Annotated in this window: 49 protein-coding genes and 10 tRNA genes (2 of these 59 running past the window's edge); 12 read left to right on the plus strand and 47 right to left on the minus strand. The window is 45.6% G+C overall.

The annotated features are described in order from the left end of the window. The 4 genes from aceF to ampD form a co-directional block, all read right to left on the minus strand. On the minus strand, positions 1-260 hold the beginning of the coding sequence (gene aceF / locus KIV41_RS10855) for a pyruvate dehydrogenase complex dihydrolipoyllysine-residue acetyltransferase (protein WP_285336370.1). The gene continues 1642 nt to the left of window position 1, outside the view; 260 of the gene's 1902 nt are visible here — the first part of the coding sequence; its start codon is at positions 258-260; its stop codon lies beyond the left edge, outside the window. A 30-nt stretch (positions 261-290) separates the two neighbouring features. Further along, positions 291-2954 (minus strand): pyruvate dehydrogenase (acetyl-transferring), homodimeric type, encoded by a 2664-nt coding sequence (aceE, locus tag KIV41_RS10860; protein WP_005446262.1) that lies wholly within the window; start codon positions 2952-2954, stop codon positions 291-293. A 55-nt stretch (positions 2955-3009) separates the two neighbouring features. After that, positions 3010-3777 carry a pyruvate dehydrogenase complex transcriptional repressor PdhR gene (gene pdhR / locus KIV41_RS10865; RefSeq protein ID WP_005446261.1) on the minus strand — a complete coding sequence of 256 codons (768 nt, stop codon included), beginning with the start codon at positions 3775-3777 and terminating at the stop codon, positions 3010-3012. A 404-nt stretch (positions 3778-4181) separates the two neighbouring features. After that, entirely contained in the window at positions 4182-4733 is a 552-nt protein-coding gene (gene ampD, locus KIV41_RS10870; protein WP_045393860.1) for a 1,6-anhydro-N-acetylmuramyl-L-alanine amidase AmpD, read from the minus strand. A 92-nt stretch (positions 4734-4825) separates the two neighbouring features. On the opposite strand from ampD, the gene nadC reads away from it, so the two are divergent. The 8 genes from nadC (at position 4826) to yacG (ending at position 11904) form a co-directional block, all read left to right on the plus strand. Further along, a complete protein-coding gene (nadC, locus tag KIV41_RS10875; protein WP_045393857.1) occupies positions 4826-5713 on the plus strand; it encodes a carboxylating nicotinate-nucleotide diphosphorylase in 888 nt (295 codons plus the stop codon). Between the two features lie 227 nt (positions 5714-5940). Then, the gene (locus KIV41_RS10880; protein ID WP_045393855.1) at positions 5941-6399 is read left to right on the plus strand and encodes a prepilin-type N-terminal cleavage/methylation domain-containing protein; all 459 of its coding nucleotides are present in this window, start codon (positions 5941-5943) and stop codon (positions 6397-6399) included. Further along, on the plus strand, positions 6399-8084 hold the full coding sequence (gene pilB, locus KIV41_RS10885; RefSeq protein WP_010450185.1) for a type IV-A pilus assembly ATPase PilB: 1686 nt from the start codon (positions 6399-6401) through the stop codon (positions 8082-8084). The genes KIV41_RS10880 and pilB overlap by 1 nt, the downstream gene beginning before the upstream one ends. A gap of 15 nt (positions 8085-8099) precedes the next feature. Then, positions 8100-9323 carry a type II secretion system F family protein gene (locus KIV41_RS10890; protein WP_045393852.1) on the plus strand — a complete coding sequence of 408 codons (1224 nt, stop codon included), beginning with the start codon at positions 8100-8102 and terminating at the stop codon, positions 9321-9323. Between the two features lie 70 nt (positions 9324-9393). Then, a complete protein-coding gene (locus tag KIV41_RS10895; RefSeq protein WP_045393848.1) occupies positions 9394-10263 on the plus strand; it encodes an A24 family peptidase in 870 nt (289 codons plus the stop codon). After that, positions 10264-10878, plus strand: coding sequence for a dephospho-CoA kinase (gene coaE, locus KIV41_RS10900; protein WP_038885728.1), 615 nt, complete (start codon positions 10264-10266; stop codon positions 10876-10878). A gap of 28 nt (positions 10879-10906) precedes the next feature. Then, a complete protein-coding gene (gene zapD / locus KIV41_RS10905; protein ID WP_045393845.1) occupies positions 10907-11647 on the plus strand; it encodes a cell division protein ZapD in 741 nt (246 codons plus the stop codon). Positions 11648-11709: 62 nt separating this feature from the next. Further along, positions 11710-11904: a DNA gyrase inhibitor YacG gene (yacG, locus tag KIV41_RS10910; RefSeq protein ID WP_088880388.1), complete on the plus strand. Its 195-nt coding sequence runs from the start codon at positions 11710-11712 to the stop codon at positions 11902-11904. A gap of 370 nt (positions 11905-12274) precedes the next feature. Here the strand turns inward: yacG and rplS are convergent, their stop codons facing one another. From rplS to ffh, 5 genes are all read right to left on the minus strand, one after another. Then, positions 12275-12628 (minus strand): 50S ribosomal protein L19, encoded by a 354-nt coding sequence (rplS, locus tag KIV41_RS10915; protein ID WP_005379971.1) that lies wholly within the window; start codon positions 12626-12628, stop codon positions 12275-12277. 41 nt (positions 12629-12669) lie between these two features. Continuing rightward, on the minus strand, positions 12670-13413 hold the full coding sequence (trmD, locus tag KIV41_RS10920; RefSeq protein WP_005425529.1) for a tRNA (guanosine(37)-N1)-methyltransferase TrmD: 744 nt from the start codon (positions 13411-13413) through the stop codon (positions 12670-12672). A 27-nt stretch (positions 13414-13440) separates the two neighbouring features. Continuing rightward, the gene (gene rimM, locus KIV41_RS10925; RefSeq protein ID WP_005534055.1) at positions 13441-13989 is read right to left on the minus strand and encodes a ribosome maturation factor RimM; all 549 of its coding nucleotides are present in this window, start codon (positions 13987-13989) and stop codon (positions 13441-13443) included. 27 nt (positions 13990-14016) lie between these two features. Further along, complete coding sequence (gene rpsP / locus KIV41_RS10930) at positions 14017-14265, minus strand: 30S ribosomal protein S16 (RefSeq protein ID WP_005438039.1); 249 nt, start codon at positions 14263-14265, stop codon at positions 14017-14019. Between the two features lie 210 nt (positions 14266-14475). After that, positions 14476-15858: a signal recognition particle protein gene (gene ffh, locus KIV41_RS10935; protein WP_005446242.1), complete on the minus strand. Its 1383-nt coding sequence runs from the start codon at positions 15856-15858 to the stop codon at positions 14476-14478. A gap of 214 nt (positions 15859-16072) precedes the next feature. Between ffh and KIV41_RS10940 the strand changes: the two genes are divergently transcribed. After that, a complete protein-coding gene (locus tag KIV41_RS10940; RefSeq protein ID WP_010450206.1) occupies positions 16073-16867 on the plus strand; it encodes an inner membrane protein YpjD in 795 nt (264 codons plus the stop codon). A gap of 155 nt (positions 16868-17022) precedes the next feature. Next, positions 17023-18297 carry an HlyC/CorC family transporter gene (locus KIV41_RS10945; protein WP_010450209.1) on the plus strand — a complete coding sequence of 425 codons (1275 nt, stop codon included), beginning with the start codon at positions 17023-17025 and terminating at the stop codon, positions 18295-18297. A gap of 82 nt (positions 18298-18379) precedes the next feature. Here KIV41_RS10945 and luxS read toward each other — a convergent pair whose 3' ends face one another. From luxS to pncC, 25 genes are all read right to left on the minus strand, one after another. Continuing rightward, entirely contained in the window at positions 18380-18898 is a 519-nt protein-coding gene (gene luxS / locus KIV41_RS10950) for an S-ribosylhomocysteine lyase (protein ID WP_010450211.1), read from the minus strand. Between the two features lie 77 nt (positions 18899-18975). Beyond that, positions 18976-19581 (minus strand): hypothetical protein, encoded by a 606-nt coding sequence (locus tag KIV41_RS10955; RefSeq protein ID WP_029561033.1) that lies wholly within the window; start codon positions 19579-19581, stop codon positions 18976-18978. 19 nt (positions 19582-19600) lie between these two features. Further along, complete coding sequence (gene gshA / locus KIV41_RS10960) at positions 19601-21169, minus strand: glutamate--cysteine ligase (protein WP_088880386.1); 1569 nt, start codon at positions 21167-21169, stop codon at positions 19601-19603. A gap of 163 nt (positions 21170-21332) precedes the next feature. Then, positions 21333-24176, minus strand: coding sequence for a pitrilysin family protein (locus tag KIV41_RS10965; protein ID WP_285336378.1), 2844 nt, complete (start codon positions 24174-24176; stop codon positions 21333-21335). A 9-nt stretch (positions 24177-24185) separates the two neighbouring features. Further along, positions 24186-24647 carry a YqaA family protein gene (locus KIV41_RS10970; RefSeq protein ID WP_010450219.1) on the minus strand — a complete coding sequence of 154 codons (462 nt, stop codon included), beginning with the start codon at positions 24645-24647 and terminating at the stop codon, positions 24186-24188. Then, entirely contained in the window at positions 24641-25591 is a 951-nt protein-coding gene (locus KIV41_RS10975; protein WP_071235299.1) for an NADP-dependent oxidoreductase, read from the minus strand. Before KIV41_RS10975 ends, KIV41_RS10970 begins: the two co-directional genes overlap by 7 nt. 148 nt (positions 25592-25739) lie before the next feature. Further along, complete coding sequence (locus KIV41_RS10980) at positions 25740-26870, minus strand: sodium ion-translocating decarboxylase subunit beta (RefSeq protein ID WP_010450222.1); 1131 nt, start codon at positions 26868-26870, stop codon at positions 25740-25742. A gap of 9 nt (positions 26871-26879) precedes the next feature. Then, the gene (gene oadA, locus KIV41_RS10985) at positions 26880-28673 is read right to left on the minus strand and encodes a sodium-extruding oxaloacetate decarboxylase subunit alpha (protein WP_285336382.1); all 1794 of its coding nucleotides are present in this window, start codon (positions 28671-28673) and stop codon (positions 26880-26882) included. A 32-nt stretch (positions 28674-28705) separates the two neighbouring features. Next, positions 28706-28963 (minus strand): oxaloacetate decarboxylase subunit gamma, encoded by a 258-nt coding sequence (locus KIV41_RS10990; RefSeq protein WP_010450226.1) that lies wholly within the window; start codon positions 28961-28963, stop codon positions 28706-28708. Positions 28964-29557: 594 nt separating this feature from the next. Further along, positions 29558-29634: transfer RNA gene (locus KIV41_RS10995), tRNA-Arg, on the minus strand. A gap of 57 nt (positions 29635-29691) precedes the next feature. Beyond that, positions 29692-29768 (minus strand) — tRNA-Arg (locus tag KIV41_RS11000). Between the two features lie 58 nt (positions 29769-29826). Further along, positions 29827-29903, minus strand: a tRNA-Arg gene (locus tag KIV41_RS11005). Between the two features lie 57 nt (positions 29904-29960). Continuing rightward, positions 29961-30037, minus strand: a tRNA-Arg gene (locus KIV41_RS11010). A 57-nt stretch (positions 30038-30094) separates the two neighbouring features. Continuing rightward, positions 30095-30171: transfer RNA gene (locus tag KIV41_RS11015), tRNA-Arg, on the minus strand. A gap of 57 nt (positions 30172-30228) precedes the next feature. Beyond that, positions 30229-30305 (minus strand) — tRNA-Arg (locus tag KIV41_RS11020). A gap of 56 nt (positions 30306-30361) precedes the next feature. Next, positions 30362-30438, minus strand: a tRNA-Arg gene (locus KIV41_RS11025). Between the two features lie 85 nt (positions 30439-30523). Continuing rightward, positions 30524-30615, minus strand: a tRNA-Ser gene (locus KIV41_RS11030). A 29-nt stretch (positions 30616-30644) separates the two neighbouring features. Next, positions 30645-30721 (minus strand) — tRNA-Arg (locus KIV41_RS11035). A gap of 31 nt (positions 30722-30752) precedes the next feature. Further along, positions 30753-30844: transfer RNA gene (locus KIV41_RS11040), tRNA-Ser, on the minus strand. A 243-nt stretch (positions 30845-31087) separates the two neighbouring features. Beyond that, positions 31088-31285: a carbon storage regulator CsrA gene (gene csrA / locus KIV41_RS11045; protein ID WP_004415691.1), complete on the minus strand. Its 198-nt coding sequence runs from the start codon at positions 31283-31285 to the stop codon at positions 31088-31090. Positions 31286-31377: 92 nt separating this feature from the next. Continuing rightward, positions 31378-32565 (minus strand): aspartate kinase, encoded by a 1188-nt coding sequence (locus tag KIV41_RS11050; RefSeq protein WP_010450234.1) that lies wholly within the window; start codon positions 32563-32565, stop codon positions 31378-31380. Positions 32566-32768: 203 nt separating this feature from the next. Then, a complete protein-coding gene (gene alaS / locus KIV41_RS11055) occupies positions 32769-35351 on the minus strand; it encodes an alanine--tRNA ligase (RefSeq protein WP_045392066.1) in 2583 nt (860 codons plus the stop codon). Between the two features lie 139 nt (positions 35352-35490). Continuing rightward, positions 35491-35961, minus strand: a complete 471-nt coding sequence (recX, locus tag KIV41_RS11060; protein WP_010450236.1) for a recombination regulator RecX — start codon at positions 35959-35961, stop codon at positions 35491-35493. A gap of 205 nt (positions 35962-36166) precedes the next feature. Further along, positions 36167-37210: a recombinase RecA gene (gene recA / locus KIV41_RS11065; RefSeq protein ID WP_010450238.1), complete on the minus strand. Its 1044-nt coding sequence runs from the start codon at positions 37208-37210 to the stop codon at positions 36167-36169. Between the two features lie 200 nt (positions 37211-37410). Further along, entirely contained in the window at positions 37411-37893 is a 483-nt protein-coding gene (pncC, locus tag KIV41_RS11070) for a nicotinamide-nucleotide amidase (RefSeq protein WP_252041155.1), read from the minus strand. An 85-nt stretch (positions 37894-37978) separates the two neighbouring features. Here pncC and mutS point away from each other — a divergent pair, with 85 nt between their 5' ends. After that, positions 37979-40540 (plus strand): DNA mismatch repair protein MutS, encoded by a 2562-nt coding sequence (gene mutS / locus KIV41_RS11075; RefSeq protein ID WP_285336385.1) that lies wholly within the window; start codon positions 37979-37981, stop codon positions 40538-40540. 88 nt (positions 40541-40628) lie between these two features. Here the strand turns inward: mutS and rpoS are convergent, their stop codons facing one another. From rpoS to rlmD, 13 genes are all read right to left on the minus strand, one after another. Further along, positions 40629-41615: an RNA polymerase sigma factor RpoS gene (gene rpoS, locus KIV41_RS11080; RefSeq protein WP_010450244.1), complete on the minus strand. Its 987-nt coding sequence runs from the start codon at positions 41613-41615 to the stop codon at positions 40629-40631. 80 nt (positions 41616-41695) lie between these two features. Next, the gene (nlpD, locus tag KIV41_RS11085) at positions 41696-42607 is read right to left on the minus strand and encodes a murein hydrolase activator NlpD (RefSeq protein ID WP_252041158.1); all 912 of its coding nucleotides are present in this window, start codon (positions 42605-42607) and stop codon (positions 41696-41698) included. A gap of 14 nt (positions 42608-42621) precedes the next feature. Continuing rightward, entirely contained in the window at positions 42622-43248 is a 627-nt protein-coding gene (locus tag KIV41_RS11090; RefSeq protein ID WP_010450248.1) for a protein-L-isoaspartate(D-aspartate) O-methyltransferase, read from the minus strand. Beyond that, a complete protein-coding gene (gene surE / locus KIV41_RS11095; protein ID WP_285336387.1) occupies positions 43248-44024 on the minus strand; it encodes a 5'/3'-nucleotidase SurE in 777 nt (258 codons plus the stop codon). Before surE ends, KIV41_RS11090 begins: the two co-directional genes overlap by 1 nt. Further along, entirely contained in the window at positions 44024-45067 is a 1044-nt protein-coding gene (gene truD / locus KIV41_RS11100) for a tRNA pseudouridine(13) synthase TruD (RefSeq protein ID WP_285336388.1), read from the minus strand. Before truD ends, surE begins: the two co-directional genes overlap by 1 nt. 45 nt (positions 45068-45112) lie before the next feature. Then, positions 45113-45589 (minus strand): 2-C-methyl-D-erythritol 2,4-cyclodiphosphate synthase, encoded by a 477-nt coding sequence (gene ispF / locus KIV41_RS11105; RefSeq protein ID WP_005425365.1) that lies wholly within the window; start codon positions 45587-45589, stop codon positions 45113-45115. A gap of 14 nt (positions 45590-45603) precedes the next feature. Then, the gene (ispD, locus tag KIV41_RS11110) at positions 45604-46314 is read right to left on the minus strand and encodes a 2-C-methyl-D-erythritol 4-phosphate cytidylyltransferase (RefSeq protein WP_071235293.1); all 711 of its coding nucleotides are present in this window, start codon (positions 46312-46314) and stop codon (positions 45604-45606) included. Between the two features lies 1 nt (position 46315). Next, on the minus strand, positions 46316-46597 hold the full coding sequence (gene ftsB / locus KIV41_RS11115) for a cell division protein FtsB (RefSeq protein WP_005452106.1): 282 nt from the start codon (positions 46595-46597) through the stop codon (positions 46316-46318). A 599-nt stretch (positions 46598-47196) separates the two neighbouring features. Then, entirely contained in the window at positions 47197-48498 is a 1302-nt protein-coding gene (gene eno / locus KIV41_RS11120; protein WP_005425372.1) for a phosphopyruvate hydratase, read from the minus strand. A gap of 78 nt (positions 48499-48576) precedes the next feature. Next, the gene (locus KIV41_RS11125; protein ID WP_005449808.1) at positions 48577-50217 is read right to left on the minus strand and encodes a CTP synthase; all 1641 of its coding nucleotides are present in this window, start codon (positions 50215-50217) and stop codon (positions 48577-48579) included. Between the two features lie 151 nt (positions 50218-50368). Beyond that, positions 50369-51166, minus strand: coding sequence for a nucleoside triphosphate pyrophosphohydrolase (mazG, locus tag KIV41_RS11130; RefSeq protein ID WP_010450263.1), 798 nt, complete (start codon positions 51164-51166; stop codon positions 50369-50371). A 210-nt stretch (positions 51167-51376) separates the two neighbouring features. Continuing rightward, complete coding sequence (gene relA, locus KIV41_RS11135) at positions 51377-53596, minus strand: GTP diphosphokinase (protein WP_143692971.1); 2220 nt, start codon at positions 53594-53596, stop codon at positions 51377-51379. A 124-nt stretch (positions 53597-53720) separates the two neighbouring features. Next, on the minus strand, positions 53721-55040 hold the full coding sequence (rlmD, locus tag KIV41_RS11140) for a 23S rRNA (uracil(1939)-C(5))-methyltransferase RlmD (protein ID WP_285336393.1): 1320 nt from the start codon (positions 55038-55040) through the stop codon (positions 53721-53723). A gap of 192 nt (positions 55041-55232) precedes the next feature. Between rlmD and barA the strand changes: the two genes are divergently transcribed. Continuing rightward, positions 55233-57671, plus strand: the 5' portion of a protein-coding gene (gene barA / locus KIV41_RS11145; protein ID WP_285336394.1) for a two-component sensor histidine kinase BarA. It continues 360 nt past the right edge of the window; 2439 of the gene's 2799 nt are visible here — the first part of the coding sequence; the start codon lies at positions 55233-55235; its stop codon lies beyond the right edge, outside the window.

Here is a 57671-nt window from a genome sequence, read left to right on the forward strand (position 1 = left end):
GCAGGAGCAGGTGCAGCAGCTGCTGCACCCTCGGCTTCGAAAATCATGATTAGAGAACCAGTCGTAACAGAATCACCTTCCGCTACTTTGATTTCTTTAACGATACCTGCTTGAGACGCTGGAACTTCCATAGAAGCTTTGTCGCCTTCAACAGTGATAAGAGACTGCTCTTCTTCAACCTTGTCGCCAACGCTTACAAGAATCTCAGTAACTTCAACCTCATCCGCACCGATGTCAGGTACATTAATTTCGATTGCCATTGCTTATTTACCTTCTAGTTAAGCGCTGTATTAAGCGTAAAGTGGGTTTGTTTTTTCAGTGTCGATGTTGAACTTAGCAATCGCTTCAACGACGACTGACTTCTCAACATCACCACGTTTCGCTAGTTCAGTAAGAGCTGCAACAACTACGTAGCCCGCGTTAACTTCGAAGTGACGACGTAGGTTCTCACGGCTGTCAGAACGACCGTAACCATCAGTACCAAGTACTTTGTAAGACTCAGAAGGCATGAACGCACGAACTTGCTCAGAGTAGTTCTTCATGTAGTCAGTCGCTGCGATTGCTGGCTCAGTACCCATTACTTGTGCAATGTAAGGTACTTTTGCTTCTGCTTCTGGGTGAAGCATGTTGTAACGCTCTGCGTCTTGACCGTCACGAGTTAGCTCGTTGAACGATGTAACAGAGAACACGTCAGATGCGATGCCGTACTCTTCGCTTAGGATAGTCGCTGCTTTACGTACTTCGTTCATGATAGTACCAGAGCCCATTAGCTGAACTTTAGACTTGTCACCTGCGTAAGACTCAAGCTTGTAGATACCCTTACGGATACCTTCTTCAGCGCCTTCTGGCATTGCTGGCATTGCGTAGTTTTCGTTCATTACCGTTAGGTAGTAGAACACGTTCTCTTGGTTCTCACCGTACATGCGACGGATACCGTCTTGCATGATTACTGCAACTTCGTAAGCGAATGTTGGGTCGTAAGAGATACAGTTAGGAACTGTATTCGCCATGATGTGCGAGTGACCATCTTCGTGCTGTAGACCTTCACCGTTTAGCGTTGTACGACCTGCAGTAGCACCTAGTAGGAAACCACGAGCTTGTTGGTCACCAGCCATCCACGCCATATCACCTACACGTTGGAAACCAAACATTGAGTAGTAGATGTAGAACGGGATCATTGGTAGATCGTTCGTGCTGTATGACGTTGCTGCTGCAACCCATGAAGCCATTGAACCTAGTTCGTTGATACCTTCTTGTAGAACCTGACCTGAAGTTGCTTCTTTGTAGTAAGAAACGATGTCGCGATCTTGAGGTGTGTAGTTCTGACCGTGCGGGTTGTAAATACCGATCTGACGGAATAAACCTTCCATACCGAACGTACGAGCTTCGTCACAGATGATAGGAACGATGTTCTTACCAATGTTCTTGTTCTTAAGCAGGATATTAAGAGTACGAACGTAAGCCATTGTTGTAGAGATATCACGCTTCTGCTCACTTAGTAGCGGAGCGAACTCTTCTAGCTCAGGTGTTTTGAATTCTTGAGTGAACTTAGGTAGACGCTGTGGCGTGTAACCTTTTAGTTCTTTACGACGAGCGTGTAGGTATTCGTACTCCGCTGTACCTTCTTCAAGTTTCAGGTATGGAAGTTCTTTCACTGCTTCGTCAGTTAGGATGTCTTGAAGACCTAGACGATCACGTAGGTGTAGTACGTGAGTCATATCCATCTTCTTAACTTGGTGCGCGATGTTCTTACCTTCAGCCGCTTCACCCATGCCGTAACCTTTAACAGTCTTCGCTAGGATTACTGTTGGACGACCTTTAGTTTCTGCTGCGTTTTTGTAAGCTGCGTACAGTTTAGAAGACTCGTGACCACCGCGCTTAAGTGCGAAGATTTCGTCATCAGTCATGTCTGCAACTAGTGCTGCAGTCTCTGGGTACTTACCAAAGAAGTGTTCACGTACGTAAGCACCGTCTTTAGATTTAAATGTTTGGTAGTCACCATCTACAGTTTCGTTCATCAACTGTAGAAGCTTGCCTGTTGTATCTTTAGCAAGTAGAGCATCCCAGTTGCTACCCCAGATAACTTTAACAACGTTCCAGCCAGCGCCTTTGAATAGACCTTCTAGCTCTTGGATGATGCTACCGTTACCCATTACAGGACCGTCTAGACGCTGTAGGTTACAGTTGATTAGGAATGTTAGGTTGTCTAGTTTCTCACGCGCAGCGAAAGAAAGTGAACCACGTGATTCTGGCTCATCCATTTCACCGTCACCTAGGAACGCGTATACACGCTGTGCAGACGTGTCTTTCAGACCACGACCGTCTAGGTACTTAAGGAAACGCGCTTGGTAGATCGCAGAAATTGGGCCAAGACCCATAGATACTGTTGGGAACTGCCAGAACTCAGGCATCAATTTAGGGTGCGGGTATGATGGGATACCTTTACCGTCTACTTCTTGACGGAAGTTGTCTAGCTGCTCTTCAGTTAGACGACCTTCAACGAATGCACGAGCGTAGATGCCCGGAGAGATGTGACCTTGGTAGTAAACTAGATCGCCACCGTCCGTCTCGTTTGGAGCGCGGAAGAAGTGGTTGAAACAAACTTCGTAGAACGCCGCTGCTGACTGGTAAGAAGCCATGTGACCACCTAGGTCTAGGTCTTTCTTAGAAGCACGCAATACGATCATGATTGCGTTCCAGCGAATAATCGAACGAATACGACGCTCAAGAGTTACGTCACCAGGGTAAGCTGGTTCTTGTGCTGCTGGAATAGTGTTGATGTAGTTTGTGTTGATGCCAGTTGGCATATCAACGCCGTCTAGACGTGCTTTTTCTAGAACGGTTTCTAATAGAAACTGTGCACGTTCTACACCTTCTTCACGAACAACTGATTCAAGGGCTTGTAGCCAATCTTGAGTTTCCAGTGCATCTACGTCATGCTTCATGTCAGACATGGCGATCTATCCTTCTGTTGGTTGGATCTACTTATTTAAGTAAGCGGTTCTTGTATTAAGAATCGTTACCTTGCTGAATTCGACGCAGAGAACGCTCTCGTCGAGACTCTTCTCGAGTCAAATCCAACAATGTTTCTTCAATATAAGCTAAATGTGAGTGAGACATTTCACGTGCCTTTTCAGGCTGACCAGAAACAATCGCATCCACGATATTAGCTCTGTGTTTACTTACTTTATCGACCACTTCATCGCGGCGATGTAAGAGCTTTAGATTCTGTAGAACATTTTGCTCAAGCAAAGGCGCAAGGCTGCGAACAATATGAAGCAGGACGACATTGTGTGCCGCTTCAGTCAAAGCAATCAGAAACTGCATCACTGCAGCGGCTTCTGCCTCAACGTTATCGCCTTTTTGCTCTTCGCTAATTTGATTCAAACAAGCTTGAATGCGTGCAAAATCTTCATCGGTACCACGCAAAGCTGCAAAGTACGCTGAAATCCCCTCCATCGCATGGCGCGATTCAAGTAGGTCTAACTGCGTTTCTGAGTGAGTCGACAACAAGTTCAACAACGGATCTGAAAAGCTTTTCCAGATGTTTTCACTAACGAATGTGCCACCGCCTTGACGACGAGTAAGCAAACGCTTTGCTTCTAAGCGTTGAATGGCTTCACGGACAGATGGACGAGACACATCGAACTGCTTAGCGAGTTCGCGCTCTGGTGGCAACTGCTGCCCCGGAGACAATGTTCCTTCCACAATCAACCTTTCTAGCTCTTGTTCAATAACATCAGAGAGCTTTGGCTGACGAATCCTTTGATAAGCCATAATTTATTGTTCTTCTACTCTTGCAGGTAATTGGTAATACCAATTTTAAGATGGTGCAGAAATTAACATAATTAAAACGCCACTGTCCAGCCAAAAATTGACCTAAATCATAGAATGGACTTACAACCAACACTCTGATAACAATCGACTATTAAAACAGCAATAAAATTGGTCTTACCAATTACATAAACAAAACAGATGGGAGCTCTGCGTGCTAGTAATTTTGATCAACAAAAACAAAAAATGACAAAATTATCCGTACATTTTTTCACCAACCGCTGTTTTGAGCGTTCAAAATGTAGTTAACTTTTAACAAGCATTCATATTTCTCGTATCAAAAAAAGGCATACTTGAGTGTATGCCTTATTTATTTCTGTTTTTTGAATTTACACTTTCGCTACAAGTTAGCGTTGTATTTGTTGCCTGAACTTGACCCAGTCAAAGCTTAGACCAGGATCGGCTTTTCTCAAGGGAGCGATATACTGATGCCCCGTGATTCGGGGTAAGGTGATTTTGGGGTAAGAATGCATGACCGCATGAGCCAAATCCGTAAGTGATTGATATTGCTCTTCTGTATAAGCCACAAACTCAGTGCCTTCTAACTCAATACCAATCGAATAGTCATTGCAACGTTCACGACCAGCAAAGCTAGATTGCCCGGCATGCCAAGCTCTATCTAAAAACGAAACAAACTGAACAATTTCGCCATTACGCTTTATTAAGCAATGTGCCGAAACACCCATTTTGTGAATTACTTCAAAAAATGGATGTGCTTTAGGATCGAGATTGCCAGTAAAAAAGTCCTCTATATATGAATCACCAAACTGCCCTGGCGGCAAACTGATGTTGTGAACCACCAGCAGAGAGATATCATCTTTATCTGAACGAGCATCAAAGAATGGCGATGGAACATGCTTTGCTTGCGTCAACCAACCATTCTCGATTTTTAGGCACATATCAACCTCTCTACTTTGCAAATTAACTGCTGAAATTATTGACACCGGAGAGTATCATTCGTTGCCATCTCCCTTTCAAGACAAGATTTGCGATGAAGAACACACACAACAGCCAAGAACGCCTAGAATACCTTAAGCAGCAGCTTCCATTAGAAATCACTCGTGCCGTAGCCGACACCCTAAAAGAAGACCTAGGTGGCACATTGGATGCAGACAAAGACATCACCGCATCGCTTATCCCAGCAGACGCTATTAACGCAGCAACCATCATTACTCGTGAACACGGTGTATTTTGTGGTCAAGCATGGGCAGATGAAGTATTTAAACAACTGGGTGGCAAAGTCGCGATCGAATGGCATGTAAAAGATGGCGACAAGGTTGAACCAAACCAAACACTTTGCACACTGACTGGTCCTGCTCGTGATTTGCTCACTGGCGAGCGCAACGCAATGAACTTTATTCAAACCCTTTCAGGTTGCGCGACTATTACCGCTGAGTACGCAGAGAAAATTGCTCACACTGAGTGCCGTCTATTAGATACTCGTAAAACCATTCCGGGCTTACGTAGTGCGCTAAAATACGCAGTAGCCTGTGGCGGTGGTTTCAACCACCGTATCGGTGTATTCGATGCCTACCTTATTAAAGAAAACCACATCATTGCATGTGGCGGGATCACTCAAGCGATTACCACAGCAAAATCGCTGAACCCAGGTAAACCAGTTGAAGTGGAAACGGAAAGCTTGGACGAGCTAAAAGAAGCGATTGAAGCAGGTGCAGATATCATCATGCTCGATAACTTCACTACAGATATGATGCGTGAAGCCGTCGCTATCAATGCAGGACGCGCTGCGTTAGAAAACTCTGGCAATGTGACTCTAGAAACCATCGCTGAATACGCAGAAACAGGCGTAGATTACATCTCGGTGGGCGCTTTAACTAAGCACCTAAAAGCGATGGATCTTTCGATGCGCTTCAAATAACGAACGTAAAATTCGTCACTAAAAAATGACTAATATGGAGAGGAGCTTAGGCTCCTCTTTTTATTTCGAAGCTCAAAATTCATCGCAAAAGCATGAAACGCATATGCAACAGCATGTTAAAGATACCTACCTGACTCGAAACCTTTTATTTGCTTAGTTTTCTTAGGCTTAATCTATTTTATGCTTCCGCCCCGTGCAAGATGCATCTGGAATTAAAGGAAACATAAATGAAAACAAACAAACGCAATAAGCAAAAAGGCTTTACGCTGATTGAATTAATGATCGTAGTAGCAATCATCGGCGTGCTTTCTGCCTTTGCCATCCCGGCATACTCAGACTACACACAGCGCACACGCGTGGCTGGCGCAGCTGCTGGTATTACTGGATTTAAAACTGCGGTAGCAATGTGTGCACAAGACTTGGGTCAGCTAGTAGGTTGTAACGCTGGCGCGAATGATATCCCAGCTACAATTGCTGCTGGTGATGACGGTGGTACGATTTCTTACGTTGATGCTGTAACGGTTGCAAATGGTGTCATTACTATGACAACAACAGGTGTTGATGGCGGTGGTACTAACCTAGCTTTAACCTTCACGCCTAATATTGGTAATGGCGTAGTTCAATGGGGCATTACTGGAACAGGCTGTACAACAGCAGGCCGTAGCATCGACTGTTCAGGTAACTAATGCTCACCAACCTCTGCTCTGTTCTTCGTCAGGCTGGTTTAATTGATACTCAGCAAGAAGATGCCGTCATTGAGCTAGTAAAAGCCTCTGGTATTTCGGTACCGGAGGCTTTGATCCATAACATGTATTTTACCTCAGATGAACTAGCGGTTCATTTGAGCTCTTTGTTTGGCTTAAACTATTGCTCATTATGCGAGTTTGACTTTGAACCACTTTGTAAAGAGTTGGGGTTAAGAGAGCTCATTACAAAATATAATGCTCTCCCTCTAAAAAAAGACTCCAATGCTCTTACGCTAGCAATTCCCGACCCCACAATGTGGCATGCGGAAGATGATTTTAGGTTCGCTACAGGATTGCAAGTGGAGCTAGTCCTTGCAGACTTCAAAGAGCTTCAAGCTTCTATACGTCGCTTATATGGCAGGTCAATTGAAAACTCTCACTCAAACTTAAAAGATATCAATCAAGACGAACTGGCTAACCTTGTAGATATTGGTGAAGACGAAATAGAAAACATCGAAGATTTAAGTGAGGATCAATCCCCAGTCAGCCGTTACATCAACCAAATTTTGCTCGACGCAGTCCGGAAAGGAGCTTCCGACATTCATTTTGAGCCATATGAAAACATCTTTCGTGTTCGGCTACGTTGTGATGGCATCTTAGTTGAAACTCAACAGCCCCCTAGCCATCTTAGCCGTAGACTCTCTGCACGCGTAAAAATTCTCTCTAAACTTGATATTGCAGAACGACGGTTACCACAAGATGGCCGAATTAAGCTCAAGTTAAATAGTGATGTCGCCATTGATATGCGCGTATCCACGCTCCCTACGTTATTTGGCGAAAAAATAGTATTACGCCTATTGGATAGCAGCTCCGCATCTTTAGATATTGATAAGCTCGGATACAGTACAGAGCAGAAAGCTTTATATTTGAATGCCTTAAAACGCCCTCAAGGTATGATTCTTATGACCGGCCCTACCGGTAGTGGAAAAACGGTGTCACTGTATACCGGGTTAAACATTCTAAACCAACCAGAAGTTAATATTTCTACAGCGGAAGATCCTGTTGAAATTAACTTATCTGGCATCAATCAAGTTCAAGTTCAACCAAAAATTGGTTTTACATTTGCAGAAGCACTGCGTTCATTTTTAAGGCAAGACCCTGATATTGTCATGGTTGGTGAAATACGAGATTTAGAAACTGCCGAAATAGCAATAAAAGCCTCCCAAACTGGCCACCTCGTTCTATCGACACTGCATACAAATTCCGCTGCCGAAACGGTTGTTCGCTTAAATAATATGGGCATTGCAAGCTTTAACCTAGCTTCCTCTCTAAGCCTTATTATTGCTCAACGTCTCGCGAGACGTTTATGCCAAAACTGCAAGCAGCCAGCGTCAATGACTCCTGCGTTATCCTCACTGGGTATATCTGACAAAGACCATGTTTTTGACGCCAACCCTGTAGGGTGTAGTGATTGTACAAATGGTTACAGTGGGCGCACAGGGATTTATGAAGTAATGCCATTCGATGATGCAATGTCAGAGGCGATCATCAAAGGGTATACATCTCTGGAGCTTGAACGATTAGCTGTAGAGCGAGGAATGAAAACACTAAAGGCTTCAGGGTTAGAAAAACTAAAACAAGGGATCACCAGTTTTAGCGAGCTTCAACGCGTACTTTACTTATAGTCAGGTTCTATCAACATGAAAGTATCAACACCCCAACTTAAGAACTTCCGCTGGAAAGGCATCAATAGCTCAGGAAAACAAACATCAGGCCATATACTCGCTCTGAATGAGGTCGAGGTTCGCGAAAGACTCGATGCTCAACACATCAAAGTTAAAAAACTGAAAAGAAGCAATGCTTCTGTCTTATCAAAATTAAGTAACAGAGTTAAAGCCAGAGACATCACGATTTTCACTCGCCAGATTACAACTATGCTGACAACCGGTGTTCCTATTGTCCAAGCGCTCAAGTTGGTGTCAGAAAATCACCGCAAAGCGGAAATGAAATCCATACTGTTGAACATTAGTAAAGCAGTAGAGGCAGGAACCCCCATGTCAAAAGCAATGAGAACTTCAAGCCAGCACTTCGACCCGCTGTATACAGATCTCATTGCCACTGGAGAACAATCCGGTAATTTAGATAAAGTTTTTGAACGCCTCGCTACCTACCGGGAAAAAAGCGAGCAGCTTCGAGCTAAAGTTATCAAGGCTCTGATTTATCCCGCCATGGTGATCTTAGTAGCGCTAATTGTATCTTTTGTCATGCTTACCAAAGTAATACCTGAGTTCCAAAAAATGTTTGCTGGCTTTGGCGCCAATTTACCTTGGTTTACCCAACAGATCCTAGCCCTATCAGATTGGGTTCAAAATTGGGGAGGGATTATGGTTTTAGGAATTGTGGGCGTTATTATTTCATGCAAGCTAATCAGCAATCGTTCTCCTTCTTTCCATCTATTTTTAGCGCGAACGAGCTTGAAAATCCCAGTCCTAGGACCAGTTTTTTCGAAAGCGGCAATAGCTAAATTTAGTAGAACACTAGCCACTAGTTTTAGTTCCGGCATTCCGATACTCACGAGTTTAAAAACCACCTCAAAAACCTCTGGCAACCTACACTATCAACTCGCAATTGAAGAGGTCTATCGTGATACTGCTGCAGGGATGCCAATGTACATTGCGATGAGAAACTGCAATGTATTTCCAGAGTTAGTATTGCAAATGGTTATGATTGGCGAAGAATCCGGAAGGCTTGACGATATGCTCAATAAAATAGCCAATATTTATGAGTTCGAAGTCGACAACACCGTAGATAACTTAAGCAAAATCTTAGAGCCTTTAATCATCTTATTTTTAGGGGTGGTTGTCGGCAGTATGGTTGCTGCAATGTACTTACCAATCTTTAACTTGATGAGCGTATTGGGATAGAATGATCCTTTAGCAATTAATCCCATCAAAACAGCACTTTGCTATTTGATTCATCGCGCAAGAGAAAGATATGGAAGTATTCCAGTACTACCCATGGCTATTCGTTGTATTTGCCACGATTTTTGGTTTGATCGTAGGCAGCTTCCTCAACGTTGTTATTTATCGACTACCCAAAATCATGGATCTAGAATGGCGACGCGAGTGCGCTGAGTCATTTCCTGAATACAAGATCGAGCCACCAAAAGAGACGTTAACGCTCAGTGTGCCGCGTTCATCTTGTCAGCAATGTGGTACACACATTCGCATCAGAGACAACATCCCTGTGATTAGTTGGCTATTACTCAGAGGTAAATGCCACAACTGCCAGTCTTCTATTAGTGCTCGCTACCCTCTTGTCGAACTGCTTACTGCGTTTTGTTCGGGTTTTATCGCCTTTCATTTCGGTTTTAGCTACTTCACTACGGCCCTTATTTTCTTTACCTTTGTACTGATAGCCGCCACATTCATCGACCTAGATACTATGTTGTTGCCGGATCAACTCACGCTGCCATTAATGTGGGCAGGTATTGCCCTTGCTCTCGTGGGTATAAGCCCTGTTAGCCTGCAAGACGCCGTTATTGGAGCTATGGCGGGTTACCTCTGCCTCTGGAGTGTCTACTGGGCATTCAAACTGCTAACTGGCAAAGAAGGTATGGGCTACGGTGATTTTAAACTACTTGCAGCATTAGGAGCTTGGCTAGGTTGGCAATCTTTGCCGATGATCATTTTGCTTTCATCAGTGGTAGGCGTCATCTTTGGTCTTATTCAATTGCGTTTGCAGAAGCAAGGCATCGAAAAAGCCTTTCCTTTTGGTCCTTACCTTGCAATCGCGGGTTGGGTAAGCCTAATTTGGGGCAATCAAATCCTTAACTGGTACTTTACGTCAATTCTAGGAGTGTAGATGGCTTTTGTTATTGGCCTAACGGGCGGTATTGCAAGTGGCAAAACCACCGTGGCAAACCTATTCAAGCAACAATTCAAGATTGACATTGTCGACGCCGATATCGTAGCTCGTGAAGTTGTGGAACCAAATACTCCTGGCCTCAACGCCATTATCGAGCACTTTGGTACTGATATTGTTCACGATGATCAAACTCTTGATAGAGCAAAGCTAAGAGAAAGAATTTTCTCTCATCCCGAGGAAAAAGCTTGGCTCAATGGCTTATTACATCCAATGATCAGTGAAAAGATGATCGAAGACCTAGAGCAAGTTACATCGGACTATGCGCTTTTGGTTGTTCCTTTACTAGTAGAGAATAAGTTGGATAGCTTATGTGATCGCGTCCTTGTTGTTGATGTAGAACCTCAAACTCAAATATCCAGAACAGTGAAACGAGATAACGTTAGCGAAGAGCAAGCAAAAGCGATCTTGGCTTCGCAAGCATCTCGAGAGCAACGACTCGCTCTAGCTGATGATGTGGTTAAGAATAACCCAAATGACCCTGAACTTTTGCTTCAAATCACAGATTTGCACGAAAAGTACCTAGCCATGTGTAAGAAAAATCTGCGAAAATAGGAAATGAAATTCGATAGGGCTTAAGTTGATGACCACGCACAAATTTGAACATCCTTTAAATGAGAAAACTCGCATCTATTTAAGAGTTGAGTCTTTGCTGCGTCAGGCTCACTTAGCCTCTGGTTTTACCGACAACCATCAATATCAACTTTTCTTTCGTTCGATATTCGATATGCTCGAGATCTTTGAGCAAATTCAATTGAAAAGTGAGCTGGCAAAAGATCTTGAGAAACAACGTCTCGCTTATCGAAATTGGTTAAATGTAGATGGCGTCGATCAAGAGGCGCTTAGTGCTCTTCTAAAAGAGATAGACACTATTCATGAACATCTCATGCGTGCTGAACGTTTTGGTCAATCCTTAAAAGAAGATCGTTTTTTAAGCTCAATCCGCCAGAGGTTTAATTTACCTGGTGGCTCATGCTGCTTTGATCTTCCAGCTCTGCATTATTGGTTACACCTCCCAATAGAACGAAAAAAGCATGATGCGAATCAATGGCAATCAAGTTTAAAGCCTTTATCTGATGCTCTATCTCTATGGTTGAAGCTCACTCGTGAAACTGGCCACTTCAAAGCACAGATAGCTCGTGCAGGCTTTTTCCAAAGTGACGCTGAAGATGCGAATATTCTACGTCTGCATATTCCTATGGAATACGGTGTCTATCCGATGATTTCAGGACACAAGAACCGCTTCGCGATTAAATTTATATCATTTGAAAGTGGTCAAGCTTGTACTCAAGACGTTGAGTTTGAACTCGCCGTTTGTAGCTAAGCGCAACTCACACTACTATTGCCATAACACCTTTGAACACCGAATAAATAGGACGAATGACGATGTCTAAAATTACAGTCGTTCCATGCCCACAATGTGGTGCCGACGTAGAGTGGGGAGAGAAAAGTCCTCACCGCCCTTTCTGTAGCAAACAGTGCCAAATGATTGATTTTGGTGAATGGGCTGACGAAGAAAATACCATTCCTGGCGCACCAGATATGTCGGACAGCGATGGTTGGTCTGAAGACCAGTACTAAAAAATTGAGAGGCTAGATACGAGAGCGCTACGCTTCGAGAATAATAGAGAGGGGTTGATGTGAGAGCATCGACCCTTTTTGTTTTTTAGCATATCGAAAAAGAGATTCTCGACAACGCTCCTTCGTCGCTTTCGGGAATGACACAGTTTGGGTTCATTTGTTTTTATTCGGCATCCTCAAGAGCGAGGGACGAGCGAGTTGGGGATCCCTTTTTTACTCTCTCTCGGAGGAAAAATGCCGCTCACTAACCGAAGCGCTCCACTATATCAGAGCAAGTATTCCTGACTCTCGAAGCACTACGCCCTTTTTCGCGCATAAAAAAACGGAGCCCATTTGGGCTCCGTTTACGATGAGAACGCTAGTTATAGCATTACTTCTTAGCAAGTTTCTCTTTGATACGAGCAGACTTACCAGAACGCTCACGTAGGTAGTACAACTTGGCACGACGTACTGCACCACGGCGTTTAACTTCGATGCTATCAACGATTGGAGAGTGTGTTTGGAACGTACGCTCAACACCTTCACCGTTAGAGATCTTACGTACAGTGAAAGCAGAGTGAAGACCACGGTTACGGATTGCGATTACAACGCCTTCGAAAGCCTGTAGACGCTCACGGTCACCTTCTTTAACTTTAACCTGAACTACAACAGTGTCACCTGGTGCAAATTTAGGTAGGTCTGATTTCATTTGCTCTTCTTCAAGAGCCTTGATGATGTTACTCATTTTTTAAATTCCTAGAATAAACTGATACTAAATAAATTAGGTTACTTTGCATTGTGTTCACTAATGAACTCAGCAAGTAATTGTTCCTGTTCGTCAGTCAGAGCTAGGTTTTCCAGGAGCTCTGGTCTTCTAAGCCAAGTTCGGCCCAGCGACTGTTTTAGTCGCCATTGACGAATGTCCTTGTGATTGCCTGACATCAGTACCGCTGGTACCTCTTTGTCATCCAATACTTCTGGACGCGTATAGTGAGGGCAATCTAACAAGCCATTTGCAAAAGAATCTTCTTCTGCTGACGCGAAATCCCCTAGCACCCCCGGAACAAACCGAGAGACAGAATCGATCAACGTCATGGCTGGTATCTCACCACCCGTCATCACAAAATCACCAATCGACCATTCTTCGTCGACTTCAGATTGAATGATGCGCTCATCTACCCCTTCGTAACGACCACAAATCAGAAGTAAATTCTCATTCGTTGCCAGTTCTTCGACTCCTTTCTGGTCGAGCTTGCGACCTTGAGGAGAAAGGTAAATGACTTTCGTCTTACCCGGTGAGGCTGCTTTCGCGGTATGAATGGCATCGCGCAAAGGCTGAACCATCATTAACATACCAGGACCACCACCGTAAGGTCGGTCATCGACAGTGCGATGTTTGTCGTGAGTGAAATCGCGAGGATTCCAAGTCTCAATCGACAAAAGACCTTTTTTAACCGCTTGACCTGTTACCCCAAAATCAGTAACAGAACGGAACATTTCAGGAAAAAGGCTAATAACGCCAACCCACATGTTTATCTCGCTCTGTAATTTTGGAGATTAGAATCCAGGATCCCAGTCAACTTCGATCCGTTGAGCTTCGCGATCAACTTTGATGATCACTTGCTCTTCAAGGAACGGAATTAATCGTTCCTTCTGCCCGAAAGCATCTTTTAGATTTGCTTTAACAACCAGAACATCGTTTGAGCCAGTTTCTAGAATGTCAGATACGACACCTAGATCGTAACCTTTAGTGGTTACTACTTGCATCCCAAACAATTCACGCCAGTAGAACTCATCTTCTGACAATTCAGGCAGTACCGCAGGGTCAATAGCAATTTCAAAGTTGGTCAGTAAATGCGCGTCTTCGCGAATATCCAGACCTTCCAGCTTAGCCACCATACCTTTGTTATGGCGCTTCCAGCTTTCTACTTTGTACTCAACCCACGTACCCTTTTGATTAATAAACCAAGGGCTGTAATCGAAAATGCTTTCAGCATTGTCTGTGTAGGAAAAAACCTTAAGCCAACCACGAATGCCGTAAGTAGCACCAAACTTGCCTACAACAATCTTTTCGTTGCTCATTGTTTCTTTACCTTTCATCGACATAAACTAGTTTCTACTTCTAAAGTAAAATTAAGCCGCTTTTTGAGCGTCTTTAACTAGCTTAGCAACGCGGTCAGATAGAGACGCGCCTTGGCCAACCCAGTGGTTAACGCGGTCTAGGTCTAGACGTAGACCTTCTTCTTGACCTTTTGCAGTTGGGTTAAAGAAACCAACTTTCTCGATGAAACGGCCAGTTGCAGCGTTGCGGCTGTCCGCTACTACGATTTGATAAAATGGACGCTTCTTAGCGCCGTGACGTGCCAAACGAATGGTTACCATGTCGTCCTCTTTGCTTTCTCAAAAATAAAATTAACCCCAAAAATCATCCATAAAACTGAACAATCTGGGGTCTCGTGCCAAAATAAAGCTCCGGAATTTTACTCTTCTCCCGGAGCAATGCAAGGGATTTAGTTACTTTTTCACCAACATAAATTGAAATTCAAGTTTGTGATGTAGCTAACACCCTGAAACTAAAGTCTAGGCAATCGTTTAACGACCGAATGGATTGAAGCCACCGCCTCCACCCATACCGCCCATCATGCCTTGCATGTTACGCATCATGCCTTTCATGCCGCCCTTTTGCATCTTCTTCATCATCTTCTGCATCTGGGTGAACTGTTTCAGTAGACGGTTAACATCTTGAACCTGAACACCAGAACCCGCAGCGATACGCTTCTTGCGCGAACCTTTGATGATTTCAGGGCGTTGACGCTCTTTCATCGTCATTGAGCTGATGATCGCTTCCATTTGCTTGAACATCTTGTCATCAACTTTGTCTTTCACATCGGATGGTAGTTGAGACATACCTGGCAGCTTGTCTAGCATGCCCATCATGCCGCCCATGTTCTGCATTTGACCTAGCTGTTCACGGAAGTCTTCAAGGTCGAAGCCTTTCTTCTCTTTGAACTTCTTCGCTAGCTTCTCTGCTTTGTCTTGGTCAACATTGCGTTGTAGGTCTTCAATCAGTGACAGCACGTCACCCATGCCTAGAATACGCGATGCAACACGATCAGGGTGGAAAGGTTCTAGTGCGTCGGTCTTTTCACCCACACCTAGGAATTTGATTGGCTTACCTGTGATATGACGAACCGATAGCGCCGCACCACCACGTGCATCACCATCCACTTTAGTCAGAATTACACCAGTTAGCGGTAGCGCATCACCGAATGCTTTTGCTGTGTTCGCCGCATCTTGACCTGTCATTGCATCAACAACGAACAGCGTCTCAACTGGGTTAATCGCAGAGTGAAGATCTTTAATCTCACCCATCATTTCTTCATCGATAGCCAAACGACCTGCGGTATCGACAATCAATACGTCGTAGAATTTCTTCTTCGCGTGGTCAATTGCTGCGTTAGCAATATCAAGTGGCTTTTGATCTGGTGAAGATGGGAAGAAATCGACACCGATGTCTGATGCAAGTGTTTCTAGCTGTTTGATCGCCGCTGGACGGTAAACGTCGGCAGACACAACTAAAACTTTCTTCTTGTCACGCTCTTTTAGAAGCTTAGATAGCTTACCTACCGATGTGGTTTTACCCGCACCTTGTAGACCCGCCATCAAAAGTACCGCTGGCGGCTGCGCAGCTAAGTTAAGTGCTTCATTAGATTCACCCATCACCGCTTCAAGTTCAGCTTGAACGATCTTGATGAACTCTTGACCCGGAGTTAGGGATTTAGAAACTTCTACGCCTACCGCTTTTTCTTTAACGCGGTTTACAAATTCACGTACAACAGGAAGCGCAACGTCCGCTTCCAACAGTGCCATGCGTACTTCACGTAGGGTTTCTTTAATGTTGTCTTCGGTCAGACGACCTTTGCCACTGATATTCTTCAGCGTTTTGGATAATCGATCCGTTAAATTCTCAAACATCTTTGTCTCTTCGCTAAAAATGGCGATTAATTAGAGTGAGTATACCTTAGCCAACGTCACAGTCATACCCGTTGCGCCTCTCTATTCCTATATCGTGAGTTAACTTGTTAATTTCAATATCTCATCTCTCATGATTGATGAAAGATCTACCGTAGCCCCAAAGAGTAATGCAAGGTATAATTTTAACCATTGTGCACAATCACCTTTAGGATTCATGGATAGCTTAATTGCCATCGCAGCCGCCATTCTTTACGTTTTGGCAATTGCGACCATCATACCTGGACTCTCTCAGCAGTCCGGAATCAAAGCGAAAACAGTACTTGTCAGTGCGGCATGTGCGCTCTTTTTCCACGCTTGGATTCTGAGTGACCTCATTTTTGACGGTTCAGGTCAAAACCTCAGTATTCTTAATGTCGCCTCTCTAATCAGCTTTATTATCTCACTGGTGATGAGCGTAGCGATGCTAAAGAATCGCTTGTGGTTTCTTCTTCCTGTGGTTTATAGCTTTGCTGCCATCAATTTAAGTGCTGCTACTTTCTTACCAAGCACCTTTATTAAGCATTTAGAAAACGACCCTAAGCTACTTATCCATATTTCTTTTGCGTTGTTCTCCTATGCCACTTTAACCATTGGTGCGCTTTACGCACTGCAATTGGCGTGGCTCGACCACAAGCTAAAAGCGAAGAAGTCGTTAGCAATCAACCCGAATTTGCCACCTTTAATGATGGTTGAGCGCCAGCTATTCAAAATTATCTTAATTGGTAACTTACTGCTTACTGGAACCTTATTAACTGGTTTTGTTTTCGTACAAGACATGTTTGCTCAGGGTAAAGCCCATAAAGGCATTCTTTCATTCATCGCTTGGGTGGTGTACTCGATTCTACTTTGGGGACACTACCAGAAAGGCTGGCGCGGTAAGAAGGTCACGTGGTTTGCCGTGGCGGGTGCGACATTGTTAACCTTGGCCTACTTCGGCAGTCGCTTCGTGAAAGAGATCATTTTAAGTTGATGTTCTCCATCTATAAAATTGCAATTAATAAGGAGCCTTGGGCTCCTTATCCTTTATATTGATGGGCAAATAAAATAGAGTACCCCTTATTACATTGACTTAATGACCAAGCTCGGTCATAAATTAACCAAACACATACAAGGAACAGCAGCGTTTTGGACGACATATCTACGGGTATCTTATTTGCGCTACTCGCGTGTCTTATCGTCATATCAGGTTACTTCTCCGGTTCAGAAACAGGGATGATGTCTTTGAACCGCTACCGCTTAAAGCACTTAGCCAATAATGGGCATAAAGGGGCGAAGCGAGTCGAAAAACTACTAGACCGCCCAGATCGTCTGATTGGTCTCATCCTTATCGGCAACAACCTCGTGAATATCCTAGCCTCTGCCATCGCAACCATTCTTGGTATGCGTTTGTACGGCGATTTAGGTGTCGCGATAGCAACAGGTGCACTCACCATGGTTGTTCTGGTGTTCGCCGAAGTCACACCGAAAACCATCGCATCGCTTTATCCTGAGCGCGTTTCTTACGCGAGTAGTATCCTCCTTACAATCCTGATGAAGATACTGTCGCCACTGGTGATGTTGGTGAACTTCATTACCAATGGTTTTATCCGCTTGATTGGCGTAAAAGCCGATCACAACACCGAAGACCACTTAAGTTCGGAAGAGCTACGTACCGTGGTAAATGAAGCGGGTGGCCTTATTCCTCGTCGTCACCAAGACATGCTGGTTTCGATACTGGATCTGGAGCACGTCACCGTGAACGACATCATGGTGCCACGTAATGAGATCACAGGTATCGACATCAATGACGATTGGAAGTCTATCGTCCGTCAGCTGACTCACTCTCCACATGGTCGCATTGTGTTGTATCGCGATCAGATTGATGAAGTCGTTGGTATGCTGCGTCTACGTGAATCATACCGTTTGATGTTAGAAAAAAACGAATTCAACAAAGAGACATTGTTGCGTGCTGCCGATGAGGTGTACTACATCCCTGAAGGTACACCACTCAACGTTCAAATGTTGAAGTTCCAACGCAACAAGCAACGCATCGGTTTGATTGTCGATGAGTATGGTGATATCAACGGCTTAGTCACATTAGAAGATATCCTAGAAGAGATTATTGGTGAATTTACCACTTCTATTACACCAAGCTTGTCAGAAGAGATTACGCCACAAGGAGATGGTAGCTTCTTGATTGAAGGCAGCGCGAATGTCCGTGATATTAATAAAGGCTTAAAGTGGAAACTGCCAACCGATGGACCACGTACCTTGAACGGCCTGATTCTGGAGCATTTAGAAGATATTCCGGAGAGCCATTTAAGTGTGCAAGTTGCAGGGCATCCAATGGAAATTGTCGAGATTGAAGAAAACCGCATCAAGCTAGTGAAAGTATATCCAAAGCTGAAAAAGAGCAGTTAACAGCACCACTTCAAATATTCCAATCAAAAAAAGAGCCTGATATTGTCAGGCTCTTTTTTAATTATCTAAACTCAACGCTAAGTTAGTCGATACGTAGCTCTTTCAGCATTGACTCTGGCAATGCCAATTCATCATTCTTATTTACCGCCACGCCCGCTTCTAGAATGTTCTTTGCGATTTGCTTCGCTTCATCCAGAGAGTGCATCGCTGCTGTACCACATTGGTACTCATTCAGCTCTGGGATCTTGTTTTGACTTTCCACTTTCAATACATCCTCCATCGCGGCAATCCAAGCGTCCGCCACTTGCTGCTCTGAAGGCGTACCAATCAAGCTCATGTAGAAACCGGTACGGCAACCCATTGGTGAAATATCAATGATCTCAACGCTCTCACCATTTAGGTGATTACGCATAAAGCCTGCGTACAAGTGCTCTAGAGTGTGAATCCCCTTTTCAGAAAGGATGTCTTTGTTTGGTGCGGTGAAGCGCAGATCGAAGACCGTGATGGTATCTCCTTTTGGCGTTTGCATCGTTTTCGCCACACGAACTGCTGGTGCATGCATACGTGTGTGGTCTACGGTAAAACTGTCTAATAAAGGCATTACATCTCTCCTGATTGTAACCTCCAATACTTACAAGTATTGGTCTTAATTAATGTTCATTTTCCCCATCGTTGGGGTTAAAAGAACCAGCTGCTGTTGTCTTCTAATTCCTGACGACATTGCTTCAGCTGCCAGCCATAAGTCTTCGCAGTTTGTTCGACTCGCCTAGCGACCTTGACCAAACTTGGTTTGCTCTTGTAAGTTCCGCGTTTATAGCCACCGCGTCCTTCATGATATGCAAGGTACTGGTTGTACGGATCCCACAGCGAAACGCCTAATTGGCGACGAGTTTCGTGAGTATACCAACCGACAAACATCATTGAATCATCAAAGTTGGTGCGTGAACCACCTTGTCCCGTCGCTTTTTGAAAATCTTCCCAAGCAGGGTCTTGAGCTTGAGCATAGCCGTATGCGCTGCTAACACGCCCCCATGGAATAAAACCGAGAACATAGTCTTTAGGTGGACGAGCATCATGGCGAAAGCTACTTTCTTGCTTAATGATCGCCATCGCTACGTTGATAGGCGTGCCCCACTCTTCTTCCATATCTTTGGCATCTTCATACCAACCGGATTTTTCTCGGAATATTTCACATAGATTGTCTTGTTGCTTAGGGGGCGCAGTCGCACAACCGGCTAACATCACGCTCCCGAATACAGACACCACTAACGGCTTAATGTTCAATCCCTGCCCTTACTGCTAGTTATTGTTTTAAGTAAGCAAAGTAATCTTCTAAGAAGTCATCGAACGACAAAGTATCGCTTTGCTCTGCTTGTATTTGTTTCTCTACCGATGTTGCAACTTCCGTTTCCATTGCGTCAGCTGAATATTGCTCATAACTGTGTGCTAGGTTTTCTTCGCGGAATTTCATGCCTAGCGCACACCCCACTTTACCTAAACCGCCATGCTCTTTGGTCAGCTCAAGCAGTTGGCCAGAAATAGTCAGCTCTGGTTCATCAATCCAAGATTCTAGTTTGTCACAAACCGCTTGGTACGCATTACCACCAGCCGCAGTATCCATTTCAACCGCAATCTGACGAAGATCAGCGAACACACGGTGTGCCCAATCCTGCAAAGATAAGCGCTCACCTTGGCAACCGATTTGCAGCATCAAGCCTTTCTCACGACCAGACACAATCACCTTGTTCCAGTTATCACGCCAGCATTCAAGCTCACAGTTGTCCATTGGATCAGACTCTGAAAGTGCTGCCCAAGTTAGGAACAAATCGAGGAAGCGAACTTGCTCTTCACTTACACCAATCGCACTGAATGGGTTGACATCTAGCGAACGAACTTCGATGTATTCCACGCCACCACGTTTAAGAGCTTCCGAAGGTTTCTCACCATTTTTAGCTACACGTTTTGGACGAATTGGGGCGTACAGTTCGTTTTCAATTTGCAAGATGTTCGAGTTAAGTTGACGATATTCTCCATCGACTTTTACACCAATCTCGGCAAACTGTTCCGATGGATGACGAATCGCATCATCTAAACCATCAAGATACTGTTCGATGGTGTTAAAGCCAATCTTAAGCACACTTTGCGCACTGTTGGTGTAACCGAGATCACTTAGACGCAGAGAGGTCGCTTTTGGTAGATAAAGCGTACCGCCAATCTGCTCAAATGGCAGTTCGGTTTCACGCCCTTGGATAAATGAGCCACACAGCGCTGGAGATGCACCAAAGAAATACGGGATCATCCAACCAAAGCGGTAGTAGTTACGAATCAGCGCAAAGTACGCGTCTGATTTTGTCTCTTGGCGTGCTTCTTCATCTTGTTCGCCATACAAAGCATCCCAGAATGATTCAGGGAAAGAGAAGTTAAAATGCACACCAGAAATAATTTGCATCAAGCTACCATAACGACGCTTTAGACCTTCACGGTAGAGCGTTTTCATTTTGGCTGAGTTCGATGAGCCATACTGCGCTAGCTGAATGTCGTCCTCGGTGCCCACGTAGCACGGCATTGAAAGTGGCCACATTTTCTCTTCACCCATTTTGGTTTGAGTGAAGTGATGGATGTCTTTCAATTGTCCCATCAGTTCAGGAATGTCATGCGATACTGGAGTAATAAATTCCAGTAGAGATTCTGAAAAGTCGGTCGTGATCCATTTGTTTGTGAACGCTGAGCCCAAACCCTCTGGGTGAGGTGTTGTAGCTAAGTGGCCATCCTGACGATAGCGCAAAGTTTCTCGCTCAACACCGCGTCCAAACTGCTTAAATACTTCTGGGTTTGATGCAACTTGTTTTAGTCGCGCAGCAAAATCAGTCAAAATGAGGTTCGCTTATATTGGGAGCAGGACACTCGCCAAGCGTGGCAAGTGAAAGCTAAGTTATTGATATATAATCCATCTAGATAAATAACCCATCAAAAAGTCATTTATCTAGTTAGAAACGAATAGCGGAGAGTCTCCTCTCCGCTATTAAATGTGTACTCTATCGAATGATTTCAAGCTCTTCCACGTCTTTCCCTAACTTTTCTAGTTGAGGGCGAAGGGATTTCGCATCCCCGACAACGACTATCTGATAGTCATTCGGGTCGAACCATTTTTCAGCTAGAGCGTTGAGCGTCTGTTTATCGACAGTCTCAACAATAGCGTTGCGTTGCTGTAAGTAATCTTTATCTAGGTTGTATTTCAAAATATCACTGATGAGTTTGCCTTTCTGTGTTGGCGTCTCGTATTTCAGTGCATCTTTTTGACCGACTGCTTGGCGCATAAATTTCAATTCATCGTCAGTCATGCCCGATTGTGAGAACTCGTTCAACTCATTCTCCATCTCGATGATAGACGCAACAGTCGAATCCGCACGCACTTGACCAGTAAATACAACAGAGCCTGTTTCTACATTACCGGAGAAATAACCATAGGCGCCATAGGTGTAACCTTTGTCTTCACGAAGGTTTTGGTTGATACGGCTATTAAAGTTTCCAGACAAGTTAAAGTTTGCTAGCTGACCCAAGTAGAAATCACCTGTTGCATCATAAGGCATTCCTTGACGAACCATCATGATGACACTTTGCGGTGCGCCTGGCTTATCCACTAAATGTACTTTTTGTGAACCTAATGGCGCGATAGCTTGTGGCGCATACAAGGGAGCAGCTTCGTCTTCCCAGTTCGCCCAGAAAGCAAGTTGTTTCTCGACATCTTCTTTGCTGATATCACCAACTGCTACAATCTGTGCACTTTGTGGCGTGTAGTGTTTCGTATAGAAGTCACGTACATCATCTAGGGTCAACGCTTGAAGCCCTGCCTTAGTCCCATCTTTTGGACGAGCAAAAACAGAGTCTCCATACAACACTTGACGGCTCGCTTGCGACGCCATCCAGCTTGGCTTCTGATGCTCGTACACTAACCCTTCCAGCGCTTGAGCTTTAACACGTTCAAAGTCTACTTGCTTGAATGCCGGCGATAACAACATCTCCTCGACAATCTTCAACGTCGGTGCAAGGTTTCTTTCTAGAGCAGAAACACGGATGTTCGTGGTATAACCCGTTGCCCCAACAGAAATTACACTGCCAAGCTTGTCTAATTCCGCTTGAATTTCTTCGGCTGAATGCTGAGTCGTGCCTTCTTGTAACATTGCAGCAGTTAGCTGAGCCAAGCCTTCTTTACCTTCCTGAACAAAGCGCGTACCTGCAGGCAAGCTAAACTGCATAGTGACCGTCGGCGTTTCACTGCTTACGGTACCAAGCAACTCAGAACCGTTCTTGAAGTGAATGTCGTATAGCTTCGGCATTGTCGCTTCTACAGGGTTACCAACTGGTGGCTGAACTGAACGATCGAAGTTATCCGTTGCTCGTCGGTAAGCCAATTGGTCTTCTGTGATCTTTTCATATTCTGGCAAAGTGCGCTTTGGTGTCACGAACGTCGCTGGTTTTACCGCAAGCTCGGTCTTACCGCGTGGCACAACGCTCAGCGTTACCTTATTCTTACCTTGAATGAAGTCGCTATAAGCCTTCTCCACAGACTCAGGCGTCACCGCACGTAACTGTTTCAGCTGCTGTTCAATCAGATCCGGTTTACCAAAGAAAGTTTGGTTAGACGCCAATTGCGTTACTTTGCCTTTGACACTCTCTAGAGCAAAAATCGCGTCTGCTTCAGTTTTTCCTTTAAGTTGCTCAAGACGGTCTTTGGTTACCCCATCTTTGGCAAATTTATCCAGCGACGCCATAAGCTCATCGTAAAGCTTGGTGAGGTCGCCTTTATCACCAGAATCTCCCATCGCGTAGACATAGAAATTACACGACAGCTCTGCGCAGTCATGGAATGACCCTGCATCGACTGCTTTCTGGGTTTTAACTAAGTCTTGATAAAGCACACTGTTAGTGCCACTACCGATCACGCTTGATAGTGTATCAAGTGATGCTTGGTTGGCTTCACCGCTGTAAGTGGTCGGCCATGCAACCATGACCATTGGCTGTTGAATACGATCTTCTAAGGTAATGTACTTACTTTCTACTAGCTTAGCCGGCTGCTTCGGTGCGTTTTCAACTTCTAGACCTCTAGGGATCGAACCGAAGTATTTGTTCACCCATTCCAGTGTTTGTTCTACATCGATATCACCACCAATGGTCAATACTGCATTGTTTGGACCATACCAACGAAGGAAGAACGCTTTCAGATCATTCACATCAACACGATCGAGATCTTCAACATAGCCGATAGTTTGCCATGAATAAGGGTGACCTTCTGGGTACAGCGCTTCTGCCATGCGCTCCCAAATCAAGCCATAAGGACGATTATCGTAATTCTGGGCGCGTTCGTTTTTCACTGTAGAACGCTGAATCTCAAATTTCTGCTGTGATACCGCATCCAACAAAAAGCCCATACGATCCGACTCTAACCACAGCATTTTTTCTAGCTGGTTAGCCGGAACGGTTTCGAAATAATTAGTACGATCACGGTTCGTGGTGCCATTAAGTGTGCCCCCCGCCTCTGTGATGATCTTGAAGTGCTGTTGGTCACCCACGTTCTCAGAGCCTTGGAACATCATGTGCTCAAAGAAGTGTGCAAAACCTGATTTACCAATTTCTTCACGTGCCGAACCAACATGGTAAGTCACATCTACGTGCACCAATGGATCGGAATCTTCAGGTGCCAGAATCACCGTCAGGCCATTATCAAGTTGATACTTCTGGTATGGTATTTTAACTTTGCCTTCTTCCGCTTTCGATGACTCAACAAACGTCACCCCATCAGGCAATGATGAAACAGGGGCATTTGATGCACAGCCCGTGATCACTAGCAGTGAACACGCACTTACCCAAAACATTCTCATGCGCTTTCCTTAAAATAAACCGAGATAGATGGCGGCCAACAAGCTGTACCTTGCGGCTTTGCCTAAAAATATAAGAACTAAGCAAGGCAGAAATTTCATCCTTAACCATCCTGCCGCTAAACATAGCGGATCACCAATCACTGGCAACCAGCTGAAAAACAATCCCCAATACCCATATTTGGATAACCACTTCAATGCGGTATGACCGTGTTTCTCATCTTGGGTTTTATTTGGAATCCACAACCCCAACCAATAGTTGGTGAGACCGCCAAGGGTATTACCAATGGTAGCAACAATAATGATGGAAGAAACTGAGTACTGGTTTAACGATAAGGTCGCAATCAATCCAGCTTCAGAGCCACCCGGTAATAAGGTAGCACTGAGAAACCCCGTCATGAATAGCACCCATAATGCGGAGTCAGAAAACCATAATGCTAAGTTTTCAAAGGCAGCATTAAATGCCTCTAACATGTCATATCAAGCAAGATCTTGCCTCGAGTCCTTCCCGACTCAACTTGTTTGTGAGCTTCAACAACCTCATTCATCGGATAGACGTGTTGTACTTCGGTTTTCAACAACCCAACCCCAACCATGTAGAGCAAGGTATCAAGTTGCTCGCGATCGGGTTTCACCAACATACCACTCGCTTCGAAACCTAGTAGCTTGGCTTTTTCACAAATCAACTCTGCAGTAATAGTAGGAACGGTGATCACTCGAGCATTATCCGTCAGGCATTTGAGGGCATCCAAGGCTGCATCGCCACCGACGAGATCAATCAAAACATCGACATCTTCAACACGTTCTGACACTGGGGCAAATTGATAGTTCACTGCATGTGCGCCGAGTGTAGCGAGGTAGTCTAAATTTCGTCCACTACATGTAGTAAACACTTCCGCCTTCGTCGCCACTGCAATTTGTACCGCTAGATGCCCAACGCCACCTGCCCCCGCTAAAATCAGCACGCGATCACCTTCAGTGACATTTGCCTTACTCAGCGCTTGAGCGGCAGTTTGTCCAGCCAACGGGAGCACGGCTGCTGCTTCCAACGTAACCGTATTTGGCACATGGCTAAGTTCAGACTCAGGAACACAAACGTATTGGCTATAACCGCCACCGCGGACTGGAAAACCAATAAACCCAGCGACCTCATCCCCTTCAGTAAAGCGTGACGCCCCTTCTCCGCATGACACCACTTTGCCAGAGATATCATAGCCAGGTACCCAAGGTAAGTTATCTTTGTTCTGAGCGGCCGCCCAGCCAAGCCCTGCGCGTGTTTTGACATCAATAGGATTGACACCAGAATAGGCCACTTTAACGAGAACTTCACCCGCCTGAGGAGTTGGTGTGGATGTGGTTTGAGTCGCAAGGACTTCTGCGTCGCCGAATTCGGTAATAACTATCTGTTCGTGTTCCATAACCCATTCCCTGAGAGAAAACAAAAAGGGATGCAAAAAGCATCCCTTTGACTATAAACCATTTTGTTTGCCGAAGTTAATCGCCAATTTGTAAATTGGTTGATAATTCTCTGTCACAGATTATCAACCACGTTATTTAAAGACCTACCTAGCCCACGAGCGCGAGCAAGATACCCGCCGCCACTGCTGAACCAAGGACACCGGCTACATTTGGTCCCATTGCGTGCATCAATAGGAAGTTTTGTGGATTCGCTTCTAAACCAACCTTATTCACAACACGCGCCGCCATTGGTACAGCAGAAACACCTGCTGCGCCAATAAGTGGGTTGATGTCCTCTTTCGAGAATTTGTTTAGGAGCTTCGCCATTAGAACACCTGCACCAGTACCGATGCTGAATGCCACTGCACCGAGCCCTAAAATACCTAGCGTTTCTAGATTCAAGAACTGCTCAGCTTGTAGCTTGGAACCAACACCAAGACCTAAGAAGATGGTCACAATGTTGATCAGTTCGTTTTGAGCAGTTTTCGACAAGCGATCCACCACACCAGCTTCACGCATCAAGTTACCCAAACAGAACATACCAACCAGAGGTGTCGCCGAAGGTAGGAACAGAATCGTCATCAGTAATACCGCAAGTGGGAAGAGTACTTTCTCCCACTTACCAACATGACGAAGTTGAGCCATCTTGATTTGACGTTCTTCTTTGGTGGTTAGAGCTTTCATGATTGGTGGCTGGATAATTGGAACCAATGCCATGTAACTGTATGCGGCAACTGCAATCGCACCAAGTAAATCCGGAGAGAGCTTACTCGCCAAGAAGATAGCAGTTGGCCCATCCGCACCACCGATGATCGCGATAGACGATGCATCCGCCATGGAGAACTCCATACCCGGAACATAGTTAAGCAATATCGCACCAAATAACGTCGCGAAAATACCAAACTGCGCAGCAGCGCCTAACCACAAGGTTTTCGGGTTCGCAATCAAAGCACCAAAATCGGTCATCGCACCTACGCCCATGAAGATCAGCAGCGGGAACACGCCCGATTCGATCCCAATGTAGTAAACGTAGTACAGCAAACCGCCTGGCTCAGTAAAGCCAGCATTTGGAATGTTTGCCAAGATGGCACCAAAACCAATTGGTAATAACAGTAAGGGCTCAAAGCCTTTTTTGATCGCCAAAAACAGCAAGGTACAACCAACCAACATCATACAGATTTGGCCGAACTCAAAGTTAGCGATCCCTGTTTCTGACCATAAGGTCATCAATCCGTCCATGATGCTCCCTTACGTCAAACTCAGCAGTGGTGAACCAACGGTAACGGCATCACCTTCTTTCACGTTAAGCTCTTGCACAATACCGCCACGCGCTGCACGAACTTCGGTTTCCATCTTCATCGCTTCTAGGATCAAAAGAACATCACCTTCAGCGACTTCAGCGCCAGGTTGAACGTTAACTTTAAAGATGTTACCTGCAAGAGGTGCAGGAACCGCTTCAGCGGCACTGTTAACAGGAGCGCTTGGCGCTGCAGGTTGAACAGGTGCGGCTACCCCACTTGGCGTTACCGATGTTAATTGCCCCTGAGGACCAACTTCGACCTCATAAACTTGCCCATCAACTCGCACGCTGTAGGTTTCAACACCACCAGCTGATGCTTGTACTACAGGTGCAGCGGCAGGTTTCGCCGCTTCTAACGTTGGTGCCGGCTCAAACGCGTCTGGGTTACCGCGGTTTTTCAGGAACTTCAGACCAACTTGAGGGAATAACGCGTAAGTCAGTACGTCATCAACACGCTCACTCGCTAGCTTAATACCTTCAGACTGCGCTTTCTCCATCAAATCAACAGTTAGGGTTTCCATTTCTGACTCAAGCAAGTCTGCAGGACGACAGGTGATCGCTTCTTTGCCATCAAGCACTTTTGCTTGAAGCTCAGCATTCACTGGCGCAGGCGCAGAGCCGTATTCACCTTTTAGAACACCAGCGGTTTCTTTGGTGATGCTCTTATAGCGCTCACCTGTCAGCACGTTGATCACCGCTTGAGTACCAACAATCTGAGACGTCGGTGTCACCAACGGAATGAAGCCAAGGTCTTCACGTACACGAGGGATCTCTTCCAGTACTTCATCAATACGATCCGCAGCGCCTTGCTCTTTTAGCTGACCTTCCATATTCGTCAGCATGCCTCCAGGAACCTGAGCGATCAGGATGCGCGAATCCACGCCTTTTAGCTGACCTTCCCACTTAGCGTATTTCTTACGTACTTCACGGAAGTAAGCGGCAATAGGCTCAATTTGGTCCAGTTTAAGATTAGTATCACGCTCTGTACCTTGCAGCATCGCAACCACAGTCTCAGTTGGCGTGTGGCCGTATGTGCAGCTCATTGAAGAGATCGCAGTATCAAGGATATCGATACCCGCTTCTACAGCTTTCACAGCAGTCGCCGTAGAAAGACCCGTAGTTGCATGGCAGTGAAGCGCTAAAGGCACGTCACAAGACGCTTTGATGCGCGTGATCAGCTCTTCTGCTTCGTACGGCTTAAGTAAGCCAGACATATCCTTGATACATAGAGAGTGACAACCTAAGTCTTCAAGACGTTTAGCAAGATCGACCCAAGTATCCGCGTTATGTACCGGACTGGTGGTGTAAGACAAGGTTCCTTGCGCATGAGCACCAACATCCACCGTAGCTTTTACTGCTTTTTGGAAATTTCGAACATCGTTCATTGCATCAAAAATACGGAACACATCCATACCATTGGCGTGAGCACGTTCAACAAACTTCTCTACTACATCGTCAGCGTAATGGCGGTATCCTAAAAGGTTTTGACCACGTAGTAACATTTGCATTGGTGTATTTGGCATCGCTTTTTTTAGTTCGCGTAAGCGCTCCCATGGGTCTTCTCCCAAAAAGCGGATACACGAGTCAAACGTTGCGCCACCCCAGGTCTCTAATGACCAGTAACCAACCTTATCTAACTCAGCTGCGATAGGCAGCATATCTTCGATACGCATACGCGTAGCAAACAGGGATTGATGGGCGTCACGAAGGACCACATCAGTGATAGCTAGTGGTTTAGACATGCTCTTAAACTCCTTTTTAATCCTATTTTCGGCTACTTCGCGACAGAGGCGCGATGTTTGTGAATCGCTGCCGAAATCGCTGCCACTACGTGTGGACTAACAGCTGAAGAGGTTGATTGAACGTTAGTATTTGTTTTCGGTGCTGCGATCGGCGCTGGTACTTCTTCTGGTACCAATTTGGACATCAGCCGAACGAGATAAACTAGAATGGTGAGGAAAATAAATACGACCGCCATCCCTGTTAACATCAGGGTGGCCGCATCTACTAGCAGGCTTCCTATATTCGTCATGTTGCTTCCTTTCTTTGTCATCCTGACAATGCGCAGGACTGTAATAGCGTCAAATCCCGACCAATGGATTATCTCGATTGGTTAAATTTTGTCAATTTTGTTTAAGGAAGCTTTTAAATAATCTCTAATATTGATTATTTATTCACTACTCAGATCACAAATTGCACGAAAATTCACTTCGCTTGTGGGATCGCTCAACATATAACCACACTAAATTAAAGTGTTTGTAAAAACTGCGATTAGGATTTAAAAATGAAAAGAGTCTTAAGGAAGAAAGTAAAATAAAAACAGAAAGATAGCTCAAGTTAACACATCAAAAACACTGCATTAACAATAACGAAACATAAGTATTTTCATCAATGTTTGGTTAGGTTTATCTGCCTTTGCATGCTCGCCAAGCTGAAGATCGCTTAAGTAGAAGCTTCAAGGTGACTATTTAAGCGAAACAATATAGAGGCTCAATGAGACAAAAATCATAAACTGAAGATAGGATTTGGCGCTAGAGATGGCTGTGAATAAGCGAAGGACGCGCCATTTCATAACCAAACACCAGATACAAAAAAGCCTCGCATTAAGCGAGGCTTTTTTAAAGAGTGGCGCGTCCTGGAGGATTCGAACCTCCGACCGCCTGGTTCGTAGCCAGGTACTCTATCCAGCTGAGCTAAGGACGCACGGTTTTCGATATCGGTATTACCAATATCAGGAGTTCACAAAGAAACCCTAAAGAGTGGCGCGTCCTGGAGGATTCGAACCTCCGACCGCCTGGTTCGTAGCCAGGTACTCTATCCAGCTGAGCTAAGGACGCGCAGTTTTCGATATCGGTATTACCAATATCAGGAGTTCACTAAGGAAACCCTAAAGAGTGGCGCGTCCTGGAGGATTCGAACCTCCGACCGCCTGGTTCGTAGCCAGGTACTCTATCCAGCTGAGCTAAGGACGCGCAGTTTTCGATATCGGTATTACCAATATCAGGAGTTCACAAAGAAACCCTAAAGAGTGGCGCGTCCTGGAGGATTCGAACCTCCGACCGCCTGGTTCGTAGCCAGGTACTCTATCCAGCTGAGCTAAGGACGCGCAGTTTTCGATATCGGTGTTACCAATATCAGGAGTTCACAAAGAAACTCTAAAGAGTGGCGCGTCCTGGAGGATTCGAACCTCCGACCGCCTGGTTCGTAGCCAGGTACTCTATCCAGCTGAGCTAAGGACGCACAGTTTTCGATATCGGTATTACCAATATCAGGAGTTCACAAAGAAACCCTAAAGAGTGGCGCGTCCTGGAGGATTCGAACCTCCGACCGCCTGGTTCGTAGCCAGGTACTCTATCCAGCTGAGCTAAGGACGCGCAATAATCTTTATTTTACTTTGTATAACCCGTTTATCAAACGAATTATTAAATAGTGGCGCGTCCTGGAGGATTCGAACCTCCGACCGCCTGGTTCGTAGCCAGGTACTCTATCCAGCTGAGCTAAGGACGCGCAGTTCTTCTTGCTAAGAAGTTGTGAAGCAAATCACACTAGTTTCTTACGAAACAAAAAAAAGGCCATCGGGCCAGTCAATGAATGGCGGTGAAGGAGGGATTCGAACCCTCGATACGGGATAAACCGTATACTCCCTTAGCAGGGGAGCGCCTTCAGCCTCTCGGCCACCTCACCGTTTTCATTGTTATATCTCAAAAGAGATATGGCGCGTCCTGGAGGATTCGAACCTCCGACCGCCTGGTTCGTAGCCAGGTACTCTATCCAGCTGAGCTAAGGACGCACTTTTTGTTGATAAATCAACGTTGCAAGAATGGCGGTGAAGGAGGGATTCGAACCCTCGATACGGGATAAACCGTATACTCCCTTAGCAGGGGAGCGCCTTCAGCCTCTCGGCCACCTCACCGTCTTGCGGAGGCACATATTACGTTTTACCGAAAATATGTCAAACACTTTCTTTGAAAAAAAACGCAAAAATCGCTTAACCGATGCGGATTTAATCAAAGTGATTATTAAACAAACTTTACCACCCTATTATGATGAAAAAAAGAGAGTCTTCTCTTAAAAAATGACATTTATTAGAAACTAAAAAGGCTAGCCTATCGGCTAGCCTTTTTCATTCAAACTAAGCTCTGTAAACAGGAGCGGCTTAGTAGTTACCTGAAGCAACGTTGCCATTGCCTTTTTCAGCTTGAATGCGCATGTAGATTTCTTCACGGTGAACAGAAACCTCTTTCGGAGCGTTAACGCCGATACGTACTTGGTTACCTTTAACACCTAGTACAGTTACAGTTACTTCATCACCAATCATAAGTGTTTCGCCTACGCGGCGAGTCAAAATTAGCATTCTTTGCTCCTTGAGTAATCTCTAAATTTTCTTGCTACAAAGCTATTATCCAACAAAAGTTATATTTTCGTAAACTACCTTGTTACCGAAAATTAGCCCAAAAAGGCATGTTTTTGCTGAATGTTCAATGCTTCACTAGATGTAACGTAAGCATCATGAAGAATATTTGCTGCTGCATCCACACATTCAGGTGGTAAGACTAGCATCATAGTGAGTGCATTCGTTGAGCAGAAGTTGGTCGTAATATCTTGCTGTGCCAACAATTCACAGGCATGGTCAACCATTCCATTGGCTTCTAGCCCCACAGCGGTCAACAGGCTTACAAGTTCACTATTACGGATTTTATCGCGGAACACCAGATCCAACTTGGCACATGCATCTTGTTTTATCATGATACCTGTTCGTTCTGCTTCCTCGATCACATTCCAAATGTCTATACCTAACATCTGACATTGCTTTGTAATGCTAGACAAATGTTCGTTATCGACTTCAATCATGGCAAGGTCACGTTGAATGGCTATACCAGAGACGGCTTTTAAGCCTGACTCTCCTTTTACCAAACTGCCTTCGTTCACATCAAATGTCGAAAGCACACGCAGTGGCACATTATTCTTCCATGCAAACTGCACAGAAGGGAGATGCAACACTTTCGCTCCACGGCTGGCCATTGCTTCCATCGAAGGGAAATCAATCACCGCCATTTTTTGAGCGTTTTTTACTACACGTGGATCACAAGTATAAATACCATCAACGTCGGTAAAGATTTGACACTCATCAGCGCTTAATGCGCCAGCTAATGTCACTGCGCTCGTATCTGAGCCACCTCGACCTAATGTGGTGATATCCCCATTTTCATTCACACCTTGGAATCCTGCCACGATAACGATTTGATCTTGTTGAAGTAAATCCATAATCGTAGAAGTATCAATGTGTTTAATCGTCGCGTCATTGTGTTGATTATCCGTCACAATGTTCGCTTGTGCTCCGGTAAGTGAGCGAGCAGCATAACCCAATTTATTGAGAGTCATTGCCAATAATGCCATTGACACTTGCTCACCAGCAGAGAGCAAAACATCAAGTTCTCGAGCCGTTGGAACGCTATCTACTTGCTTAGCGAGATCCATTAGTCGGTTTGTTTCGCCTGACATCGCAGACACAACAACGACAACTTGATTACCATCATTTTTCGCCTTAATGATGTGTTCAGCTACTTGGTGGATTCTTTCAATTGAACCCACTGAGGTTCCGCCAAACTTTTGCACGATAAGGGGCTTTTTCACCAGTCTTCACCTTCCCAAGACCAAAGTCTCATTCGGACCACTCATATTCTACTAGTTGAAAATTATATAAGCGGTAGTTACAACAAAAACCAAGCAGCGTAAATGACCTGGTTAAAATACGGTCAATTAAACCACTTGGTTACCATAAAAAAATTACGCCCAATCAAAGAACATTGATTGAGCGTAAATTGTATTTTAAATAATTATAGGCGTTCTTCTAGCCAAGGCTGTACAGACTGAATCGCCGCAGGTAGTGCCGCAACATCGGTACCACCTGCTTGAGCCATATCTGGGCGACCACCGCCTTTACCGCCAACTTGCTCAGCAACCATCTTCACTAGGTCACCAGCTTTCACTTTGCCGATAAGGTCTTTGGTTACACCTGCAATCAGACCGATCTTGTCATCGTTCACGTTTGCAAGAAGGATAACGCCGCTACCTACTTGGTTTTTGATGTCATCAACCATAGTACGTAGGTTCTTGTTATCTGCGCCTTCTAGAGCTGCAATCAGTACTTTAGTACCGTTGATATCCTGTACTTTACCCATGATGTTCGCGCTTTCTGCTGCTGCCATCTTGTCTTTCAGTTTTTGGATTTCTTTCTCTAGAGATTTCGCTTTCTGTGCTGATTCTGCCAGTTTCTCTTCATACTTAGCCGCTTGAGCTTCGATTGCGTCTAGCGCACCTTCACCCGTTACCGCTTCGATACGGCGGATACCTGCTGCGATACCACCTTCAGATGTGATCTTGAATAGACCGATGTCACCAGTGCTTGAAGCGTGGATACCACCACAAAGCTCTGTCGAGAAATCGCCCATAGACAGCACGCGTACTTCGTCATCGTACTTCTCACCAAACAATGCCATTGCGCCTTTCTTCTTCGCAGACTCAATGTCCATCACGTTGGTTTCAACCTTGTGGTTACGGCGAATTTGCGCGTTCACTAGACGCTCAACTTCTTTCAGCTCTGCAGCCGTTACCGCTTCTAGGTGAGAAAAGTCGAAACGTAGGCTATCTGGTTTCACTAGTGAACCTTTCTGCGTTACGTGCTCACCAAGAAGTTGGCGTAGCGCAGCATGCAGCAAGTGCGTCGCTGAGTGGTTTAGAGAGATAGCTGCACGACGCTCGGCGTCAACGATAGTTGCTACTTCGTCACCTTTCGCTAGAACGCCTTCGGCCATTACACCGTGGTGTGCGATTGCGTTGCCTAGTTTCTGAGTGTCTTCAACACGGAATACACCAGACTCAGTGCGGATTTCACCAGCGTCACCACATTGACCGCCTGACTCAGCGTAGAATGGTGTCTCACCAAGTACGATGATTGCTTTGTCGCCTGCAGATAATGAATCTACTTCGTTACCCTCAACAAACATCGCAGCAACTGAGCTAGAGCCTTTAGTGCCTGTGTAACCACAGAATTCTGTTTGAGTATCCACTTTGATTGCTGCGTTGTAATCAGTACCGAAGTTACCTGCTTCACGTGCACGTTGACGCTGCTCTTCCATCGCTTTCTCGAAACCTTCTTCGTCGATAGCGAACTCACGCTCACGTGCAACGTCGTTAGTTAAGTCAGCTGGGAAGCCGTAAGTGTCGTAAAGTTTGAATACGGTTTCGCCGTCTAGCACTTTACCGTCTAGGTTATCTAGCGCTTCGTTTAGGATCGCCATACCACGCTCAAGTGTACGACCGAAGTTTTCTTCTTCGATACGCAATACTTTTTCAACCACAGCTTGTTGACGCTTTAGCTCTTCACCAGCCGTACCCATGATGTCTGCTAGTACACCAACCAACTTGTGGAAGAATGCACCTTGTGCGCCTAGCTTGTTACCGTGACGAACTGCACGACGGATAATACGACGTAGCACGTAACCACGACCTTCGTTTGAAGGCATTACGCCATCAACGATCAGGAATGAACATGAACGGATGTGGTCGGCGATAACGCGTAGCGATTGGTTCGATAGGTCTTCGTAACCGATCACTTCAGCGGCTGCTTTGATTAGAGCTTGGAATACATCGATTTCGTAGTTTGAGTGAACGCCTTGCATGATTGCAGAGATACGCTCGATACCCATACCTGTATCTACCGATGGTTTTGGTAGCGGTTCCATAGTGCCGTCTGCGTGACGGTTGAACTGCATGAATACGTTGTTCCAGATCTCGATGAAACGGTCACCATCTTCTTCAGGCGTGCCAGGACGGCCACCCCAGATGTGCTCACCGTGATCGTAGAAAATTTCAGTACATGGACCACAAGGGCCAGTGTCACCCATTTGCCAGAAGTTATCTGACTCGTATGGTTTACCACCTTTCTTGTCGCCGATGCGGATAATGCGGTCTGCTGGAACGCCTACTTTTTTGTTCCAGATATCGAATGCTTCGTCATCTGTCTCGTAAACCGTTACTAGTAGACGGTCTGCTGGCAGCTTAAGAGTTTCAGTTAGAAATTCCCATGCGAAAGCAATCGCGTCTTCTTTGAAGTAATCGCCAAAGCTGAAGTTGCCTAGCATTTCAAAGAAAGTGTGGTGACGAGCTGTAAAGCCAACGTTTTCCAGGTCGTTGTGTTTACCACCAGCACGTACACAACGTTGAGCCGTAGTCGCTCGAGTGTAGGCTCGTTTTTCTAAGCCTAAGAAACAATCTTTAAATTGGTTCATACCCGCGTTTGTGAACAGCAGGGTTGGGTCGTTATGTGGAACTAACGATGAACTTTCTACGATTTGGTGTCCTTTGCTCTCAAAGAACTTGAGGAACGCGTTACGAACCTCATCAGTGCTCATGTACATGCAGCTCTTCCTGAAAATAGTCGAGTTAGAATTTTGCCGTATTGTAGATCATGCAATCAGCTACGACTAGTTTTCTTGCGGAAAAGAGGGGGTAGAAGAAAAAATTTAAGGTAAAACAAAAATCAACGTGAGCCATTCACTATGAATCTTCGTCCTCGAAGCTCAGCGCGTAGCTGATTTGGTCAAAACTGTAGCCACGATATTGCAGAAATCGCACCTGTTTAGCGTACTCTTTCTGGTCTTTGGCTTTAATTCCTTTGAATTTCTTCTCAGCAGCCATTCTTGCCAGTTCAAACCAGTCTTGTGGCTCTTCTGCCATCGCCATATCAATGATGGATTCTGCGACACGCTTTTGGTTCAATTCTTGACGAATGCGGCGCTCACCGTGACCTTTGTAAACATGCTGGCGCACTTGGCTTTTGGCATAACGCAGGTCATCCAAATAGTTATGGTCGAGACAAAAATTGATTGCCGCTTCTATCTCTGCCTCTTCATAACCTTTTAGAGCCAGCTTTTGGTATAGCTCGTATTGCCCATGGTCTCGACGGCTCAATAATTGAATAGCCGCTTCTTTGCTGGATAGGGTCGGCGCTTGACGCTTTTGGTACATAGTGTTCCTAAAACTATTTTTGCTGTACAGGCTCTATAACAATCGTAGTAAATAACCACTCACTCTAGCTTACATAGGCGCTAGTTCTGAACGCTGACCTACCCTAATTGATATGAGCCTGCCCTTGTGTTTTCGGTTTTGATTTCAGCAGATACAACAAAGCCCCGCATAGCAGGGCTTTGTTCAACATGATTCAATCAGAAGATTAAAACTCTTCTTCTTGCTCTGATTTTTCACCGGCTTCTGGTGCTTCAGGTAATGCTGGTGAAAGTAGCATTTCACGCAGTTTAGTATCGATAGTCTTACCGATTTCTGGGTTTTCGCGTAGGTAGTTACAAGCGTTTGCTTTACCTTGGCCAATCTTGTCGCCTTGGTAGCTGTACCATGCACCCGCTTTTTCAACTAGCTTGTGCTTCACGCCTAGGTCAATCAGTTCACCTTCACGGTTGAAACCTTGGCCGTACATGATTTGCGTGTTTGCTTCTTTAAACGGTGCAGCAATCTTGTTCTTAACAACTTTGATGCGCGTTTCGTTACCTACTACTTCGTCACCTTCTTTGATTGCGCCAGTACGACGAATATCTAGGCGAACAGAAGCGTAGAACTTAAGTGCGTTACCACCCGTTGTTGTTTCTGGGTTACCAAACATTACACCAATCTTCATACGGATTTGGTTGATGAAGATACACATACAGTTAGATTGCTTTAGGTTACCCGTTAGCTTACGCATCGCTTGAGAAAGCATACGTGCTTGAAGACCCATATGGCTGTCGCCCATCTCGCCTTCGATTTCTGCTTTTGGTGTTAGAGCCGCAACTGAGTCGACAACCATAACGTCGATAGCACCAGAACGTGCAAGTGCGTCACAGATCTCTAGCGCTTGCTCACCTGTGTCTGGCTGAGAAACCAACAGTGCATCGATATCAACGCCAAGTTTCTTCGCGTATACAGGATCTAGAGCGTGCTCTGCATCGATAAACGCACAAGTTTTACCTTCACGTTGTGCAGCTGCGATAAGCTCAAGAGTTAGTGTTGTTTTACCTGAAGATTCTGGACCGTAGATTTCTACGATACGACCCATTGGTAGACCACCAGCACCCAAAGCGATATCAAGAGAAAGAGAACCCGTTGAGATGGTTTCTACGTCCATTGCGCGGTTATCACCAAGGCGCATGATAGAGCCTTTACCGAATTGCTTTTCAATTTGACCTAGCGCAGCGGCGAGCGCTTTCTGTTTGTTCTCGTCCATTACTTTCTCCGATTTATTCATCTTCTTTGGGCGACGAATAGTAATTCATTTTTCTTAAGCAGAAGAACTGCTCAGCAATGAAAGTTATTATACTGTTGATTCATACAGTGTCCATACCTGTATGAAAAAAATTTGGCTGACCTAAAGCTGTGATTTGCTCTAGCCCTTATCAACGCTGGGCTAAGACAATTTCACAAATTCTAAATCAGATGTTGATGCAATTGAGTCAGTGCATGCTCGACCGCTTTTTTGCGAACTTCTGCACGGTCACCAGTGAAATGCATGGTTTCGACTTGCTGCCAATTTTGATTATCAGCAAAAGCAAAGCAGACCGTTCCGACAGGTTTCTCTTCACTCCCACCTCCCGGACCAGCGATACCACTGATGGATACGCCGATGGTTGCGTTGGAGTTTTTAATTGCGCCCTGCACCATTTCAATCACAACAGGCTCACTCACTGCACCGTGCGCTTCTAACGTTGAAGCCTGTACGCCAAGCATCTCCATTTTAGCTTCATTACTGTAAGTAACGAACGCGCGATCAAGCCAAGCTGAACTACCAGCAATGTCGGTAATAGCGGTTGCAAAACCGCCACCCGTGCATGATTCTGCGGTGGTTAAAACATGTCCATGCTTAGCCAATAATGCGCCGAGATCGGCACTCAATTTTGTTGCTCTTTCCATAGCCAAAAATGCCCTTTGTCTCTTTTTACTTGATAGGGATTCACGTATCCTAAGCCGCTACGGAAATAAACAAAAGTACTTACCTGTGAAAGCTGAACAAAAACACACTCCGATGATGCAGCAATATCTCAAGCTAAAGGCTGAGAACCCAGAAATCTTGCTGTTTTACCGCATGGGCGACTTCTACGAACTCTTCTACGACGATGCTAAACGCGCATCTCAATTGCTTGATATTTCGTTGACCAAACGTGGTGCATCGGCAGGTGAACCTATCCCGATGGCTGGTGTTCCATTCCATGCGGTAGAAGGTTATCTAGCTAAACTTGTTCAGCTTGGTGAGTCTGTCGCGATCTGTGAGCAGATTGGCGATCCAGCGACAAGTAAAGGCCCGGTTGAGCGTAAAGTAGTACGCATTGTTACGCCAGGAACTGTGACTGATGAAGCGCTGCTGTCTGAGCGTATCGATAACCTGATTGCATCGATTTACCATCACAACGGTAAATTCGGTTACGCGACATTGGATGTAACTTCGGGTCGCTTCCAACTAGTCGAGCCGGAAACCGAAGAAGCGATGGCCGCTGAGCTGCAACGTACCGCACCTCGTGAGTTACTCTTCCCAGAAGATTTTGAACCCGTACATTTGATGTCGAACCGTAACGGTAACCGTCGTCGCCCGGTCTGGGAGTTCGAGCTAGATACCGCTAAACAACAGTTGAACCAACAATTTGGTACGCGCGACTTGGTAGGCTTTGGTGTTGAGCACGCATCACTCGGTCTGTGTGCTGCGGGTTGTTTGATCCAATACGTAAAAGATACTCAGCGTACTGCCCTACCGCACATTCGCTCACTGACCTTTGATCGCCAAGATCACTCCGTCATTCTTGATGCGGCAACACGTCGTAACTTAGAGCTGACGCAAAACCTATCTGGTGGAACTGATAATACGTTAGCCGAAATACTCGATCACTGTGCGACTCCAATGGGCAGCCGTATGCTAAAACGTTGGTTGCATCAACCAATGCGCTGTGTCGATACTCTTAACAACCGTCTTGATGCGATTGGTGAGATCAAAGATCAGAGCTTGTTCACCGACATTCAACCAATCTTCAAACAGATTGGTGATATTGAACGTATCCTCGCTCGCTTGGCGCTTCGCTCGGCACGTCCGCGCGATATGGCTCGTCTACGTCATGCAATGCAGCAACTGCCAGAGTTGGAAACCGTCACTTCTTCTCTGGCTCACCCATACCTTAAAAAGCTGGCTCAGTTTGCTGCACCAATGGATGAGGTATGTGATTTACTCGAGCGCGCAATCAAAGAAAATCCACCAGTGGTTATTCGCGAAGGTGGCGTGATTGCAGAGGGCTACAACGCTGAGCTTGATGAATGGCGTAAACTCGCAGATGGCGCAACCGAGTATCTAGAAAAACTCGAAGCTGACGAACGCGAACGTCATGGTATCGACACCCTAAAAGTTGGCTACAACGCTGTACACGGTTTCTTCATTCAGGTAAGTCGTGGTCAAAGCCACTTGGTTCCACCACACTATGTGCGTCGCCAAACGCTGAAAAATGCAGAACGCTACATCATTCCTGAGTTGAAAGAGCACGAAGACAAGGTTCTGAACTCTAAGTCAAAAGCGCTAGCAGTAGAGAAAAAGCTGTGGGAAGGGCTGTTTGATTTGTTAATGCCAAACCTTGAGAAGATGCAAAACCTTGCTTCGGCAATTTCTCAGTTAGACGTACTACAAAACCTAGCCGAGCGTGCAGATTCACTTGATTACTGTCGCCCAACTTTGGATAAAGAAGCGGGCATCAGCATTCAAGCCGGTCGTCACCCTGTCGTAGAGCAAGTAACCAGCGAGCCGTTTATTGCCAACCCTATTGAGCTAAGTTCAAACCGTAAAATGCTGATCATTACTGGTCCAAACATGGGTGGTAAATCGACCTATATGCGCCAAACTGCATTGATTGCTTTGATGGCTCACATTGGTTCATACGTACCTGCAGAATCGGCTCATATTGGCTCTTTGGATCGTATCTTTACTCGTATCGGTGCGTCTGATGATTTGGCCTCTGGCCGTTCAACTTTCATGGTTGAAATGACCGAAACAGCCAACATTCTTCACAACGCAACTAAGAACAGCTTGGTACTAATGGATGAGATCGGTCGCGGTACCAGTACTTACGATGGTCTTTCTTTGGCATGGGCAAGTGCTGAATGGCTTGCAACTCAGATTGGGGCAATGACACTTTTCGCGACTCACTACTTCGAATTGACTGAGCTACCAAACCTACTGCCAAACCTAGCCAACGTTCACCTTGATGCGGTAGAACACGGTGACAGCATCGCCTTTATGCACGCAGTTCAAGAAGGCGCGGCAAGCAAGTCTTATGGTCTAGCAGTTGCTGGTTTAGCTGGTGTTCCAAAGCCAGTGATTAAGAATGCGCGTAACAAGCTGTCGCAACTTGAACAATTAGGTCAAGGCAATGATTCGCCTCGCCCTAGTACGGTCGATGTGGCAAACCAACTCAGCTTGATCCCAGAACCAAGTGATGTTGAACAAGCATTGTCGAATATTGATCCTGACGATCTAACGCCTCGCCAGGCACTGGAAGAGCTTTACCGCTTGAAGAAGATGCTCTAGTTCCTAAACTTATCCAGTAAAACGCAAAAAGGCTATGGTCACCCATAGCCTTTTGTTTGTTCTGAACTCGCCTCTACAGCGCTTCTACCTAATCATCTTCTACGTTGAACAAGTTTTCCATGTTCAGACCTTGTTTAATCAAGATCTCACGTAGTCGACGTAAGCCTTCCACTTGGATCTGACGAACACGTTCGCGTGTTAGACCAATCTCACGTCCCACTTCTTCAAGTGTTGATGGCTCATAGCCAAGCAGACCAAACCGACGTGCAAGCACTTCTTTCTGTTTTGGATTCAGCTCTTCTAACCAATGGATCAATGAAGATTTAATGTCGTCGTCCTGAGTGGAAACTTCAGGATCTGAATTGTTGGCATCAGGAATAATATCCAGCAGCGCTTTCTCGCCGTCACCACCAATTGGTGTATCAACAGAACTAATACGCTCGTTAAGGCGAAGCATTTTGCTTACGTCTTCTACCGGGATATCTAGCTGTGCAGCAATCTCTTCTGCTGTTGGTTCATGATCGAGCTTCTGAGAAAGTTCACGCGCGGTACGCAGATAAATGTTCAGCTCTTTAACCACATGAATTGGCAGACGGATGGTACGAGTTTGGTTCATCAACGCACGCTCGATCGTTTGGCGGATCCACCACGTTGCGTAAGTTGAGAAACGGAAGCCTCTTTCTGGATCAAATTTCTCTACCGCACGGATCAAACCTAGGTTGCCTTCTTCGATGAGATCAAGAAGTGCAAGACCACGATTGCTGTAGCGGCGAGAGATCTTCACTACCAGACGCAAGTTACTTTCGATCATACGTTTACGAGCAGCTTCATCGCCACGCAATGCACGTCGAGCATAAAGTACTTCTTCTTCTGCTGTGAGTAGAGGTGAGAAGCCAATTTCACCTAGATAAAGCTGTGTTGCATCTAAGCTCTTATTACTCGCATCGAATTCCTCTCTTTGCGAGCTCTTCTCTTTTTTGGATGGTGATTTTACAAGTTCGTTATTAATGCGGCCTACTGCTGCATCGTCATAATCAAACTCTTCAACTTTGGTTACTGTGTTGCTGATACTCATAACGCCTCCCCCTGGCGAGTTAGCAAGACATGACAACTCAATATGTCGCTAAATGATGTCGCAAGTTGTTATTCAAAGTTTTAAGGCAAATACCGTTTTGGATTAACGGACTTACCTTGATAACGAATTTCAAAGTGAAGTCTGACCGATTTCGAACCCGAACTACCCATCGTCGCGATTTTTTGTCCAGCTTTAACACTTTGTCCTTCTGAAACCAGCAATCTATCGTTGTGAGCGTATGCACTTAAATAATTTTCGTTATGTTTAACTATTATTAAGTTGCCATAACCTCTTAGCGCATTACCAGAATACACAACTGTGCCGGTTGCGGTTGAAACGATAGGCTGACCACGCTGTCCTGCGATGTCGATGCCTTTATTTCCTTGTTCGCCCGCTGAAAAATTCTTAACTACTCTCCCTTTTGTAGGCCACAACCACTTAGACACTTTGTCATTTTTTGCTGTAGTTGTAGGCGCTGGCTTCTTAACATTTTGGTTACCTTTTGAACCAACATACTCTTTTGATTTCGATTGTTCAACCTTCTTTGGAGGTTGTTTTTGTGTAACTTTCGTTGGCTTCTGACTAGAGCTTTTACTTGAATTTGATGTCTTAGCTGGTGTTGTTTTTGTCACGGTTGGGCTTGGGGTCGCTACAACCACAGGTGGAACAACGGGTTCCACTTTATGACCAAATTTAGGTGAATTATATTTCGGAGCCCAAAGTTTTAACTTCTGGCCCGGGAAGATCGTGTAAGGAGCAGCAAGTTCATTGTAACGAACCAGATCTTTTACATCCTTGTCTGTGACGTAAGCTATAAAATAAAGGGTATCGCCTTTCTTTACTTCATAGTAGCTACCTCGATAACTACCGCGCTCTACCGTTGAGTAATCTTTACTTATGCTTGAGACGGGTGCAGGCGAGTGAGCTGCGCAACCAACCAGTCCCGCAGCTAACAAACAGCTAATACCAAAACGATGTAATAACTTCTTCACCTAGTCTTTAACCTTTAAGCCAAATCACCTGCAACTAATGGCACAAACCTTACCATTTCTACCACGGTTGACAGATATTGTTCACCCTGACGTTCAATTTTTAATAGCTGCTGCTCTTCTTCACCAACGGGAATGATCATCTTACCGCCGTCTTTCAACTGGGATAAAAGCGCTTGGGGAACACTTTCCGCAGCTGCAGTCACGATAATCGCATCGAACGGGCCTTTCGTTTCCCATCCGAGCCAACCATCGCCATGTTTGGTCGAGACGTTATAAATATCCAATTGCTTCAGGCGACGCTTAGCGTCCCATTGCAGAGATTTGATTCGCTCAACGGAATAGACATGATCCACAATTTGAGCGAGAACTGCCGTTTGATAACCCGAGCCCGTGCCGATTTCTAAAACATTACTGTCCGATTTTAAATCTAACAACTCTGTCATTTTCGCCACGATGTAAGGCTGAGAAATGGTTTGCCCCTGACCAATCGGCAGTGCATTGTTGTCGTATGCTTGGTGCATCATTGCTTGTGAGACAAAACTCTCACGCGGCAGTCGATAAATCGCATCCAACACACGTTGATCACTGATGCCACTGGAGATAAGAAATGCTATCAACCTGTCAGCATGTGGGTTAGTCATTAATTCTCTTCCTTTAACCAACTGTCCATTGCGCGCAGCGACTCGTGAGCAGTGAGATCGACCTGCAGTGGTGTGATTGAAACAAAGCCATGTTCAATCGCGAAAAAGTCCGTACCGATGCCAGCATCTTGCTCTTTGCCCGGAGGACCGAGCCAATAGATATCATGTCCGCGCGGATCTTTCTGCTTAATCATATTCTCAGCGTGATGACGCGCACCCAAGCGAGTCACTTCTATCTCACCAAGCTCTTCAAACGGAAGATCAGGTACGTTTACATTCAATAGACGATTGGTTGGGATTGGGCGAATCAGATGCTGCTCAACCAACTGGCGAGCAATTTTAGCTGCCGATTCAAAATGTTGTTTACCGACTAGAGAAAAAGCAATCGCCTGCACGCCAAGAAAATGTCCTTCCATCGCTGCGGCCACCGTACCGGAGTACAGCACATCATCGCCTAGGTTTGCTCCGTGATTGATGCCTGACAACACAAGATCTGGCAAGTCATCTTTCATCAACTCATTCAGCGCGAAGTGCACACAGTCTGTTGGAGTACCTTGCACAGAGAAAGTCTTCGGCGAAATCTCGGTCACTCGTAGTGGTTGCTCTAGCGTCAGTGAGTTAGACGCACCAGAACGGTTTCGGTCTGGTGCTACAATCGTCACTTCAGCAATGCTTCTTAGCTCATCAGCAAGCGCGTGAATTCCCTGCGCATGAACACCGTCATCATTACTGAGCAGTATTCTTAATGGCTTCGCGTTGTGTGAATCCATTTCCATTAGTATTCTCTTTCTACCTTTTCTTCGATGACCAACTCACGCACGATTGAAGTCGCAAAAGAACCCGCATCTAGCGAGAACATTAATGTGATGTTGTTGCCATCGACCGTCCAAGCTAAGTCTTGTGGTTTAAGTGCAATATCACGACGGTCATGGCGCATACGGTTACCACGAATCAAAGCCATCAAGTCTGGCTCTTCATCTAAGAACGGTTGCTCTAAAGTAAGGGCATCCGCTTGAGTCGGCAGCGCATTATCACCCGCTAGGGCTGCGGTAATTGCCACTTCACCTTCAGCAAATTGCGCTTGTAGATCTGCGATGTTGCTTGCATCAACCAACTGAGTGCCAGAACTTGTCTGCGCAACATCACCGTCGATGAACTTATCAAACACGCCTTTCTCTAATCGAGCTGAAACGATACGGTTGAAGATCCAAGAACGAGCCGCAGACAAGTACATGCTGCGCTTGTTTTGATTGCGGGTACGAACGTTCTCGCGTCCCCATCGACGTGCTTCTTCTAGGTTATTGCCATCGTTACCAAAACGCTGACTACCAAAGTAGTTTGGCACGCCCACTTGCTTCACTTTTTCAAGGCGTAGCTCAACATCCGTCACATCTGTCACTTCAGACAAAGTAACCACGAACTCGTTCCCTACTAGGTCACCCGGACGAAGTTTTTTATTGTGACGATCCGTTGCAAGGATTTCGATGCTTGGGTATTGCGCCAAAAATGCTGAAAAGTCTGGCGTTTCACCTTTTGGTAAATGCACACTTAGCCATTGTTCGGTCACAGCATGACGGTCTTTAAGGCCCGCCCAGCTAACGTCTTTCGACTTAACACCACAGGCTTTTGCTAGTTCGTTAGCAACAAAACTGGTGTTCTCACCTGTCTTTCGGATACGAACCATTAAGTGCTCGCCTTCACCCGTAAAGGCAAAACCTAAATCTTCACGAACCTGAAAGTGCTCAGGTTGCGCTTTGATTTTTGCAGATGCAACTGGCTTACCTGTTAGGTAAGCCAATGAAGATAAAATGTCTGACATGATGTATTTCCGCTGATATCACAGCTTAGAGGAGCAAATTGCTGATTATTGCTTAAACAGAAGTACAACTGCTTCCGTTGCAATGCCTTCTTTGCGTCCAGTAAAACCAAGACGTTCTGTCGTCGTCGCTTTTACGTTAATGTTGCTAATGTCGGTTTCGAGGTCTTCGGCAATAGCTGCACACATTGCGTCAATGTGCGGTGCCATCTTCGGCGCTTGTGCCATGATAGTGACATCTGCATTACCAAGACGGTAGCCTTGTTCTTTGACTCGACGGTAAACGTCTTTCAATAATTCACGGCTATCTGCGCCTTTCCATTTGTCATCCGTGTCTGGGAAGTGACGGCCAATGTCGCCAGCAGCAATCGCGCCAAGCAGCGCATCCGTTAACGCATGCAGCGCCACATCACCATCAGAGTGCGCAATCAAACCTTGTTCGTAAGGGATCGCTACACCACCAATGATTACTGGACCTTCACCACCGAATTTATGTACGTCGAAACCATGACCAATTCGAATCATTTTCTATCCTTTCTTTATTCGCCGCGCTCACGGCTGAGATAAAACTCGGCTAGCGCAAGATCTTCTGGCTGAGTAATTTTTATGTTATTCGCATTCCCTTGAACCAGTGCCGGCTTTTCGCCTAACCACTCTAAAGCCGAAGCTTCATCAGTAATGGTGACACCTTGTTCTAATGCGTCAGCCAGCGCTTGGGTAAGCTGCTGAGTTTTAAACATTTGTGGAGTCAGTGCATGCCACAATGCTTCTCTATCTACCGTATGATCAATGTCTTGTGCGGTGTTTGCTCGCTTCATTGTGTCTCTCACTGGAGAGGCGAGGATGCCACCCGTTGGGTGAGCGCTACAAACATCAATCAAACGGTCAATGTCGGATGTTAATACACACGGTCTTGCAGCATCGTGGACCAAGACCCACTCGCTCTCCAGATGTGTACTTACATAGTTTAGCCCTGATAACACAGAGTCTGCCCTTTCTTTGCCACCAGCCACACGAATCACATCAGGGTGCTGAGCAATAGACAATTCAGGGTAGTATGGGTCGCCGTCGGTAATAGCCACGACAACCTTAGAAATTTTTGGATGAGAAAGCAGTTTCTCTACTGTATGTTCCAGTACCGCTTTACCGTCAATCAACAAATATTGTTTTGGACGATCTGCTTTCATGCGGCTGCCAACACCTGCGGCAGGCACAATAGCAATATGGGTTGGAGTATTAGTATCCAACATATTAATGCTCTTCCTCATCGACAATTCGGTAGAAGGTTTCGCCATCTTTAACCAAACCAAGTTCATGACGTGCACGTTCTTCGATTGCATCAAGACCTTGTCGTAAGTCATCAATCTCAGCGAACATCTCGTTATTACGAGCTTGCAGCTTGCTGTTTACTTGCTGCTGCACTTCAATTTCATCTTCTACTGTGTAGTAGTCAGACACCCCGTTTTTGCCAAACCAGAGGGTATATTGAAGCCAGCCAAACAGTAACGTAAGGGCTATAACAAAGATTCGCATATCGTTGCTAACATTCTGTACCGGAAGGGATTAGATAAGGTGACATATATAGCATAAATGCGTGATTGGCTCTAGGGCAGAAAAAGAGACTCACACGCTCCTTACAGGAAAAAAGCAGCAAAATGAAACAAAGAGATTTCCCACTCTCTCCTTCGCAGTTCTAAAAAATGACAAGTAAGTGTTGGCGAAAGTAACCTCCACTCCCACTTCTCGAAGCAAAGCGTTCCCATATGTCAGATACAAAAACGCCCCGCAAGCGCGAGGCATTTTTAAAAGCTTTAAGTTAAGCTGTTAACTCAGTTAAAAATTAAGCCTGACCTTTAACTTCTTTAAGACCGCTTCCTTGAAACATGGAGGAGCGCGCTCACCTTGAGCTTCCGTTATATAAAAAACGCCCCGCAAGTGCGAGGCGTTTTCAAAAGCTTTAAGTTAAGCGGTTAATTCAGTTAAGAATTAAGCTTGACCTTTAACTTCTTTAAGACCGCTTCCTTGAAACATGGAGGAGCGCGCTCACCTAGAGCTTCCGTTATATAAAAAACGCCCCGCAAGCGCGAGGCGTTTTTAAAAGCTTTAAGTTAAGCGGTTAATTCAGTTAAGAGTTAAGCTTGACCTTTAACTTCTTTAAGACCGTTGAAAGGAGCGCGCTCACCTAGAGCTTCCTCGATACGGATAAGTTGGTTGTACTTAGCAACACGGTCAGAACGGCTCATAGAACCAGTCTTGATTTGACCTGCAGCTGTACCTACCGCTAGGTCAGCGATAGTTGCATCTTCAGTTTCGCCAGAACGGTGAGAGATTACTGCTGTGTAACCTGCGTCTTTAGCCATCTTGATTGCAGCTAGAGTCTCTGTTAGAGAACCGATTTGGTTGAACTTGATAAGGATAGAGTTAGCTACGCCTTTCTCGATACCTTCAGCAAGGATCTTAGTGTTAGTAACGAATAGGTCGTCACCTACTAGTTGAAGCTTGTCACCTAGTAGTTCAGTTTGGTGCTTGAAGCCAGCCCAATCAGACTCGTCTAGACCGTCTTCGATAGAAACGATTGGGAATTGGTTAGCTAGCTCAGCTAGGTAGTGGTTAAACTCTTCAGAAGTGAAAGTTTTACCTTCGCCTTTCATGTTGTAGATGCCAGCTTCTTTGTCGAAGAACTCAGATGCAGCACAGTCCATAGCTAGAGTAACGTCTTTACCTAGTTCGTAACCAGCAGCTGCAACAGCTTCTGCGATAACTTCTAGAGCTTCAGCGTTAGACTTAAGGTTAGGAGCGAAACCACCTTCGTCACCAACTGCAGTGCTGTAGCCTTTAGACTTAAGAACTTTAGCTAGGTTGTGGAATACTTCAGCACCGATACGTAGACCTTCTTTAAGAGTCTTAGCACCAACTGGTTGGATCATGAACTCTTGGATGTCAACGTTGTTGTCTGCGTGCTCACCACCGTTGATGATGTTCATCATTGGTAGAGGCATAGAGAATTGACCAGCTGTACCGTTTAGCTCAGCGATGTGCTCGTATAGAGGCATGCCTTTAGCTGCTGCTGCAGCTTTAGCGTTTGCTAGAGAAACAGCTAGGATAGCGTTCGCACCGAACTTAGATTTGTTTTCAGTGCCGTCTAGTTCGATCATTACTGCGTCGATTGCAGCTTGGTCTTTAGCGTCTTTGCCAACTAGAGCTTCAGCGATTGCGCCGTTTACAGCTTCAACAGCTTTAAGAACACCTTTACCTAGGAAACGTGCTTTGTCACCGTCACGTAGCTCAAGAGCTTCGCGAGAACCAGTAGATGCGCCAGATGGAGCTGCTGCCATACCTACGAAACCGCCTTCTAGGTGTACTTCAGCTTCTACAGTTGGGTTACCACGTGAGTCGATGATTTCACGACCTAGAACTTTAACGATCTTAGACATTAATGTTTCCTCTCGTTTCAAATATAAATGTCAATTTTAAAGGGCAGCAGCACAACCTTCGCCGCTGCCCGTATCCTTTTACTTCTCGAATTCGCCGCGAGCGTTTTGACCTGCAGCTTTCACGAAACCTGCGAATAGTGGGTGACCATCGCGAGGCGTCGAGGTGAATTCTGGGTGGAATTGAGCCGCTACAAACCATGGGTGAGCTGGGTTCTCAATCATTTCCACTAGTTTCTTGTCCGCTGATAGGCCAGATACTTTCAGACCTGCTTTTTCGATTTGCGGACGAAGAACGTTGTTTACTTCGTAACGGTGACGGTGACGTTCATGAACAGTCGCGCTACCGTATAGTTCACGAGCTTTAGTCCCTTTCTCTAGGTGACATAGCTGTGAACCAAGACGCATCGTACCACCTAGGTCAGACGTTTCAGTACGTTCTTCAACTTTACCTTCGCCGTCTACCCATTCAGTGATCAAACCTACCACAGGGTACTTAGTGTCTTTGTTAAATTCTGTTGAATGTGCACCTTCCATACCCGCTACGTTGCGCGCGTATTCGATCAGTGCTACTTGCATGCCTAGACAGATACCTAGGTAAGGTACTTTGTTTTCACGAGCGTATTGTGCTGCGCGAATCTTACCTTCGATACCACGGTCACCGAAGCCGCCAGGTACTAGGATTGCATCTAGACCTTCAAGTACTTCTACGCCTTTCGTCTCAACATCTTGAGAGTCTACGTATTTAATTGTGACGTTTAGACGGTTTTTCAAGCCTGCGTGTTTAAGTGCTTCGTTTACTGACTTGTAAGCGTCTGGTAGTTCGATGTATTTACCGACCATACCGATAGTTACTTCACCAGTTGGGTTCGCTTCTTCGTAGATAACCTGTTCCCATTCAGACAGATCAGCTTCTGGTGCGTTGATACCAAAGCGAGCACAAACTAGGTCATCTAGACCTTGAGACTTAACAAGTTGAGGGATCTTGTAGATTGAATCTACGTCCTTCATTGAGATTACCGCTTTCTCAGGAACGTTACAGAATAGCGCAATCTTCTTACGCTCGTTCGCTGGGATCATACGATCAGAGCGGCAAACAAGAATATCTGGTTGGATACCGATAGATAGTAGCTCTTTAACAGAGTGCTGAGTTGGCTTAGTTTTCACTTCGCCCGCAGCTGCTAGGTAAGGAACTAGAGTTAGGTGCATGAACATTGCACGTTCACGGCCTAGTTCTACTGCAAGCTGACGAATCGCTTCCATAAATGGCAGTGATTCGATATCACCTACTGTGCCACCGACTTCAACGATAGCAACATCATGGCCTTCAGAACCTGCGATTACGCGGTCTTTAATAGCGTTAGTGATGTGAGGGATAACCTGAATAGTTGCACCTAGGTAATCGCCACGACGCTCTTTACGTAGAACGTCAGCGTAAACACGACCAGCAGTGAAGTTGTTGCGCTTCGTCATCTTGGTACGAATGAAACGCTCGTAGTGACCAAGGTCAAGGTCAGTCTCTGCGCCATCTTCCGTAACGAACACTTCACCGTGTTGAGTTGGGCTCATTGTGCCTGGATCAACGTTGATGTAAGGGTCAAGCTTCATCATAGTCACTTTAAGACCACGAGCTTCTAGAATAGCTGCAAGAGATGCTGCTGCAATACCTTTACCTAGAGAGGATACAACCCCGCCAGTAACAAAAATGTAATTTGTCGTCATGTTTAACCTGAAATTGGTTGAATGAGGGAAATGGAGTGCTTCTGGACGGGACGTAAATATACCAGAAGCTCCTTAACGCCACAACGTGAAATCTATCACACTGCAATTTTTTATTTTTTGCTTCAAATCAAAGTCGCGTATTCATGTATTTTCATCTTTGTTCATCTAGCTTCACTTCATCCCACATAGAATCAAGCTCATCTAGCGTAAAGTCTGTGAGCTGCTTACCATGCGCTGCAACTTTAGTTTCCACGCCTTTAAAGCGTTTCGAGAACTTTAAGTTAGCCTTTGCCAGTGCCACTTCTGGGTCTTTCCCTAAGTGACGCGACAGGTTCACAGTTGCAAATAAAAGATCGCCTAATTCAAGCTCAACCTTTTCCTCATCCGGATTAATTTGAAGCGCTTCTTCCATCACCTCTTCAATTTCTTCCTGCACTTTTCCAACAACCGGACCAAGCGAGTCCCAATCAAAACCATATTTGGCGCACTTTTTCTGGATCTTTGTGGCACGCGAAAGTGCGGGTAGAGAGTTTGGTATTGAGTCTAGAATACTTTCTTCAGCTTTGCCTACTTGAGCTTTCTCTTTGGCTTTTTCCGCTTCCCAGTTTGCGTTAATTTCATCATCCGATTCGAACTCTACGTCAGAAAAAACATGCGGATGACGACGAGTCAGCTTTTCGTTAACCGTTTCGACCACGTCAGAAAAATCAAACAGTCCCTGCTCTTTCGCCATTTGGCTGTAGAAAATCACTTGAAACAATAAGTCACCCAACTCTTCTTGCAAGTTCGGCCAATCGCGGTTTTGAATCGCATCCACCACTTCATAGGTTTCTTCAATGGTGTGCGGAACAATGGTGTCGAAGGTCTGCTTTAAGTCCCAAGGGCAACCGCTTTCTGGGTCACGCAGCTTCGCCATGATTTGTTCTAACTGTTCAATTGGATGACTCATTTCCTGTTCCTGTAAACCTTTCTATCTAAAGAAAAAGGTGAGCGGCCAAAACCACTCACCTTCTACATTATATTTTATCAGCAGCTTTCACTAAGTAATTGTTACTTTGACAAGGCAACCAGTTTTCGCGACTCCTGAACATAGCTCGCCTATGTGATGGAGCAAGAAAACGCAGTTAACGCAGTAAAAGTGACAAGTACGACGTGAAAGTTAGCCTAAGCGTTTCACCGACATTACATCCTTGATCTGCTCAACACGTTTCGAAACGCGCGAGAACACTTCGAGGTTGGTCACTTCAAGGTCAAAGTCCATAATCGACATTTGCGTGCGGTAATCGACACGGCTCTTCATGCTGGTAACTTTTATTTTCTCGTTCGCAAATAAGGTAGTGATGTCTTTGAGTAGGCCACCTCGTTCCATTGCTTCGACGCGAACGGTTAAGATGTAAGAACCGACAAAACCACTGCCCCAAACCGTATCGATGATACGTTCTGGTGCGTGATGACGAAGCTCTTCTAGCTGTTCACAGTCACTGCGGTGAACCGAGATACCGCGGCCTTGGGTGATGTAGCCTGAGATCTCATCGCCTGGTATTGGCTGACAACAGCGAGCTAGGTGCGTCATTAGGTTATCGACACCTTCTACCACTACCGCATCTTTCTTCGGACGACTTTGCGCTGGAGCTCTGCTTTCTGCTTCTTGCAGTTTTTCTAGCGCTTGCTGATCTTCCTCTTCTGCGGTTGGCTTATTCACCAACGCGTTGATGTGGTTGATGATCTGGTTAATACGCAAATCACCACTACCGATACCAACGTATAACTCATCGGCACTATTTACGTTAAAACGCTTCAGAGCGTAACTGTCAGCGTCTTTCAGTGTCGCGCCAATTTTAGTCAGCTCATGCTCTAATATTTCACGGCCTGCTTCTAAGTTCTTCTCACGACTTTGCTTGCGGAACCATGCGTTAATCTTCGCACGCGCTCGACCGGATGTTACAAAGCCCAGAGATGGGTTTAACCAGTCACGTGATGGGTTTGGCTCTTTTTGAGTGATGATTTCGACTTGGTCGCCCATCTGCAGCTTGTGGGTGAACGGTACGATACGACCCGCTACTTTAGCGCCGATACAACGGTGCCCCACTTCGGAGTGAATGTGGTAAGCGAAATCGAGCGGTGTTGCGCCCATTGGTAGGTCGACAACGTCACCACGTGGGGTAAAGGCATACACGCGATCATCAAACACCTGACTACGCAGCTCGTCCAACATTTCACCAGAGTCAGACATCTCTTCTTGCCAATCGAGCAGCTTACGCAACCATGTGATCTTCTCATCATAACCACTGCGGCTGCTTGCACCCTCTTTGTACTTCCAGTGTGCTGCGACACCTAGCTCGGAGTCTTCGTGCATCTCTTTAGTACGAATCTGGATCTCGATCGTCTTGCCTTCAGGGCCAAGAATCACGGTGTGAATAGACTGGTAGCCGTTTGGTTTCGGGTTTGCTACGTAATCGTCGAACTCGCTTGGTAAGTGTTTGTATTTGGTGTGAACTACACCTAGCGCGGCATAACAGTCTTGAAGTTTGTCAGCGATGATACGTACCGCACGTACGTCAAACAATTCATCAAACGCCAGGCTCTTCTTCTGCATTTTGCGCCAGATGCTGTAGATATGCTTTGGACGGCCACTGACTTCAGCATTGATCCCGCATACCGTCATTTCTTGGGTTAAGTCATCGACAAAGTCTTTGATGTATTGCTCACGAACAATACGACGCTCAGCTAACTGTTTAGCAATTTGCTTGTAGGTTTCAGGTTGTTGATAGCGGAAGGCGTAGTCTTCAATTTCCCACTTCAACTGACCAATACCGAGGCGGTTCGCCAGAGGTGCATAAATGTTTGCACACTCTTTTGCCGCTGCTCGACGAATTTCGTCTGGCGCTTTTTTTACTTCAATCAGGTTGCAGATGCGTTCTGCCAATTTGATGATCACACAGCGGAAGTCATCCACCATCGCTAGCAACATGCGGCGAACGTTATCCACTTGAGAGGACGCTGCTCCGCCTTCCATTGTGACATTTAGCTGTCCGATGGCTGCCATTTCTTCTACGCCATCAATCAGCTTAATGATCTCTTTGCTGTATTTTTCCTCTAGCGCTTCTCTATCAAAAGCACCACTTGAGACCAGAGGAAACAGTTGCGCAGCGACGAGTGTCGCTTTATCCATCGATAAAGTGATCAAGATTTCTATCATTTCTCGACCACGCCACAACAAAAGCTCAGCCTGCTCGTGATCCGCCAAAATGGATTGGCAATCACGATACACTTCAATTAAGCGTTTTGCTGTGTTCTTCTCTTGCCCTAGGCTAGCCACCCAGTTTTCGAGTTCAAACTGTTCATCTTGGTTTAAATGCGCGCTTCTTACCGCAACCATTTCATCATCCTAATTATTATATTTGTGTGGTTTGACTAACACTATCCAGGTTAGTTCTAGTGCCAAGCTTTAAACGCTGGCTTATTGACCACCCACCACAAGTAAGTAGCCAAAGTCTTAAAAACTAAGACTTTTCAAACAATGCCATCGATTCTAGATGACTGGTATGAGGGAACATATCCAGCATACCTAATTTGGTTAGTTGATAGCCTTGCTCAAGCAAGCTCTGGCTATCCCTTGCAAGGGTAGCAGGATTACAAGAAACATAAACTACACGCTGTGCGCCAAGCGCTGAAACTTGATCGATGATCCCACTCGCGCCCGCACGTGCTGGATCGAGCAGCACTTTGTCGAATTGTTCGGCAGCCCAAACTTGGCCTTCAAAATCTTGCTCAAGGTTAGCGTGATAAAATTGTGCGTTATTGATTTGGTTCAAGGATGCATTACTTGCTGCCTTTTCCACCATTTCTGCCACGCCTTCTACACCAACCACGTGTTTTGCATGTTTTGCGATTGGTAAACTGAAGTTACCTAGGCCACAGAACAAATCTAACACTCGCTCGTCACTTTGCGGGTCTAACCACTCCACTGCCTGAGCGACCATTTTCTGGTTTACCGCTTGGTTCACTTGGATAAAGTTATTGGGCGTAAATGGCACAGTGACACCGGCTTCTTGGTAAAAAGGTACCTCACCTTCAATTAAATCCAGCTGGTCCGTTTCAGGCATCAGGTAAAGCGATGCATGATGACGCTTCGCCAATTCCACCAACGAGTTGGTTTCTTCATCTGTTAATTTACTTAAGTGACGCAATGTAATGCATGGACCATTGTCACCTAGCACCAGTTCTACATGGCCAAGTTGTTCTGGCTTCTTAAACGCTTTTAGCGTCGAGTAGATTTCTGGCAACAGCACATTCAACTCAGGCGCTAGAACCGGACAGTCCGTTACTTGCGCGATTTGCTTGCTTTGCTTCTTGCGGAAACCAAAGTGCAGCTGACGAGTCTTTTTATCTACAAATAGACTCACACGAGCACGGCGACGGTAGCCAAGAGAGTCACCCAATACAGGCGCATCTAACTCGATATCACTGCCGGCAAATTTTCTCATCAACTGACGAAGCGTATGCTGCTTGTGCGTCAATTGTTGGTCATAGTTCAAATGCTGCAAATCACAGCCACCACATTCATGGTAATGGGGACAAAATGGCTCCACGCGAGCTTCACTCGGTTTAAGGATTTTAATCAACTTACCGCGAGCGAATTTGCTCTTTTCTTCCACCAATTGAGTTACCACTTCCTCACCCGGTAACGCACCATCAATAAACAATGGTTTCTTCTTAAGGTAAGCAATGCCTGCGCCGTGGTGATCCAAACGCTCTACTTGCACCGCTTGGTGACGGGTATTCAGTTGCGTTTTCTTTTTAGGTTGAAAGATACGTGCCATGCTCTGTGCCTGATTTGTGTCTAATTGCTCTACTGCTTCACTATTCTAGATTGCAGCCATTGTGTGATTCGAGTGACTTGATTATGCTTACCGTTTATCCGGTGACGTCACTTCTTTGCTCAAGGCTTTATCGTGCGCTTGAGGAATAATGCGTTATTTTCCCATATCCAGACTCCGATGTAATTAGATAACATGACCAGATATGGCTTACGAGCACGTGTAATTACACTAACTCTCGCTCCCACTCTCATTATTGGTTTATTACTGAGCGGTTTTTTCTCATTTAATCGCTACCAAGACCTCGAGAAACAAGTTATCACCACAGGTAATAGCATTATCGAACCGCTTGCCATTGCCAGTGAAACTCACCTACTTTCCGAAAGTCGCGAAGCAGTTCGTCGCCTTATCAGTTACGCTCACCGCAAAAATTCTAAACTCGTTCGCAGTATCGCGGTGTTCGATGAAAATCATGAGCTTTTTGTTACTTCTAACTTCCACCCCAATTTTGAAGCTCTGATGTTTCCAAAAGACAAGCCGATCCCTCAGTTAGGCGACTCGGAACTGTTTGAGAACTCTCTCATCTTACGTGTTCCTATTCTATCTGAAGGTCATTACCTATCAGAATTCTCCAATGAGAACCAAGGCACCAAAGCCATTGGCTACATCGCGGTGGAAATGGATCTTTCGTCCCTTCGCTTGCAGCAATACCAAGAGGTGTTCTCTGCGTTCTTGGTATTGATTCTCGGCCTTGGTCTCGCGAGTGTGTTTGCCTCTCGCCTCATGCATGATGTAACCCAGCCGATCACCCACATGAAAAACGTTGTGGACCGCATTCGCCGTGGTCACCTTGATGTTCGTATCGAAGGAAAAATGCACGGTGAGTTAGACCAACTTAAAAACGGTATCAACGCCATGGCGGTCTCGCTGTCGGAATATCACGTTGAGATGCAGCACAGTATAGACCAAGCGACATCAGACTTGCGTGAAACTCTTGAGCAGTTAGAGATCCAGAACGTGGAGTTGGATATCGCGAAGAAACGTGCGCAAGAAGCGGCACGCGTGAAATCCGAATTCTTAGCGAACATGTCTCACGAGCTTCGTACTCCACTTAATGGTGTGATTGGCTTTACCCGCCAGATGCTGAAGACACAGCTATCAAACAGCCAAACGGATTACTTGCAGACGATTGAGAAGTCGGCGAACAACCTACTTAACATCATTAACGACATCCTCGACTTCTCGAAACTGGAAGCCGGTAAGCTAGCGCTAGAAAACATTCCGTTTGAGTTCCGTGAGAGCTTAGAAGAAGTAATCAATCTACAAGCCACCAGCGCGCACGAGAAAGGATTGGAAATAACCTTGAAAGTGGATCCGAAGATCCCACAAGGCTTGGTAGGTGACCCACTTCGTATCCAACAAATCCTCACTAACTTGGTTGGTAACTCCATCAAGTTTACTGAGCGGGGTAACATCGACATCAGTGTGGAGATGCGCTCACAATCTGGTGATTCGGTCGAGCTGCAATTCATGGTGCGCGATACTGGTATTGGTATCTCCGAGCGCCAGCAAGCGCAGTTGTTCCAAGCGTTTAGCCAAGCAGATGCGAGCATTTCACGTCGCTACGGCGGTACTGGTCTTGGTCTGGTTATCACTCAGAAACTGGTGAGCCAAATGGGCGGTGAAATCAGCTTAACCAGTCGCCTACACCAAGGTTCGACTTTCTGGTTTACGCTGCGTCTGAGCTCAACAGAAATGCCAATGAGCGATCTAATTGAAGTCGAACTGCTGACAGGTAAGCAATTGCTGTTGGTTGAGCCAAACATGCAAGCGGCATCAGTGACTCAGCAGATCCTAAGCCAAGAAGGCATTCTGGTGACCTACCGCTCTTCATTGCCAGAGAACGACGAAAACTACGATTACGTCTTGTTGAACCTAGCTGCGAACCAAACCTATGACGAACAATCCGTTGCGACATGGATTGAGCAAGCAAAACGCATGGCTCCGAGTGTGATCATGGGTACTCCAAGTACTGAGTTGGCACTGGCAGATCAAGTAATGAACGATCATCAGATCCAATGTCTGACCAAGCCATTATCACGTCGTAAGCTTCTGCAAAGCCTGATCACTGACCATGTCGAAACGCCTCAAGCGGTGATTGCACCAATTGAACCCGTCGAGAATGAACGTCTACCATTGACTGTACTTGCGGTCGACGACAACCCAGCTAACTTGAAGCTGATCTCTGCGCTACTGAAAGAGCGTGTAGAAACAGTAACGGCGTGCAGCAATGGTCAGCAAGCGGTGAATCTCGCAACTGAGAAGAAATACGATCTGATCTTCATGGACATTCAAATGCCATTGATGGACGGTGTGACCGCTTGTCAGCACATTAAAGAGCTTGAGCTGAACAAAGACACCCCTGTGATTGCAGTCACTGCGCATGCCATGGCGGGCGAGCGTGACCGACTACTGGCTGCGGGTATGGATGATTACCTGACTAAACCAATTGAAGAGCACGTGCTGCAACAGGTTTTAGTCCACTGGAACCCAAATACCTGTACTGAGAGTGTCGACAAAATCGCGCCTTCTTATGTCGAACCAGTTGTGGAAGCTCCGCCATCAGTGCCAGAA

This window comes from Vibrio sp. D401a (genome assembly GCF_030248515.1).
Lineage (GTDB): Bacteria > Pseudomonadota > Gammaproteobacteria > Enterobacterales > Vibrionaceae > Vibrio > Vibrio rotiferianus.

What these genes read in the sequence shown, in the direction of transcription:
- aceE (WP_005446262.1), bottom strand. Translation starts at nt 2,954, where the DNA reads ATGTCTGACATGAAGCATGACGTAGATGCACTGGAAACTCAAGATTGG.
- pdhR (WP_005446261.1), bottom strand. Translation starts at nt 3,777, where the DNA reads ATGGCTTATCAAAGGATTCGTCAGCCAAAGCTCTCTGATGTTATTGAA.
- ampD (WP_045393860.1), bottom strand. Translation starts at nt 4,733, where the DNA reads ATGTGCCTAAAAATCGAGAATGGTTGGTTGACGCAAGCAAAGCATGTT.
- nadC (WP_045393857.1), top strand. Translation starts at nt 4,826, where the DNA reads ATGAAGAACACACACAACAGCCAAGAACGCCTAGAATACCTTAAGCAG.
- KIV41_RS10880 (WP_045393855.1), top strand. Translation starts at nt 5,941, where the DNA reads ATGAAAACAAACAAACGCAATAAGCAAAAAGGCTTTACGCTGATTGAA.
- pilB (WP_010450185.1), top strand. Translation starts at nt 6,399, where the DNA reads ATGCTCACCAACCTCTGCTCTGTTCTTCGTCAGGCTGGTTTAATTGAT.
- KIV41_RS10890 (WP_045393852.1), top strand. Translation starts at nt 8,100, where the DNA reads ATGAAAGTATCAACACCCCAACTTAAGAACTTCCGCTGGAAAGGCATC.
- KIV41_RS10895 (WP_045393848.1), top strand. Translation starts at nt 9,394, where the DNA reads ATGGAAGTATTCCAGTACTACCCATGGCTATTCGTTGTATTTGCCACG.
- coaE (WP_038885728.1), top strand. Translation starts at nt 10,264, where the DNA reads ATGGCTTTTGTTATTGGCCTAACGGGCGGTATTGCAAGTGGCAAAACC.
- zapD (WP_045393845.1), top strand. Translation starts at nt 10,907, where the DNA reads ATGACCACGCACAAATTTGAACATCCTTTAAATGAGAAAACTCGCATC.
- yacG (WP_088880388.1), top strand. Translation starts at nt 11,710, where the DNA reads ATGTCTAAAATTACAGTCGTTCCATGCCCACAATGTGGTGCCGACGTA.
- rplS (WP_005379971.1), bottom strand. Translation starts at nt 12,628, where the DNA reads ATGAGTAACATCATCAAGGCTCTTGAAGAAGAGCAAATGAAATCAGAC.
- trmD (WP_005425529.1), bottom strand. Translation starts at nt 13,413, where the DNA reads ATGTGGGTTGGCGTTATTAGCCTTTTTCCTGAAATGTTCCGTTCTGTT.
- rimM (WP_005534055.1), bottom strand. Translation starts at nt 13,989, where the DNA reads ATGTCGATGAAAGGTAAAGAAACAATGAGCAACGAAAAGATTGTTGTA.
- rpsP (WP_005438039.1), bottom strand. Translation starts at nt 14,265, where the DNA reads ATGGTAACCATTCGTTTGGCACGTCACGGCGCTAAGAAGCGTCCATTT.
- ffh (WP_005446242.1), bottom strand. Translation starts at nt 15,858, where the DNA reads ATGTTTGAGAATTTAACGGATCGATTATCCAAAACGCTGAAGAATATC.
- KIV41_RS10940 (WP_010450206.1), top strand. Translation starts at nt 16,073, where the DNA reads ATGGATAGCTTAATTGCCATCGCAGCCGCCATTCTTTACGTTTTGGCA.
- luxS (WP_010450211.1), bottom strand. Translation starts at nt 18,898, where the DNA reads ATGCCTTTATTAGACAGTTTTACCGTAGACCACACACGTATGCATGCA.
- KIV41_RS10965 (WP_285336378.1), bottom strand. Translation starts at nt 24,176, where the DNA reads ATGAGAATGTTTTGGGTAAGTGCGTGTTCACTGCTAGTGATCACGGGC.
- KIV41_RS10970 (WP_010450219.1), bottom strand. Translation starts at nt 24,647, where the DNA reads ATGTTAGAGGCATTTAATGCTGCCTTTGAAAACTTAGCATTATGGTTT.
- KIV41_RS10975 (WP_071235299.1), bottom strand. Translation starts at nt 25,591, where the DNA reads ATGGAACACGAACAGATAGTTATTACCGAATTCGGCGACGCAGAAGTC.
- KIV41_RS10980 (WP_010450222.1), bottom strand. Translation starts at nt 26,870, where the DNA reads ATGGACGGATTGATGACCTTATGGTCAGAAACAGGGATCGCTAACTTT.
- oadA (WP_285336382.1), bottom strand. Translation starts at nt 28,673, where the DNA reads ATGTCTAAACCACTAGCTATCACTGATGTGGTCCTTCGTGACGCCCAT.
- KIV41_RS10990 (WP_010450226.1), bottom strand. Translation starts at nt 28,963, where the DNA reads ATGACGAATATAGGAAGCCTGCTAGTAGATGCGGCCACCCTGATGTTA.
- csrA (WP_004415691.1), bottom strand. Translation starts at nt 31,285, where the DNA reads ATGCTAATTTTGACTCGCCGCGTAGGCGAAACACTTATGATTGGTGAT.
- alaS (WP_045392066.1), bottom strand. Translation starts at nt 35,351, where the DNA reads ATGTACATGAGCACTGATGAGGTTCGTAACGCGTTCCTCAAGTTCTTT.
- recX (WP_010450236.1), bottom strand. Translation starts at nt 35,961, where the DNA reads ATGTACCAAAAGCGTCAAGCGCCGACCCTATCCAGCAAAGAAGCGGCT.
- recA (WP_010450238.1), bottom strand. Translation starts at nt 37,210, where the DNA reads ATGGACGAGAACAAACAGAAAGCGCTCGCCGCTGCGCTAGGTCAAATT.
- pncC (WP_252041155.1), bottom strand. Translation starts at nt 37,893, where the DNA reads ATGGAAAGAGCAACAAAATTGAGTGCCGATCTCGGCGCATTATTGGCT.
- rpoS (WP_010450244.1), bottom strand. Translation starts at nt 41,615, where the DNA reads ATGAGTATCAGCAACACAGTAACCAAAGTTGAAGAGTTTGATTATGAC.
- KIV41_RS11090 (WP_010450248.1), bottom strand. Translation starts at nt 43,248, where the DNA reads ATGACTAACCCACATGCTGACAGGTTGATAGCATTTCTTATCTCCAGT.
- surE (WP_285336387.1), bottom strand. Translation starts at nt 44,024, where the DNA reads ATGGAAATGGATTCACACAACGCGAAGCCATTAAGAATACTGCTCAGT.
- truD (WP_285336388.1), bottom strand. Translation starts at nt 45,067, where the DNA reads ATGTCAGACATTTTATCTTCATTGGCTTACCTAACAGGTAAGCCAGTT.
- ispF (WP_005425365.1), bottom strand. Translation starts at nt 45,589, where the DNA reads ATGATTCGAATTGGTCATGGTTTCGACGTACATAAATTCGGTGGTGAA.
- ispD (WP_071235293.1), bottom strand. Translation starts at nt 46,314, where the DNA reads ATGTTGGATACTAATACTCCAACCCATATTGCTATTGTGCCTGCCGCA.
- ftsB (WP_005452106.1), bottom strand. Translation starts at nt 46,597, where the DNA reads ATGCGAATCTTTGTTATAGCCCTTACGTTACTGTTTGGCTGGCTTCAA.
- eno (WP_005425372.1), bottom strand. Translation starts at nt 48,498, where the DNA reads ATGTCTAAGATCGTTAAAGTTCTAGGTCGTGAAATCATCGACTCACGT.
- KIV41_RS11125 (WP_005449808.1), bottom strand. Translation starts at nt 50,217, where the DNA reads ATGACGACAAATTACATTTTTGTTACTGGCGGGGTTGTATCCTCTCTA.
- mazG (WP_010450263.1), bottom strand. Translation starts at nt 51,166, where the DNA reads ATGAGTCATCCAATTGAACAGTTAGAACAAATCATGGCGAAGCTGCGT.
- relA (WP_143692971.1), bottom strand. Translation starts at nt 53,596, where the DNA reads ATGGTTGCGGTAAGAAGCGCGCATTTAAACCAAGATGAACAGTTTGAA.
- rlmD (WP_285336393.1), bottom strand. Translation starts at nt 55,040, where the DNA reads ATGGCACGTATCTTTCAACCTAAAAAGAAAACGCAACTGAATACCCGT.